At 61.7% G+C, this 57,671-nt stretch carries 48 protein-coding genes and 1 pseudogene (2 of these 49 cut by a window edge); 26 read left to right on the plus strand and 23 right to left on the minus strand.

Features of this window, described 5'->3' with window-relative positions; genetic code table 11:
• Together IFO71_RS02195 and IFO71_RS02200 are read left to right on the plus strand one after the other, a co-directional pair.
• A protein-coding gene (locus tag IFO71_RS02195) for an NfuA family Fe-S biogenesis protein (RefSeq protein WP_192027888.1) crosses the window boundary here: on the plus strand, positions 1-52 show its 3' portion. It extends 539 nt beyond the left edge of the window; 52 of the gene's 591 nt are visible here — the last part of the coding sequence; its start codon lies off the left edge, out of view; the stop codon is at positions 50-52.
• The gene (locus IFO71_RS02200) at positions 49-735 is read left to right on the plus strand and encodes a hypothetical protein (protein WP_192027889.1); all 687 of its coding nucleotides are present in this window, start codon (positions 49-51) and stop codon (positions 733-735) included. Before IFO71_RS02195 ends, IFO71_RS02200 begins: the two co-directional genes overlap by 4 nt.
• 86 nt (positions 736-821) lie before the next feature.
• Here the strand turns inward: IFO71_RS02200 and IFO71_RS02205 are convergent, their stop codons facing one another.
• The 4 genes from IFO71_RS02205 to IFO71_RS02220 are packed head-to-tail and all read right to left on the minus strand — an operon-like array spanning position 822 to position 3,386.
• Positions 822-1,787, minus strand: a complete 966-nt coding sequence (locus IFO71_RS02205) for a hypothetical protein (protein ID WP_192027890.1) — start codon at positions 1,785-1,787, stop codon at positions 822-824.
• Positions 1,784-2,641, minus strand: coding sequence for an ABC transporter ATP-binding protein (locus IFO71_RS02210; protein ID WP_192027891.1), 858 nt, complete (start codon positions 2,639-2,641; stop codon positions 1,784-1,786). The genes IFO71_RS02205 and IFO71_RS02210 overlap by 4 nt, the downstream gene beginning before the upstream one ends.
• Positions 2,638-3,015, minus strand: coding sequence for a GntR family transcriptional regulator (locus IFO71_RS02215; protein WP_192027892.1), 378 nt, complete (start codon positions 3,013-3,015; stop codon positions 2,638-2,640). The genes IFO71_RS02210 and IFO71_RS02215 overlap by 4 nt, the downstream gene beginning before the upstream one ends.
• A 2-nt stretch (positions 3,016-3,017) precedes the next feature.
• Positions 3,018-3,386 carry a hypothetical protein gene (locus IFO71_RS02220; protein WP_192027893.1) on the minus strand — a complete coding sequence of 123 codons (369 nt, stop codon included), beginning with the start codon at positions 3,384-3,386 and terminating at the stop codon, positions 3,018-3,020.
• A gap of 186 nt (positions 3,387-3,572) precedes the next feature.
• On the opposite strand from IFO71_RS02220, the gene IFO71_RS02225 reads away from it, so the two are divergent.
• Positions 3,573-4,124: a glutathione peroxidase gene (locus IFO71_RS02225; RefSeq protein ID WP_192027894.1), complete on the plus strand. Its 552-nt coding sequence runs from the start codon at positions 3,573-3,575 to the stop codon at positions 4,122-4,124.
• Positions 4,125-4,170: 46 nt separating this feature from the next.
• On the opposite strand, the gene IFO71_RS02230 is transcribed toward IFO71_RS02225, so the two are convergent.
• The gene (locus IFO71_RS02230; protein ID WP_192027895.1) at positions 4,171-4,683 is read right to left on the minus strand and encodes a nuclear transport factor 2 family protein; all 513 of its coding nucleotides are present in this window, start codon (positions 4,681-4,683) and stop codon (positions 4,171-4,173) included.
• A 162-nt stretch (positions 4,684-4,845) separates the two neighbouring features.
• Between IFO71_RS02230 and bamJ the strand changes: the two genes are divergently transcribed.
• From bamJ to IFO71_RS02250, 4 genes are all read left to right on the plus strand, one after another.
• Positions 4,846-5,550, plus strand: coding sequence for a BamJ family beta-barrel-assembly machinery protein (gene bamJ, locus IFO71_RS02235; protein WP_192027896.1), 705 nt, complete (start codon positions 4,846-4,848; stop codon positions 5,548-5,550).
• A gap of 151 nt (positions 5,551-5,701) precedes the next feature.
• The gene (locus IFO71_RS02240) at positions 5,702-7,051 is read left to right on the plus strand and encodes a UDP-glucose dehydrogenase family protein (protein WP_192027897.1); all 1,350 of its coding nucleotides are present in this window, start codon (positions 5,702-5,704) and stop codon (positions 7,049-7,051) included.
• Positions 7,052-7,061: 10 nt separating this feature from the next.
• A complete protein-coding gene (locus tag IFO71_RS02245) occupies positions 7,062-7,286 on the plus strand; it encodes a SlyX family protein (protein ID WP_192027898.1) in 225 nt (74 codons plus the stop codon).
• A gap of 81 nt (positions 7,287-7,367) precedes the next feature.
• A complete protein-coding gene (locus IFO71_RS02250) occupies positions 7,368-7,970 on the plus strand; it encodes a DUF2058 domain-containing protein (protein WP_192027899.1) in 603 nt (200 codons plus the stop codon).
• A gap of 11 nt (positions 7,971-7,981) precedes the next feature.
• Here IFO71_RS02250 and IFO71_RS02255 read toward each other — a convergent pair whose 3' ends face one another.
• The 4 genes and pseudogenes from IFO71_RS02255 to IFO71_RS02270 all read right to left on the minus strand — a co-directional run.
• On the minus strand, positions 7,982-10,786 hold the full coding sequence (locus tag IFO71_RS02255) for a nidogen-like domain-containing protein (protein WP_192027900.1): 2,805 nt from the start codon (positions 10,784-10,786) through the stop codon (positions 7,982-7,984).
• A gap of 222 nt (positions 10,787-11,008) precedes the next feature.
• A complete protein-coding gene (locus tag IFO71_RS02260) occupies positions 11,009-12,142 on the minus strand; it encodes an acyltransferase family protein (protein ID WP_192027901.1) in 1,134 nt (377 codons plus the stop codon).
• Positions 12,142-15,918: a methionine synthase gene (gene metH, locus IFO71_RS02265; RefSeq protein WP_192027902.1), complete on the minus strand. Its 3,777-nt coding sequence runs from the start codon at positions 15,916-15,918 to the stop codon at positions 12,142-12,144. The genes IFO71_RS02260 and metH overlap by 1 nt, the downstream gene beginning before the upstream one ends.
• A 109-nt stretch (positions 15,919-16,027) precedes the next feature.
• Positions 16,028-16,954, minus strand: a pseudogene (locus IFO71_RS02270) (ArsR/SmtB family transcription factor); the annotation flags it as partial.
• A gap of 242 nt (positions 16,955-17,196) precedes the next feature.
• Between IFO71_RS02270 and IFO71_RS02275 the strand changes: the two are divergent.
• The 4 genes from IFO71_RS02275 (at position 17,197) to IFO71_RS02290 (ending at position 25,776) form a co-directional block, all read left to right on the plus strand.
• Positions 17,197-18,357: an acyl-CoA dehydrogenase family protein gene (locus tag IFO71_RS02275; RefSeq protein WP_192027904.1), complete on the plus strand. Its 1,161-nt coding sequence runs from the start codon at positions 17,197-17,199 to the stop codon at positions 18,355-18,357.
• A 358-nt stretch (positions 18,358-18,715) separates the two neighbouring features.
• Positions 18,716-23,665, plus strand: coding sequence for an NAD-glutamate dehydrogenase domain-containing protein (locus IFO71_RS02280; RefSeq protein ID WP_192027905.1), 4,950 nt, complete (start codon positions 18,716-18,718; stop codon positions 23,663-23,665).
• Positions 23,666-23,756: 91 nt separating this feature from the next.
• Positions 23,757-24,527 carry an NAD kinase gene (locus IFO71_RS02285; RefSeq protein WP_192027906.1) on the plus strand — a complete coding sequence of 257 codons (771 nt, stop codon included), beginning with the start codon at positions 23,757-23,759 and terminating at the stop codon, positions 24,525-24,527.
• 322 nt (positions 24,528-24,849) lie between these two features.
• Positions 24,850-25,776 (plus strand): 5'-nucleotidase, encoded by a 927-nt coding sequence (locus IFO71_RS02290; RefSeq protein ID WP_192027907.1) that lies wholly within the window; start codon positions 24,850-24,852, stop codon positions 25,774-25,776.
• Between the two features lie 34 nt (positions 25,777-25,810).
• Here IFO71_RS02290 and IFO71_RS02295 read toward each other — a convergent pair whose 3' ends face one another.
• The 7 genes from IFO71_RS02295 to yidD form a co-directional block, all read right to left on the minus strand.
• Positions 25,811-27,355: a DUF3369 domain-containing protein gene (locus IFO71_RS02295; RefSeq protein ID WP_192027908.1), complete on the minus strand. Its 1,545-nt coding sequence runs from the start codon at positions 27,353-27,355 to the stop codon at positions 25,811-25,813.
• A gap of 142 nt (positions 27,356-27,497) precedes the next feature.
• Positions 27,498-30,938 (minus strand): transcription-repair coupling factor, encoded by a 3,441-nt coding sequence (mfd, locus tag IFO71_RS02300; protein ID WP_192027909.1) that lies wholly within the window; start codon positions 30,936-30,938, stop codon positions 27,498-27,500.
• Positions 30,939-30,997: 59 nt separating this feature from the next.
• Entirely contained in the window at positions 30,998-31,600 is a 603-nt protein-coding gene (locus tag IFO71_RS02305) for a GNAT family N-acetyltransferase (RefSeq protein WP_192027910.1), read from the minus strand.
• Positions 31,601-31,726: 126 nt separating this feature from the next.
• On the minus strand, positions 31,727-32,248 hold the full coding sequence (locus IFO71_RS02310; RefSeq protein ID WP_192027911.1) for a Slp family lipoprotein: 522 nt from the start codon (positions 32,246-32,248) through the stop codon (positions 31,727-31,729).
• Positions 32,245-33,099, minus strand: a complete 855-nt coding sequence (locus tag IFO71_RS02315; RefSeq protein WP_192027912.1) for a 23S rRNA (adenine(2030)-N(6))-methyltransferase RlmJ — start codon at positions 33,097-33,099, stop codon at positions 32,245-32,247. The genes IFO71_RS02310 and IFO71_RS02315 overlap by 4 nt, the downstream gene beginning before the upstream one ends.
• A gap of 16 nt (positions 33,100-33,115) precedes the next feature.
• A complete protein-coding gene (locus tag IFO71_RS02320) occupies positions 33,116-33,925 on the minus strand; it encodes a M23 family metallopeptidase (RefSeq protein ID WP_192027999.1) in 810 nt (269 codons plus the stop codon).
• Positions 33,926-33,942: 17 nt separating this feature from the next.
• Positions 33,943-34,110, minus strand: coding sequence for a membrane protein insertion efficiency factor YidD (yidD, locus tag IFO71_RS02325; RefSeq protein ID WP_232371287.1), 168 nt, complete (start codon positions 34,108-34,110; stop codon positions 33,943-33,945).
• A 157-nt stretch (positions 34,111-34,267) separates the two neighbouring features.
• On the opposite strand from yidD, the gene dksA reads away from it, so the two are divergent.
• Positions 34,268-35,245, plus strand: coding sequence for an RNA polymerase-binding protein DksA (gene dksA / locus IFO71_RS02330; protein WP_192027914.1), 978 nt, complete (start codon positions 34,268-34,270; stop codon positions 35,243-35,245).
• A gap of 82 nt (positions 35,246-35,327) precedes the next feature.
• Here dksA and IFO71_RS02335 read toward each other — a convergent pair whose 3' ends face one another.
• On the minus strand, positions 35,328-35,954 hold the full coding sequence (locus tag IFO71_RS02335) for a TetR/AcrR family transcriptional regulator (RefSeq protein ID WP_192027915.1): 627 nt from the start codon (positions 35,952-35,954) through the stop codon (positions 35,328-35,330).
• Between the two features lie 19 nt (positions 35,955-35,973).
• Positions 35,974-36,231, minus strand: coding sequence for an acyl-CoA-binding protein (locus tag IFO71_RS02340; protein WP_192027916.1), 258 nt, complete (start codon positions 36,229-36,231; stop codon positions 35,974-35,976).
• Positions 36,232-36,460: 229 nt separating this feature from the next.
• On the opposite strand from IFO71_RS02340, the gene IFO71_RS02345 reads away from it, so the two are divergent.
• The gene (locus IFO71_RS02345) at positions 36,461-38,449 is read left to right on the plus strand and encodes an SDR family oxidoreductase (RefSeq protein ID WP_192027917.1); all 1,989 of its coding nucleotides are present in this window, start codon (positions 36,461-36,463) and stop codon (positions 38,447-38,449) included.
• Between the two features lie 224 nt (positions 38,450-38,673).
• Here the strand turns inward: IFO71_RS02345 and IFO71_RS02350 are convergent, their stop codons facing one another.
• Both IFO71_RS02350 and IFO71_RS02355 read right to left on the minus strand, forming a co-directional pair.
• Positions 38,674-39,219: a phasin family protein gene (locus tag IFO71_RS02350; RefSeq protein WP_192027918.1), complete on the minus strand. Its 546-nt coding sequence runs from the start codon at positions 39,217-39,219 to the stop codon at positions 38,674-38,676.
• 338 nt (positions 39,220-39,557) lie between these two features.
• A complete protein-coding gene (locus tag IFO71_RS02355; protein WP_192027919.1) occupies positions 39,558-40,823 on the minus strand; it encodes a patatin-like phospholipase family protein in 1,266 nt (421 codons plus the stop codon).
• 149 nt (positions 40,824-40,972) lie between these two features.
• Here IFO71_RS02355 and IFO71_RS02360 point away from each other — a divergent pair, with 149 nt between their 5' ends.
• Complete coding sequence (locus IFO71_RS02360) at positions 40,973-41,713, plus strand: DUF8198 family protein (protein WP_192027920.1); 741 nt, start codon at positions 40,973-40,975, stop codon at positions 41,711-41,713.
• 152 nt (positions 41,714-41,865) lie between these two features.
• Here IFO71_RS02360 and IFO71_RS02365 read toward each other — a convergent pair whose 3' ends face one another.
• Entirely contained in the window at positions 41,866-42,141 is a 276-nt protein-coding gene (locus IFO71_RS02365; RefSeq protein ID WP_192027921.1) for a polyhydroxyalkanoic acid system family protein, read from the minus strand.
• Between the two features lie 350 nt (positions 42,142-42,491).
• Here IFO71_RS02365 and IFO71_RS02370 point away from each other — a divergent pair, with 350 nt between their 5' ends.
• Entirely contained in the window at positions 42,492-43,376 is an 885-nt protein-coding gene (locus tag IFO71_RS02370; RefSeq protein ID WP_192027922.1) for an FHA domain-containing protein, read from the plus strand.
• Here the strand turns inward: IFO71_RS02370 and IFO71_RS02375 are convergent.
• Together IFO71_RS02375 and msrP are read right to left on the minus strand one after the other, a co-directional pair.
• Complete coding sequence (locus IFO71_RS02375) at positions 43,360-43,980, minus strand: protein-methionine-sulfoxide reductase heme-binding subunit MsrQ (RefSeq protein WP_192027923.1); 621 nt, start codon at positions 43,978-43,980, stop codon at positions 43,360-43,362. The two genes, IFO71_RS02370 and IFO71_RS02375, sit on opposite strands and share 17 nt — an antisense overlap.
• Positions 43,981-43,985: 5 nt before the next feature.
• The gene (msrP, locus tag IFO71_RS02380; RefSeq protein WP_192027924.1) at positions 43,986-44,927 is read right to left on the minus strand and encodes a protein-methionine-sulfoxide reductase catalytic subunit MsrP; all 942 of its coding nucleotides are present in this window, start codon (positions 44,925-44,927) and stop codon (positions 43,986-43,988) included.
• Positions 44,928-45,062: 135 nt separating this feature from the next.
• On the opposite strand from msrP, the gene IFO71_RS02385 reads away from it, so the two are divergent.
• The 11 genes from IFO71_RS02385 to IFO71_RS02435 form a co-directional block, all read left to right on the plus strand.
• Complete coding sequence (locus IFO71_RS02385; protein ID WP_192027925.1) at positions 45,063-47,864, plus strand: EAL domain-containing protein; 2,802 nt, start codon at positions 45,063-45,065, stop codon at positions 47,862-47,864.
• A gap of 185 nt (positions 47,865-48,049) precedes the next feature.
• Complete coding sequence (gene serC / locus IFO71_RS02390) at positions 48,050-49,135, plus strand: 3-phosphoserine/phosphohydroxythreonine transaminase (RefSeq protein WP_192027926.1); 1,086 nt, start codon at positions 48,050-48,052, stop codon at positions 49,133-49,135.
• 76 nt (positions 49,136-49,211) lie between these two features.
• Positions 49,212-50,417: a prephenate dehydratase gene (gene pheA, locus IFO71_RS02395; RefSeq protein ID WP_192027927.1), complete on the plus strand. Its 1,206-nt coding sequence runs from the start codon at positions 49,212-49,214 to the stop codon at positions 50,415-50,417.
• 166 nt (positions 50,418-50,583) lie between these two features.
• Positions 50,584-51,894, plus strand: a complete 1,311-nt coding sequence (aroA, locus tag IFO71_RS02400; RefSeq protein WP_192027928.1) for a 3-phosphoshikimate 1-carboxyvinyltransferase — start codon at positions 50,584-50,586, stop codon at positions 51,892-51,894.
• Between the two features lie 199 nt (positions 51,895-52,093).
• On the plus strand, positions 52,094-52,789 hold the full coding sequence (cmk, locus tag IFO71_RS02405; protein ID WP_192027929.1) for a (d)CMP kinase: 696 nt from the start codon (positions 52,094-52,096) through the stop codon (positions 52,787-52,789).
• Between the two features lie 164 nt (positions 52,790-52,953).
• Positions 52,954-54,627 carry a 30S ribosomal protein S1 gene (gene rpsA, locus IFO71_RS02410; protein ID WP_192027930.1) on the plus strand — a complete coding sequence of 558 codons (1,674 nt, stop codon included), beginning with the start codon at positions 52,954-52,956 and terminating at the stop codon, positions 54,625-54,627.
• Positions 54,628-54,873: 246 nt separating this feature from the next.
• Entirely contained in the window at positions 54,874-55,164 is a 291-nt protein-coding gene (locus IFO71_RS02415; protein WP_192027931.1) for an integration host factor subunit beta, read from the plus strand.
• A 17-nt stretch (positions 55,165-55,181) separates the two neighbouring features.
• Entirely contained in the window at positions 55,182-55,463 is a 282-nt protein-coding gene (locus tag IFO71_RS02420) for a lipopolysaccharide assembly protein LapA domain-containing protein (protein WP_192027932.1), read from the plus strand.
• Positions 55,460-56,635, plus strand: coding sequence for a lipopolysaccharide assembly protein LapB (gene lapB, locus IFO71_RS02425; RefSeq protein WP_192027933.1), 1,176 nt, complete (start codon positions 55,460-55,462; stop codon positions 56,633-56,635). Before IFO71_RS02420 ends, lapB begins: the two co-directional genes overlap by 4 nt.
• Before the next feature lie 2 nt (positions 56,636-56,637).
• Positions 56,638-57,666 (plus strand): MraY family glycosyltransferase, encoded by a 1,029-nt coding sequence (locus IFO71_RS02430; RefSeq protein ID WP_332309292.1) that lies wholly within the window; start codon positions 56,638-56,640, stop codon positions 57,664-57,666.
• Positions 57,663-57,671, plus strand: the 5' end (the start) of a protein-coding gene (locus IFO71_RS02435; protein ID WP_192027934.1) for a polysaccharide biosynthesis protein. The gene runs 1,863 nt beyond the window's last position; the window shows 9 of its 1,872 coding nt (coding positions 1-9); it begins with the start codon at positions 57,663-57,665; the stop codon falls past the right edge of the window. Before IFO71_RS02430 ends, IFO71_RS02435 begins: the two co-directional genes overlap by 4 nt.

Consider the following 57,671-nt stretch of genomic DNA (forward strand, 5'->3'; position numbering starts at 1 on the left):
TGCCACCGATCACGAAACGGGCTCCAATCCTTATTTCCAGCGTCAAGCTTGAGCACATCATCGGAGGTGCTTTGGGCTCCGCTTTCGCTGCGCCCAGCGCCGCGTTGGCACGAGTTGCTGAGCCACAGTCAGCTGGTATCGATCGCCGTGACGGTGCTGGTGCTGCATCTGTTGGGCGTGTTTTGGCTTTGGAGTCTGATGCGCCCTTCAACCGGTGCAACCGACACTGAGTCGATACAGGTGCAATGGTTGGCCGCGGATCCGCGTCGCGAGTTGCCGGTCCCGCCAATGCCACGGCCGCCACTGCGAGCCGTGAGCGCGGCGCCGTCACCCGTGATCACTGCTGAACGGCGCGAACCGAGCGAGACTGCGCAGGCGCAGGATGTGGAGCCCGTCTCCCAGCCTCCTGCAAGCCGGTGGCTCACCATCGATGGAACGCCGCGTTGGGATCGCAGTGCTATCGTCGCTTCTGGCTGGACGGATCAGGATCGCATCGTGCGTGATCGACTGGTTCAGTTGCCCGGTCACAGCGATTCCGCGGCTGCGGAAAAGGTGGCGATCAGGCTGCGCCGGGCGATGACGCCCGAAGATGTGGTCGGTGCCGTGCTGCGCTTCCTGTTTGGCCGCGTGGCGAAGGACGATTGCCGAGCCATCGAGCGCCGTCTGCATATGAGCGACCCGGGAATAACCCGGGAAATCGATCTGCACAAATTCCGCAAACAATGTGCCAGCTAAGTTCGGCCGGGCTAGGGCTGGTTGCTGGCCGGACACACAAGAAAGCCGCCAGAAGGCGGCTTTCTTGTCACGGTTAGACGCAAAGATCAGCTGTCGTCGCGGTTGCGGCGGATGCGGGTGGCCAGGACCAGCATGGCGATGCCGGCAGCCGCGCCAATCCACAGTTCCGCGCTGCTGAGTATGTTGAGGACGGTGGAGATGTTGAACAACTCCGAGACCTCCTGCGGCGAGTTGGCATTCTCCAACTGTTCGCCCAGGTTGATGCCCAGCCAGTTGGCGGGGAACACGCTGGCCAGCATGCGACCCACCACATGCTTCCAGAACCAGGCATCTGGCATCTGAATGCTCTTCATCAGGTCAAACCAGCTGACCATGATGCCCATGCCAACCGGGACAGCCACTGCCCAGAGGAACGGTTTGCTGCGTGCCCAAGCCGAGCACAGCATCAGCCAGCCAACGGTCGGCAGTGCCCACAGCATCGAAATCGGCAAGGTGAGCGCGGCGAGAAACAACATCTTGAACGGGTGGCTCTCGAGGAAGAACAGGCCGAACACGTTTTGTCCGTGGAATGCCAAAGCGATGGCCATGATGAACAGCATGCCCAGTGCGGTGGCCATGCCGGCCAACATGCCGATTCCCGGGGCGATCAGCAACGCGCTGATGACCTTGCTGATCACCGTGTCGCGGTCGGAGAGTGGCAATGATTTCCAGAACAGCACGCTGCGATCGCGGCGGTCATCGTAAAGGGCGCCCAAGGAGTAGAAGAACACCACGATGGCGGTGACAAAGGTCAGCAGACCCACCACGATCAGCATTGTCGCGTCGATGCCCGCGACCATCGCGCTCTTGGCTTCGGGTGGGGCTGCCTTCAGCAAACTGTCGAGCTTGATCAGGCCGACTTGAACGTTGGCACGGCCAGCCGCCGCCTGGGCTGCGATCAGGCCGAGCACGTTGATGACCAGGAACACGGCACCCGCGATTACCGGTGCCCAAAAGAATCCGCCCTTGTTCTCCCAGAACTCGCGGCGTATCAACCATTGCAGGGTCTTCATGCGTACGCTCCCTTCATCGTCGCCACAAACAGGTCTGACACGCTAGGCGTGCGCACCTCGCCGAGTTCCTTCAGCGTCTTGCGGTCGACTCCTTGGAACAGGAAGATCGACTTACCAAACACCTGTCGCTCATCGAGTGGTTTCAGGTTGCGTGCGGCATCCGCATGCTGCGAGTCGACCATGACTTCGCAGAATTCATCGGCCATGGCGTCCATGGTGGTGTCGAGTACGACCTTGCCGTCCTGGATGAACAAAAGATCGGTCAGGATGTGCTCGATTTCCTCCACCTGGTGGGTGGTGATGAGGATGGTCTTTTCCTCGTCGAAGTAGTCGTTCAGTAGGTTCTGGTAGAACTGCTTGCGGTACAGAATGTCGAGACCGAGGGTCGGTTCGTCCAACACCAGCAGTTTGGCGTCGATCGCCATGACCAGGGCCAGGTGCAATTGCACGATCATGCCCTTGGACATCTGCTTGACCTTCATCTCGGGCTTGAGCTTGGTGTGCGAGAGCAGTTCCTCGCACTTGGCCCGGCTGAAACGCGGATGCACGCCTTCGACGAAGTCGACCGCTTCGCGCACGCGGATCCAGCGCGGTAGCACAGCCACGTCAGCGATGAAGCAGACCTGCTTCATCAACTCATCGCGCTGGGTGTGCGGGTCGAGGCCCAACACCTTGAGATGTCCTTCAAACGGCGACAAGCCGAGAATGGCTTTCAGCGCCGTGGTCTTGCCGGCGCCGTTCGGGCCAATAAGCCCGACGATGCGCCCTGCATCAATGCGGAAGTTGGCGTGGTCCAGTGCCGGCTTTCCGTTGTAGGAGCGGGTCAGTCCTTGAGCATCGATCACCGCCGTCATTGCTTCAGCTCCTTGTTACCAGGTTGATTTGCGTACAGGAGTTCTTCGATCTGAAGGCCCAGACGCTCGATGCGCTTCAGCACCGCGGGCCATTCCTCACGAAGAAAATGCTCGCGCTCACTCTTGAGTAGCTTGTGCGTTGCTCCATCCGTCACGTACATGCCAAGTCCCCTACGTTTTTCCACCAGATCCTCGTCGGCCAGTTCCTGATAGGCCCGAGAGACGGTGATTGGATTGAGTTGAAAATCGGCCGCGACCTGCCGCACCGATGGCAGGGCATCCCCAGGCTTGAGTACGCCGTCCAGCATCATCGCAATTACGCGTTCCTTGAGCTGGAGGTAGATCGGCGTGGTGTCGCTCCATTGCACACTCATACTCAGGATCCCTGGGTGCGGGCCGGGCGGGCGGCAAAGCTGAAGAACGGGATGCGCTGGCGCAAACCGGAACGACTGCGCGCACTTCGCGGAGGTTCGGGCGCGGCGGCCGTGTCATCGGCGGTTTCGCGCATTGCGGTTGGCTGATCGGCCAGTGCTTCATCAATGGCGGCAGCGGCCACCTTGGCGGCCAGAGCGATGACCAACTGCTCGGCCTCTGGCGTCATGCCGGTGAGGGTGCGGGCGTTGGTCGGGGCCAAGGACGCTGTGGCTTCGGGTGCGGCCTGGAAGTGACCGGCGGCCATCAAGGCGAATACAACCGCCAAAGACAGGGTCGCAGCTTGCAGGGAATTCTTCAGTCGGTACCACATAGTTCCTCCCACTCGGGGTGAGGTAAGGCGTCGGTGTTGTAGGTAACTATAACACCATTTCGGTGGCAAGCAACAGGCGAGTGTGGATGGTTGCTCTGTGTTCAGGGTTCACCGATGTTTGATGACCATCCGGAGTACGCTTGCGCTCGCAGCCAGATAGGTGTTCCACCCGTCAAGGAGGGTTCTATGCGTTGGATTGGCGCTTTTTTTCTAGTAATGCTAAGTGCCGCGGCGACTGCCGCCTGTCCGGCGCTGCTTGATCACGAATACCGGCCGTTGGCCGGCAAACAGCCGATAAACCTGTGCCAGGCCTATGTCGGCAAGGTGCTGTTGGTGGTGAATACCGCCAGTAAGTGCGGTTACACGCCGCAGTACGAAGGGCTGGAAGCACTGCACGATCGTTTGCAGAGCAAGGGCTTTGCCGTGCTCGGCTTTCCTTCCAATGATTTCATGGGTCAGGAGCCTGGGTCGGAAGAGGACATCAAGGAGTTCTGCACCTTGACCTATGGGGTGAAGTTTCCGATGTTCGAAAAGGTCAGCGTTCGTGGTCGCGATGCCACCCCGATCTACCAGCAGCTAACCGAAGCCACCGGTGATGCGCCGGGCTGGAACTTCCACAAGTATTTGATCGATCGCCATGGCAAGGTGGTGGCCAGTTTTGGCAGTCGCACCACGCCGGAAGACGAAAAGTTGGTTGCCGAGATCGAGCGGCTGATCGCCGAACCGGCCGCCGAATGATGCTCCGGCGGGCCGCCGCCGCGCGGCCCCCGGGTGCCGCGGCAGTTCAAAGACGCTGTTTGATCTTGCTTATCATCCAGCCGACCACCGGGATGTGCTGAAACAGGCCATCGGCGGCGTTCCAGTAATCCTGGTGATAGACCACGTGTCCATCTGCATTGAAGCGCAGATGGCTGGCGCCAATGGTCCAGGTGTCGATGCCGCGGCGCAGCTTCTTGAAGCGGATCATCATCTTCCAGCGAACCCAACGTTCGCCTTCTGCGCTGGCGGCGCTGTCGAGGATTTCGACCGTGCACTGCTCCACCGCCGCCGCACTCTCGGCCAGATAGTGCGCCAGTGCCTGGCGACCGCGAACGGCCTTGAGGGTGTCGTTGAAATACACGTCCTCGGCATAGGTCTCGGGCAGCAGCCGGCCAATCCGGTCGCCGCTGAAGTCCGAAAAGAAGCGTGCAAAGCGGGCTAGGGCCTCGCGCTCGGCGTCGCTGCCAGGGGCTGGGCTCTCCGGATGCGCCGAGCGGGCGCGCTCCAGCGCGCGCAGACTTTCCAAGGGGTCACTCATGTCCATTCTCCCAATTTCGGTGGATCGCGATGGCGGGTTCGGGAACCTTCGCCGAATTCTGCGGTCGAGGCAGCTCGCGTTGCGTTGCTGGCATCAGCTAAGGACAATACGCGGCCTTGCCCGGTTCGAGGCCGGGCACACCCCAAATCTATGGAGTATTAGATGAATTCCCTGTTTCGTCCGACCCTGCTCGCTGCCGCTGTGGCCGGCGTTCTGATCAGTTCGTCCGTATTCGCGCAACCCAAGCTGGAGTCCGAGAAGGACAAGATCAGCTACGTCATCGGCACCCAGATCGGTGGTTCCATCGTTCCGATCAAGGAAGAAGTGGATCTGGCCATCGTGATCGAAGCGATCAAGGCTTCGGTTGATGGCAAAGAGCCGGCGCTGACGCCCGAGCAGGCGATGGAGGTTCAGAAGGCCTTCGCGCAGAAGATGCAGGCCAAGCAGGCCGCGAAGATGCAGGAGATGGCGACCAAGAACAAGGCCGAGGGTGAAGCCTTCATGGCCAAGAACAAGTCGGAAGCCGGTGTGAAGAGCACTGAATCCGGCCTGCAATATCGGGTGGTGACCCAGGGCTCGGGCGCCAAGCCGGCCGCCACCGATACCGTCAAGGTGCATTATGTCGGCACCCTGCTCGACGGCACCAAGTTCGACAGCTCGGTGGATCGCGGCCAGCCGGCGCAGTTTGCGCTGAATGCGGTGATTCCGGGTTGGACCGAAGCCCTGCAGCTGATGCCGGTGGGCTCGAAGTACACCCTGTGGATTCCGTCGGAGCTGGGATATGGCGATCGCGGAACGCCGGGTCCGATCGGTCCGAACGCGACCTTGAAGTTCGAGGTCGAGTTGCTGGAAATCGTCAAGCAGTAAACATCGCTTGATGTGAGGACAACGGCCGGCGATTGTCGGCCGTTGTCGCTTCTGGGCCCGCGTTGGCTTCGATGTAAGCTGGGCCCGCTTGGGTGGTCCGGGACACGGGTAGTGTCTGGGTCGCCTCGGCAGACGGCCGAATGGAGCGAGTATGAACATCACCATCTTTGGCACGGGCTATGTGGGGCTGGTGACCGGTACCTGCTTGGCCGAGATGGGCAACCACGTGCTCTGCGTCGATATCGATGAGGCCAAGGTGGCCGGGCTGAAGTCCGGCGTGATTCCGATCTATGAGCCGGGTCTGGAGTCCATGGTGAAGAGCAACACCGCCGCCGGGCGCTTGGACTTCACCACCGATGCGTCCCGAGCGGTGGCGTTTGCGGATATCCAGTTCATCGCTGTCGGCACGCCGCCCGATGAGGACGGCAGCGCCGACCTGCGTCACGTGCTGAAGGTGGCTGAGACCATAGGCCAGCACATGGAGCGGACTACCATTGTGGTCGACAAGTCGACCGTTCCGGTGGGCACCGCTGATCGTGTTCGTCTGACGATTTCTGAGCAGCTCACCCAGCGCGGTGTGTCGCTGGAGTTCGATGTAGTGAGCAATCCTGAGTTCCTCAAGGAAGGCGATGCGGTGAAAGACTGCATGCGTCCCGATCGGATCATCATTGGCTCGGAAAACCAGCGCAGTATCGAACGCATGCGCACACTGTACGCGCCGTTCAATCGCAATCATGATCGTCTGGTGGTGATGGATACGCGCTCGGCCGAACTCACCAAGTACGCCGCCAACGCCATGCTGGCGACCAAGATCAGCTTCATGAATGAGATCGCCAATATCGCCGAGCGGGTGGGGGCTGATATCGAGATGGTGCGGCACGGTATCGGCAGCGATCCGCGCATCGGCTACAGCTTCATCTATGCTGGCGTCGGTTATGGCGGCTCCTGCTTCCCCAAGGATGTGCAGGCGCTGGAACGCACATCGCGACAGATTGGCTACGAAGCCAAGTTGCTGAGCGCCGTCGAGGAAGTGAATCGGGCGCAGAAACAGCGTCTGTTTCAGCACATTTCACGCCACTATCAGGGGCGTTTGCAGGGCAAGACCTTTGCGATCTGGGGACTGGCCTTCAAGCCCAATACCGATGATATGCGGGAAGCCCCCAGTCGGGCACTGCTGGCTTCGTTGTGGTCGGTCGGCGCCAAGGTGCGCGCCTTCGATCCGGAAGCCATGGATGAAGCACGGCAGGCGTTTGGCGAGCGTCCCGACTTGCAACTATGCGATTCCAGCGACGAAGCGGTGCTTGGCGCGGACGCACTGATTGTGATCACCGAATGGAAGCAGTTTCGAAGTCCGGACTTCGGTCGGTTGGCGGCTCATCTGAGCGACAAAGTGGTGTTCGACGGTCGCAACGTCTTTGAACCGGACGTTGTGGAGGAGGCCGGTCTGGCCTATTACGGCATTGGCCGCGGTCGTTCGGTCAAGATCGAATCGGCTGTTTAAGGACATCGAAATGGAACAGGAGATTGGCAGTTTGACTGCGCGGATAGTCGATTTGGAGATGCGTGTGGCCTTTCAAGAGCACACCATTCAGGAGCTCAGTGATGCCTTGGCAGCGAGCCGGATGGAAACGACCGTACTGGAGCGCAAGTTGAACAACGTGATGACCGACTTGAAACAGCTGCGCGGTCTGCTTTATGCCGATCCCTCGACTGAACCGCCGCCGCCCCACTACTGATAGTTTGCAGCGACCGAATTCAGCAACCTTTGAAGAATTGCCGGGGAACCGTCGGCAATCTGACAGCGAAAGACCATCGATATGACCAACTCACTGCGCGACCAGCTAATGAATCTCGGCTTCAAGGCTCCCGCCGCCGAGCCCAAGCGCAAGCCACAGGGTGATGCGTCGAAGCGGCCAGCTCGAGCGGCAGAGGCAGGTCGCAAGGATCGGCCCGCTCGGCCGGCTGGCAAGTCCGGCCCCGCTCGCAAACCAAGGCCGGAGATGGATCTTGGCAAGGCCTATGCATTGCGCGCCCAGCAGGAAAAGGATGAGCGCATCGCTGCTGAAAAGGCCAAGCAGGAGGCAGCGCGCAAGCGCCGAGAGGCGCGTGCCCGGCTCGGTGAATTCCTGCAGGGCAAGATCCTCAATCAGAAGGACGCCGAGATCGCCCGCCATTTCGAGTACGGCGGCAAGATCAAGCGCATCTACGTCACCGCCGAGCAGCTCAAGGCACTGAATGCAGGGGAACTGGGGGTGGTGCAGCTGGATGGGCGCTACCTGCTGGTGGGCGCCGATACCTTGAACGAAGCCGAAAAGATCTTTCCCGACGGCGTGGCACTGAGGGTGGATCCCAATGCCACGGCCGAGTCCGACCCCTATAGCGATCCCAAGTATCAGGTGCCTGACGATCTGGTCTGGTAGTCCTCAGAACGTCATCGGCCGGCCGGCTCGCTGTTGCAGACAGTGGCCTGATTGCCCACCTGCAGGCGGGTGATCGGCTTGCTTTGATTGACACCGCCATTGAGGTTGTAGCTGAACGTGCCGTTCTCACCATCGGTGAAACGAAATGTTGCGCTGCCAATGACGTCGTTACCGGGGCTCGCTGGGGCTCCGTTGATCATGCTGAACGGTGTGCCATTGCGTTGGCGGAACACCTGACCGCTGAAGCTGCCACCGGGTTGCCTGATCGTGCTGATGACCAGGAACAGGGGCTCGCGGTCGGTGTCGTAGGTGTACCAGATCGCAAACAGCAGATCGTCGACTTGGTTGATGAACAGACCCCATCCAGAGGTTTGCGCGCCGCCCCACCAGATATCGCTGACATTGAGGGCGGCAGCGCGAGACGCGGTCGGGCTGGCGCGGCAGACCACGGTGCTCTGGCCAAACGGGAAACGGGTCATCTGTTTGGTCTGGGTAACGCCATTCACTGTGTACTGGAAGCTGAGGCCGGTGTCGCCGCTGAATCGCAACACGACATTGCCGACCTGGGTGGGCGGGTCGTTGGCAATGCCGCTGATTTGCGCCAGCGGCACACCGGTGAACCGGAACAGGTCGCCGACGTAGCTGCCGTCGGGCTGCAGGAAGGCACCGCCGGCAAGGAACCAGGTCGGTTCACCGTCGGTGTCGTAGGTGAACCAGGCCGGGGCGAGCAGATTGCCTTGGTCGAAAATGAACAGGCCCCAGCCGCTCTCGTCCGACTTCCACCAGGTGGCGGACTTCAGCACGCCGCTGACCAAGGGATTGGCGCGCTGATAGATCACCGACAGGCCGCCCACGGAACCCGGCGCCATGTTGCTGGCGGTGGAATCAAACACGATGCGTGAGCCGTCGAAGTTCAGTCCGGGCCGGTCGGCTGCGCCATCGGATTGCTGGCCGGTGTCGGTGCGCGACAGGCGAGCGGTATCGGCGTTGCTCAAGGACTTGACGTGGATATCCGCCACGCCATTGGTATCCGCGTCGACGCCGAGATTGGTGGCAGCGGAAACGAAGGCAACCACCTTGCCGTCGCCCGACACATCGGGTTTGCTGGAGGCCCCATTGCCCACCGTTCCACCGCTGGTTTCGCTGGCGCGGCTCAGGGTTCCGTCACTCACCGAGTAGACATAGATATCGCGCAGTGCATTGCTGTCGCCGGCCGTCAGCGGCTGGTCGGACTCGAACACCACAACCTCGCCCGCAGAATCGATCTGCGGGGCTGCGCTGCCGCCGCTGCCGCAGGAGCCGCCGTTGCCGGGGCCGCTGACGGCACGCACGGTGCCGACCTGCATGAAGCGCATCATCACGGTGCTGCTGGCACCGCTGCAGGGCAGGGAGGTGCCGGCCAGCGGATTGCTGGCCGTGGTTTGCCAGGTGACTACCGTGCCGTCCTGGTTCACCGCCGGATTGCTTGCCGTGCCATTGCTGTTGGTCGAGGTGTCGCTGCCATTGGCGGCAACCGACTTGCACGATACGCAGCGCGGTGCGCCGATGCCGACTTCGTCACCAAGTCGGGTGATCGGTGCAAGGAACACGTTTTGCTGTCCGACTGAGCCTTGACTCGGATCGGTGTTGACGCCGGTGTAGATCACATGCGTGCCGCCGGCCGAAGGCTGTGGTTGGGTGCCGGTGCCGGTCGTGGTGGCATTGCCGACACGCTGAGTGGTACCGGTTTGCATGTTGCGCAGGAATACTGCCGCTCCGCTGCCCTTGATGCGTTCAGCGCGTTTGCTGAGCGGCTCATTGAGCAGGGCACGCACCGCGGCATCGGGAGCGACAAAGGTCACCAGGGCGCCATCCTGGCTCACCGCAGGCTCCCGCGCATCGCCGCTGATCGGAGCGCCGTCGTTGTCCACACTCACCGTTTCAATCGTGCCGGTGCGCGTATCGATGAAGAAGATGTCTGCTCCCGGGTTCTGCTCGCTGAGATTGACCAGATTGCTGGCCCGCGATTCAAACACCACGAAATTGCCCGAGGCATCGGAGCGCGCCGCAACGCTGGGCGCGTTGGCATTGGGAGTCAGCGCGCTGACCTGGGTGTCCTGGGTGCCGCGAATCTCGAATATGTAGCGGCCGGGCACTGTGCTGCCACGGCTGCCGCGGATCAGTGATTGCGGACCGTTGTCGAGCAGGGCGCCATTGACGGCTGATCCGGGCAGCTCAAAGGCCGAGCCTGGGGCGCCGCGGCCCAGGGCATAGCCGGCGCGCGCTGATGATCCACCCAGTCCACTGGAATTGCCGCCGGAGAATTCACCGCTTTCCCAACGGATCTGGTCGTAATTGAACACGATGTCAAAGTCGCCCTCACCGCGATCACTGCGCGACACGATGATCAACTGAAAGCTGTTGCGGTTGCTGTGATTGGGGCTGCTGAAGTAATAGTCGACATTGATCCAATTGACGCCGAACGCGGGTCTACCCTCGTAACTGCCGCTTCCGAAGGTCACAGCATCGCCCGCTGCTCGGGTGTCGACGTCGGCAAAGAATGGCGCAATGATCAGTTGATTGGTTTGCAATAAGTTGAACGGCGTGAATGCGCCCAGCGGGGCGTCAACGGTCACATTGCCGTTGTTGTTGACGAAGACCGAATTGGCGCTGTTGCCAAACAGTCCGACTGAAAACCCCAGCGGCACCGGGCCTGCCGAGCCGTCGTCGTTGCGCTGCAGTACATTGGAGTCGAAGCCGCTGACAATGGCAGCGCCCGCGGCCGGCGACCAGACCAGCAGGCAAAGTGCCAGACAAAAGCATAGGAAGGTTTTCATGTCGCTGCCCCCTGATCCAGAATCCGGGCCGCAGCGGTCAGTGGCCGCTGCGGAATCGGGCAGCCAGAACCGGCAAGGTGAGGCGCCTCGCCATGCCGGCGGCTGTCTCACCCTGCCCAACATACGCCGACCCAGGCGCAGTTGCCAGTCAACCGCGGGCCATCGCGCCGTGACGGACTGTTGCTGGAATCGAGTGCTAAGTTGATCGGTTGCGGGCGCCGCTCAGCCTTGGTTGGGGTTGCTGAGCACTGAGTTCTCGGCAGCGAGAGGGAGATTGCCGGGCGATGCAGCAGTCGGTATGCGTTCGTGTCGTTGCACCCAGTCCAACACCGGCCGTTCCAGCCATCGCCAACTCAACCACGCCAGCGCGGCGCTGGCCACGGATGCCAGGATGAACATCAGGATCGGCGACAGCGATGGCCAGACTGCGGCGATCGCTTGCTGCAGCGGAAAGCCGTACAAGAACACGCCGTAGGAAAGATCGAGCTGACGCGGGAACGGCAGTGTTGGCAGCTGGTAACAGAACCACAATACGCCGTACACGATTGAGACGGCCAGCATGGTGGCCGCCAGCCAGGTGCCGACGCAGAGGGAGTAGGCCAGCACCGTTCCGATGACTCCGATCACACCGATGCGCAATCGATGACGCCAGTGTGCCGCCAAGCCGGCGATCAGGAAAACCGTGGTCAGAAAGCGGCTGTAGTGGCTGTCGGCTACCCACTGCCAGTCCAGCCACAGCGCATGGCCGAGCCAGAGGCAGGCGACGAGGGTGAATCCGATGCGCCTGGCAACCAGACCAATCGCCAGTAGAAGGCCGAGATAGGCATACAGACGGAGTTCCAGCCCCAGCGACCAGAGACTGCCATTGACCACTTCTGGATAGGGATTGCTCAGGAACACACCGGGAAGGTTCCAGGTGAAGCCAATCGGTATGGCGTTGTCGACGATGTACTCGAGCAGGCCTGCGCTGCTGAGATAGTCGGACAGGGACCATTGGGTGAAGAGCGGGCCGATCAGGCCGACACAGAACAGCAGGGATAACCAGTAGGCGGGAAAGATGCGCGCCGACCGGTGCACGATATAGCGACCGAGCGCGGGTCGACGAATCAGGCTCCAGGTCAACAGATAGCCGCTGATCGCAAAGAACAGATAGACAGCGAAACTGCCTGCCTTGTGGCCCGGCCAGACAAGCGCAATCGGATCTGCATCCGTGTGCGGCAGGGTGAGGTCGTAGCTGTGGCCAAAGATGACCAGCAGGGCGGCAAGATGACGCAGCAGCAGAAAGTTGTCGCTGCTGCGCTCAGCGAGCTGCGCCAGCGGCACACCCTGCCACCAGCGATTCGAGTTGGTGTTCATTATTCGGGATCGTAGTCGAGAATCGGCGCCAGCCAGCGCTCGGCTTTTTCCAGGCTCCAGCCCTTGCGTTTGGCGTAGTCCTCGACCTGATCTTTGCCGACCCGACCAACCACGAAATAGCGGCTGTCCGGATGGGCGAAGTACAGGCCGGAGACCGAGGCCGGCGGGTTCATGGCGAAACTCTCGGTGAGCGCCATGCCGCAGTGTTGCTCGGCATCGAGCAGGCGGAACAGAGTGGCTTTCTCACTGTGCTCAGGGCAGGCCGGATAGCCGGGGGCAGGGCGGATGCCGCGGTATTTCTCTGCGATCAAGGCTTCGTTGTCCAGCGCCTCGTCGTTGGCATAGCCCCAGATGTCACGACGCAGCTTGGCATGCAGGTACTCGGCGAAGGCCTCGGCCAGACGGTCGGCCAGCGCTTTCAACAGGATGGCGCTGTAGTCATCGTGCTGGGCCTCGAACCTGGCCACCCGCCCATCGCAGCCGTGGCCGGCAGTGACCGCAAACGCCCCGACCCAGTCCTGCACGCCGGCTTGCGCCGGGGCGATGAAGTCGGCCAGACACAGATTGCCGCGCTCGGCCGGTTTGTCGGCTTGCTGGCGCAGACAGTGGATGCGTGCGAGCTCTTGCGAATCCCGAATCTCGAATCCCGAATCCCGGCTCAAGACGATGTCATCGCCTTCCCGATGCGCCGGCCAGATGCCGCAGACGCCATGCGCGGTGAGCCATTGTTCCTCGACGATCTTGTGCAGCATGGTTTGGGCATCGTCGAACAGCTCGCGGGCTTGTGGGCCGACGATTTCGTCGTCGAGGATGGCGGGGTAGCGGCCGGCCAGTTCCCAGGTCTGGAAGAACGGCGTCCAGTCGATAAAGGGCACCAACTCGGACAATGGGAGATCGCGCAGTACGGTGATGCCGGGTTTGCGTGGGGCTTTCACCTGGCTGAAGTCGAGGTTAAGGGCCTGGGCGCGTGCCTTGCTGAGCGGGATCAGCCGTTTGGCCGGGCCGCGATCCTTGTGTCGGGCGCGGATATCAGCATAGTCGGATTCATTGGCGGCAACAAAGGCCTGTTTGGCTTCGACCGAGATCAGATTCTGCGCTACGCCAACTGCACGCGAGGCGTCTTTTACCCACACCGTGGGCGACCGATAGTTCGGCGAGATCTTCAGCGCAGTGTGGGCGCGCGAGGTGGTGGCACCGCCAATCAGCAGCGGCACCTCGAAGCCCTGGCGCTGCATTTCCTTGGCGACATGGCACATTTCCTCCAGCGAGGGGGTGATCAGGCCAGACAGGCCAATCATGTCGGCATTCTCAAGCTTGGCGGCATCGATGATCGTTTGTGCCGCCACCATGACACCGAGATCCACCACCTCGAAGTTGTTGCAACGCAGCACCACGCCGACGATATTCTTGCCGATGTCATGCACATCGCCCTTCACCGTAGCCAGCACGATCTTGGCTTGGCTGCCACGGGTATCACCGGACCTGGCTTTTTCTTCTTCGATGTAGGGCAGCAGATAGGCCACTGCTTTCTTCATCACCCGTGCCGATTTCACCACCTGCGGCAGGAACATCTTGCCGGCGCCGAACAGATCGCCGACCGTATTCATGCCAGCCATCAGCGGGCCTTCGATCACCTCCAGCGGTTTCACCACCTGCTGACGCGCTTCTTCGGTATCGCCGTCGATGTACTCGTCGATGCCATGCACCAGGGCATGGCGCAGCCGCTCGACCACTGGCAGTTCGCGCCAGGCCAGCTTGGCCGACTGATCGACCTCGGTGCCCTTGTTGTCGCCGCGGTACTTGTCGGCGACTTCCAGCAGCCGCTCGGTGGCATCGGCGCGGCGATTCAGCACCACGTCTTCGACCCGTTCGCGCAACTCTTCGGGCAGATCGTCATACAGCGACAGAGCGCCGGCATTGACGATGCCCATGTCCATGCCATTGCGGATGGCGTGGTACAGGAACACGGCATGGATCGCCTCGCGTACCGGGTTGTTGCCACGAAAGGCGAAGCTGACATTGCTCACGCCACCCGACACATGGCTGAGCGGCATGACGCGCTTGATATCGGCTGTGGCTTCGATGAAGGCCACGCCGTAGACATTGTGTTCTTCGATGCCGGTGGCGACGGCAAAGATATTCGGATCGAAGATGATGTCTTCCGGCGGAAAGCCGATCTGCTCGGTGAGAATGCGGTAGGAACGCTGGCAGATTTCCAGCTTGCGTTGGCGGGTCTCGGCCTGGCCCCGCTCATCAAACGCCATCACCACCACGGCAGCGCCATAGCGATGCAGCTTTTTGGCTTGCTCGATAAACGGCGCTTCGCCTTCCTTCAACGAGATCGAATTGACGATGCCCTTGCCCTGCAGGCAGCGCAATCCGGCTTCGATCACTGTCCACTTGGAGGAGTCGATCATTACCGGTACCCGCGCAATATCGGGCTCGGAAGCGATCAGGTTGAGATAGCGCGCCATCGCCTGTTCGGAGTCGAGCAGGCCTTCGTCCATATTGACATCGATCACCTGGGCGCCGCTTTCTACCTGTTGGCGCGCGACATCCAAGGCCTCGTCAAAGCGATCTTCCTTGATCAGTTTGCGGAACTTGGCCGAGCCGGTGACATTGGTGCGCTCGCCGACATTGACGAAATTGGTTTCCGGTGTGATTACGAATGGCTCAAGCCCGGCCAAGCGGGTGTAGGGCTTGGGCTGGGCACGCGGTCGAGGTGTGTGTTGCGCCACCGCTTTCGCGATCGCAGCGATGTGTTCCGGCGTGGTGCCGCAACAGCCGCCAACGATGTTCAACAGGCCGGCGGCAGCAAAGTCAGCCAGCACCGCAGCCATTTGTTCAGGCGTCTCGTCGTATTCGCCAAAGGCATTCGGCAGGCCGGCATTCGGATGCGTGCTCACATAGCACTCGGCTTGCTCGGCCAGGGCGTCGACGTAGGGACGCAGATCGTCGGCGCCCAAGGCGCAGTTGAGCCCGATGGACAGCGGTCGGCTGTGGCGCAGGGAATACCAGAAAGCCTCGGCGGTCTGGCCAGACAGCGTGCGGCCACTCTTGTCGGTGATGGTGCCGGAAATCATCACCGGCAACCGGCCGCCACGGGCCTCGAATACTTCATCGATGGCGAACAGGGCGGCCTTGGCGTTCAAGGTGTCGAAGATGGTTTCCACCATCAAGGCGTCGGCACCGCCATCGATCAGGCCCTCAGCGGCCTCGGTATAGGCCTCGCGCAGCTGGTCGAAAGTAACGTTGCGGTAGCCCGGATTGTTGACGTCAGGCGAAATCGAGGCGGTGCGATTGGTCGGGCCCAGTACGCCGATGCAAAAGCGGGGCTTTTCCGGGGTTTCGCGAGTTTTTTCATCGCAGGCCTCGCGCACGATACGTGCGGCTTCGAGATTGATCTCGCGGGTCAGATGTTCAGTACCGTAATCGGCCTGGCTGATGCTAGTGGCGTTGAAGGTATTGGTTTCGATCAGGTCAGCGCCGGCATCGAGGTATTCGCGATGCACGCCCTGGACGATGTCCGGCTGGCTCAACACCAGCAGATCGTTGTTGCCTTTCAGGTCGCGGCCATGCTCGTGCCCATGGTCGTCATGGTCACCGTGCGCGCCGCCGCAGCCGCAGGCAAAGCGTTGACCGCGATAGCCGGCTTCGTCGAGCCGATGGCGCTGCAGCATGGTGCCCATGGCGCCGTCGAGAATCAGAATCCTGCGTTCCAGCGCTTGCAGCAGCGCTTCGCTGCGTTCGGGATTCAGCCAGGGCAGTTGCGACATAACATCAACCTTGTGTTCATAGGATGCGTCTTGGACGCACCGCGATCTACGATTCCAATTCGCGCTTGAATTCGTTCAAGTGCACATCGGGTGTTCAATTCGCACCCTACGGTTTGCGGGCAATCAGTGAGATCACTTCGAAATGTGGTGGCCGGCGTTCACGGGCGAACGGTTCACAGCGCAGAACATCGACGTTCACTTTCTCGCACAGCTTGCGCAGCTCCTTGGCGGTGAAGCCGAGATTGGCATGACCGTAGGGAGCGACCGCCTGACGGTGCTCATGCTTGACCAAGGTGGTGGCCAGCAATCGACCTCCGGGGCGCAGCACGCGGGCCGCTTCTGCCATCGCGATGGCCGGCTTGTCGGCATAGGTCAAGGCATTCATCAGCAAGACCAGATCGAAGCTGGCATCGGGCAGGTCGAGGCGATGCATGTCCTGCACCTGGATCTCGACATTCGGCAGGTGGGCCAGGCGCTCACGTGCCGCGCCCGCCACCTTGGCACTGGCATCGACACAGAGGTAACGCTTGGATTGCGGCGCCATCAGCTCGGCCAGGGCGCCGTCGCCAGAGGCGACATCCAGCACATCACCGGGTTCCAGCAGCTGCAAGGCGGCTCGCGCCAGCGCTTCCCAGGTGCGTCCAGGGGAGTAATGGCGTTCCATGTCGCCGGCCACGCTGTCGGCCCAGTTTTCATCCGAGGCCCGCGCCGCCAGAACGCCCGGCAGCCGCTCGGCGTCCTGTCGCAGCAGCGGGTCGTCGGCGCAGTCCGACAACGAGCGCCACAAGGCTTGCTGGCTAGCGCTCAGTTCGTCAGCAATGAAGCGGTAGTAGGCAGAAACGCCCGAGCGCCGATCGCGCACCAGGGCCGCTTCACGCAGCTTCGCCAGATGGGTGGATACCCTTGGCTGTGCCAATTGGGTGATTTCGGAAAGCTCGGCCACCGTCAGCTCTTCGCGGTCCAGCAGGGCCAACAGGCGCACGCGGGTGGGGTCGGCGAGTACTCGCAGGCAACTCGACCAGGCGGTCAAATCCAAGTGGCTTTATCCTTCTATCGCGATTGGGAGATATTAACAGGTCCTGGCTTCGGCTCAAGCGCAGTGGCGCGCCGCGTGCGGAGCAAAACCGTTACCATTCACCTCGACCGGGTGGAGGGCCTGGATCGAGACGCTCTCGGGAGCGGTACGAAGCGGCTGCTGCCGTCGGCCCTCTGTCCATCCCGCGAGTTCCTTTCCGGTGGCGCCAGGGTGCGCCGCCCCGTATCAGAGCGAGCAAAGCCGTGCATTTTCAGTACACCGAAGAACAATTGATGATCCAGGACGTGGCGCGTCGCATTGCGGCCGAGAAGATTGCTCCAAGCGCTGAACATCACGATCAAACCGGCGAGTTTCCGCTTGAGAACATCCGCATCCTGGGTGAGAACGGCCTGATGGGCATCGAGGTGCCGGCCGAATACGGCGGTGCCGGCATGGATCCGATCAGCTATGTGCTGGCCATGGTCGAGGTAGCCAAGGCCGACGCCGCGCATTCGACCATCATGTCGGTGAACAACTCGCTGTTCTGCAACGGCATTCTGAAGTTCGGTAGCGAAGCGCAGAAACAGAAGTACGTGCGGGCGATTGCCGAGGGCAAGGAGATTGGCGCCTTCGCGCTCACCGAGCCGCAGTCCGGTTCCGATGCTACGGCGATGCGCTGCAAGGCGGTCAAGCAGGATGACGGCAGTTTCATCATCAATGGCAAGAAGAGCTGGATCACCTCCGGTCCGGTTGCCCGATACATCGTGCTGTTCGCCATGACCGATGCCAGCAAGGGCGCGCGTGGCATCACTGCCTTCATGATCGATACCAGCAAGCCCGGCTTTCATCGCGGGAAGACTGAACCAAAACTGGGTATTCGCGCCTCGGCCACCTGCGAAATCGAATTCACCGACTACAGGGTCGAGGCGGAAGACGTGCTGGGGCAGGAAGGCGAGGGCTTCAAGATCGCCATGGGCGTACTGGATGCCGGCCGCATCGGTATCGCTTCGCAGGCGATCGGTATCTCAATGGCGGCCTACGAGGCCACCCTGGACTACGTCAAGGAACGCAAGGCGTTCGGTGCGCCGATTGGCAGCTTCCAGATGACCCAAGCCAAGATCGCCGACATGAAGTGCAAGCTGGATGCTTCGCTGCTGCTCACCCTGCGTGCCGCCTGGGCCAAGGGCGAGACGGAGAAGAACGGCGGTCGCTTCAGCACCGAGGCGGCGGTAGCCAAACTCACCGCTTCGGAAGCGGCGATGTGGATCAGCCATCAGGCGGTGCAGATCCACGGCGGCATGGGCTACTCGAAGGAAATGCCGCTGGAGCGCTACTTTCGCGATGCCAAGATCACCGAGATCTATGAGGGCACCAGTGAAATCCAGCGCTTGGTCATTGCGCGCAACGAAACCGGCTTGCGCTGACAGACCACGGTATCGGCCACGCCTCAGCGTGGTCGATGCGCGTCGATATTCGCTGCGACGAGCGCAGCGTCGCGCTGGATGCAGCGGGCTTCACTGCGTGCCAGCGTGGTGTGCCGTGCCCGCATGCGCTCGGCCTTTCCTGGCGCAGAATGGGTCACCGTTCAAACGTTCGATTGATCTGCGTGGCGGGCATGGCGACGGCTTGACCGCCTGAACGCTTAACTTGGTTGGCAGGCCAAATCTCCTGCAAGACTGAACGCCAAGCGGAGAAAAGCGCGGGAGCGCGAGTTTTTTCTGGCCGATTTTTCGCGCCAGCGATAGACTTCGCGCTTTAAATCCATCGGCCCAAAAAGTCGCCATGAATGCCGTCAGCAGTCTTGTTGAACCCAGTTTCGAAGCCGTCCTTGCTGCATTGAAGCAGCGTCTGCCCGCCCCGCGACAAAAAGACGCCCTGGCGTTTGCCAGCGCGTTCTGTCGCCGCACCAGCGATGTCGACTTCGCCACCCGAGCGCCAGATGAGTGGGCCGCCCTGCTGGCCGGGTTTTTTGAGTACTGCCGCGATCGCAAGGCCGAGGCGCCGAAGGTGCGGATTTTCAATCCCAGCCTGGATGAGCACGGCTGGGAGAGCTCGCATACGGTGATCCAGATCATCAACGATGACATGCCCTTCCTGGTCGACTCGGTGGGCATGGCGATTACCCAGCACGAGTCATTGGTGCACGCCATGATCCATCCGGTGATGCATGTGTCGCGTGATCCGGCCGGTCATCTGCTGGGCTTCCAGGACAGCGGGGCCGCCGAATCCTTTATGCACATCGAGATTGACCGGCAGGCCGAGACCGAAGACATGCGGCGGCTGGAAGCGTCGATTCTCGCTGCCCTCGGCGATGTTCGCTCCTGCGTTGCCGATTGGGCCAAGATGCGGCAAAAGATGGTCGAATGTGCCGAGTCGCTGATGCAGCGCCCGCTGCCGATCAGCGATGCCGGTCGCGCCGAGGCGCAGGAGTTTCTGCGCTGGGTGTCGGACGATCATTTCACCTTCCTTGGCTACCGCGAGTACACGGTGGTGTCCGAAGGCGATGAGGAAGTCTTGAAGCCGGTCGACGGCTCGGGCATGGGGCTGCTGGGGTCGGCGAACCGCGCAGGCAGCACCCGTTCGGTGAAAGGATTGGCGGCCAACAGCCTGCCGCAAAGCGGAGCGGCGGAGGCTTTGATCCTGACCAAGACCAATGCCCGATCCAGCGTGCACCGCCCGGGCTATATGGACTACATCGGCGTATTGCACTTCGACGAGTCCGGCAAGCCGGTGGCCGAACAGCGCTTCATTGGCTTGTACACATCCAGTGCCTACAACCGCCGCCCTTGGGACATTCCCCTGGTGCGACGTCGTTTCGATTACGTGATGCAGCGTTCAGAACTGCCGCACAACAGCCACTCCGGCAAGGCATTGCGGCACATTCTGGAAACCCTGCCGCGCGATGAACTGTTTCAGTCCACCGATGACGAGCTGTACGCCACCGCCAAGGGCATCCTGGGCCTGCAAGAGCGTTCGCGTACCCGCCTGTTCCTGCGTCGTGACCGCTATGGCCGGTTTTTCTCCTGCCTGGTGTACATCCCGCGCGACCGCTTCAACACCGACGTACGCCGGCGCATCGAAAGCATGCTGAAGGAAGCTCTGCACGGCGAGCGTCTGGACACCACCATCCAGGTCGGCGAATCGACGCTGGCGCAGCTGCACTTGCTGATTCGCCCGCATGCGGGTTCCGAGGTCAACTTCGATCTGGCGGCGCTGGAAGCGCAGTTGGCCCAGATCGTACGCAACTGGTTCGACGAACTTCGTGACGTGCTGGTTGCGCAGCACGGTGAGCAGCGTGGCATGCGCTTGCTTTCCCGCTACGGCCGCTGCCTGCCGGCCGGCTATGTCGAGCTGACTGCGCCCGACGTGGCGGCGCACGACCTGGAGCAGATCGCCGATCTGCATGGCCCCCTGGATCTCAAGCTCAAGCTCTATCGCACGTCGGCTATCGAGCATCAACGTCTGCGCTTCAAGCTGTTCCGCTACGGCACGCCCCTGGTGCTGTCGGAAGCCTTGCCGATCATGGAGAACATGGGTCTGCGAGTGCTCTCCGAGCATCCGTTCGAAGTGGAGGTCGCCGACGAGGCGATCTACATTCAGGATTTCGAGATCACCACTGCGCAGGAACAGGTCGGTTTTGGCGCGGTGGATGTCGACGCCCTGCGTGGTCCGTTCGAGAGTGCCTTCGAACAGATCTGGCGCGGCAATGCCGAGAACGACGGGTTCAACCGACTGATCCTGCTGGCCAATCTGGAATGGCGTCAGGTCGCCATGCTGCGCGGCTATTGCAAGTATCTGCTGCAGACCGGCGTGCCGTTCTCGCAGCCGTACATGGAAGAAACCCTATGCCGTCACCCGGTGATGGCGCGCCTCTTGGTTGAATTGTTCGAAGCCAAGTTTCACCCCAACACCGGTGAAGAGAGCGAGCAGGAAATCAAGGCCGGGCAGGCGCGTTTCGCCGCGCAGCTCACCACCCTGGCGCAGAGCTATCCGAGCACCACCACGGTGGTGGAGGATCTGGTCGCCGCGCGGCGCAGTGATCGCGATGCGCAGATGCAGGCGGCCGAAGATGCACTGCATGCGTTGATGGATGGTGTGTCCAGCCTGGATGACGACCGCATCCTGCGTAGTTTCATGGCGGTGATCAAGGCGACCTTGCGTACCAGCTTCTATCAGCTGCCCGACGGCAAGAAGCACGCCGAATACATGGCGTTCAAGTTTGATCCGGCGAAAGTGCCGGACTTGCCGAAGCCGCGACCGTATCGGGAAATCTTTGTCTATGGGCCGCGCGTCGAAGGCGTGCATCTGCGCTTCGGGCCGGTGGCGCGTGGTGGCCTGCGTTGGTCGGATCGTCGTGAAGACTTCCGCACCGAGGTGCTTGGGCTGGTCAAGGCGCAGATGGTGAAGAACACGGTGATCGTGCCGGTCGGCGCCAAGGGCGGCTTCTTTGTCAAGCGCCCGCCGGTGGGCGGCGATCGCGACATGATCCTGGCTGAGGGCATTGCCTGCTATCGCATGTTCATCAACGGCCTGCTGGACATCACCGACAATCTGGTCGATGGCAATGTGGTGCCGCCGCTGAATGTGGTGCGTCACGACGCCGACGACCCCTACCTGGTGGTGGCGGCCGACAAAGGCACGGCCACGTTCTCTGATATCGCCAACTCGATTTCGGCCGAGCACGGCTTCTGGCTGGGTGATGCCTTTGCCTCCGGTGGATCGGTCGGTTATGACCACAAGGGCATGGGCATTACCGCCAAGGGTGCCTGGGAGTCAGTCAAGCGTCACTTCCGTGCCATGGGTCGCGATTCGCAAGGCGAGGATTTCACCTGCGTCGGTATCGGCGACATGTCCGGCGACGTGTTCGGCAACGGCATGCTGCTGTCGAAGCACATCCGCTTGATCGCCGCCTTCGATCACCGGCACATCTTCATCGACCCCAACCCGGAATCGGCCAGTTCATTTGTCGAACGCGAGCGCATGTTCAAGCTGCCGCGTTCGTCCTGGGAGGATTACGACAAGTCGCTGATCAGCCAAGGTGGTGGCGTCTGGCCGCGTAGCGCCAAGACCATTCCCTTGTCGGCCGAAGCCAAACGTGCGCTGGGCATCGATCCTGTCATCAGTCAAATGACACCAAACGAGCTGATGACGGCGATTCTCAAGTCGCAAGTGGATCTGCTCTGGAACGGCGGCATCGGCACGTACGTGAAGGCCGCCTCGGAAACCCATGCCGACGTCGGCGATCGCGCCAACAACGCAATTCGGGTCAACGGCGCGGAATTGCGCTGCAAGGTGGTGGGCGAGGGCGGTAACCTCGGCCTGACCCAGCGCGGCCGCATCGAGGCGGCCCAGGCTGGTGTGCTACTGAACACCGACTTCATCGACAACTCGGCGGGTGTCGACACCTCGGACCACGAGGTCAACATCAAGATCCTGCTCAATGGGGCTGTCACTGCTGGTCAGCTGACCGTGGAACAGCGAAACGTGCTGTTGGCCAAGATGACCGATGAGGTGGAACAGCTGGTGTTGTTCGACAACTATCGTCAGAACCAGGCGATCAGTCTGATGGAAACGATGAGTGCCTCGCGCATCGGCTCGTTCCAGCACTTCATCCGCATTCTGGAGTCGCAAGGCCTGCTTGATCGCCAGCTTGAATACTTGCCCTCGGATGCCGAGTTCAGCGAACGCAAGGCCCGCGGTCTGGGGCTGACCCGGCCGGAACTGTCGATTCTGTTGTCTTACGACAAGATCGTGCTGTTCCAGCAATTGCTGGATAGCGAGGTGCCGGAGGATCCTTACCTGTCGAAAGAGTTGGCGCGGTATTTCCCCGAGCCGCTGCGTGAGCCGTTCAACCAGGAGATGGAAACTCACCGCCTGCGGCGCGAGATTATCGCCACCGCGGTGACCAACTCGCTGGTCAATCGCATGGGCGCTACCTTCATGCTGCGTATGCAGGAAGACACCGGCGAAAACCCGGCGGAGATCGCCAAGGCCTATACCATCGCTCGTGAGGTGCTGGATGCGCGTTCGGCCTGGGCCGAAATCGACGCGCTGGATGGCAAGGTGGCCGAGGGCGCTCAGCTCGAGGCGCTGAGCATGATCTGGGCGGTGCTGCGCAATATGACCCGCTGGCTGCTGCAGAAGCCAGGACAGCGTGGTGATATCGCCGCGGAAGTGGCGCGCTATCTGCCCGGCATGATCGAAATGCGAGCAATGCTGGGTCGACATCTGGGCGGCGAAGATGCCGAGCAGTTCGCCCGCGACAAGGCACACTGGGAGAGTGTGGGCTTTCCGCACAATCTGGCTGATCGGCTCAGCCTGCTGCCATTCCTGGGCCAGGCCCTGCACATGATCGAAGTGGCGCTGGAGAACTCGCACACCGTGCTTGAAGTGGCGCGGGTGCACAGTGATCTCGGTCAGGCGCTGCATGTGCGCTGGCTGCTGGGGCGAATCGAGGAGTTGCCGGTCGACGGTCGTTGGCAGGCCCTGGCCCGCGGTGTACTCCGTGATGAGCTACAAGCCCAGCACGGGGCCCTGGTGGCCCAGCTGCTGGCGGAAGCCGGCGACAAATCGAGCGATCTGACTTCGACCTGGCTGGCACGCGACGATCAAGCGCTGCGTTTCACCCTGCAAATGTTTGCCGAGATTCGTAATCAGCGCAGCATCGACTATCCCACCGTGCAGGTCGCGGTGCGGCGACTTGCGCAATTGGCAACTGCCACGACACGATAGGGGCATGGGCTCCCCGGCATGGCCGGGGAGCGCAGCCTGAACCGTGTGCCATTGCGGCGCAGCAGATTCGAGTGGCAACCTGGGGGATACCATGGCGACACCACCGAGGCTGGCCTTTCTGGCGAGTCGAACCGATGAGGCGCAGGCCACCCGGCAAAGCTATGCCTCGCGCTACGGCAACGCTACACCGGAAGAGTGCGACGTGATCGTCGCCCTGGGCGGTGACGGGTTCATGCTGCAAACCCTGCACCGCTACATGAGTCTGGACAAACCGGTGTACGGAATGAAATCCGGCACGCTGGGTTTCCTGATGAATCATCATCGGCCGGATGATCTATTGGAACGGATCCATCGGGCTCAGCCAGCCATTCTCAAGCCGCTGGAAATGCTGGCGGTGTCGGATGCCGGCACCACCGTGCATGCGCTGGGCTTCAATGAGGTCAGCCTGCTGCGGCAGACCAAACAGGTGGCCAAGATTCGGGTCTTTCTTAACGGCAGAATCCGCCTCGATGAGCTGGTCTGTGATGGCGTGCTGGTATCGACACCGGCCGGCAGCACCGCCTATAACCTATCGGCGCATGGTCCGATCCTGCCGATGAACAGCGCCACCCTGGCCCTGACGCCGATCAGTCCATTTCGGCCGCGTCGTTGGCGTGGCGCGATTCTGCTGGCCGACACCGAAGTGCGCTTCGAGATCCTCGATCACTACAAGCGCCCGGTCAGTGCCACCGCAGACAGCACCGAAGTGCGCGATGTGGTTGAAGTGACCATACGAGAATCAGCCGACCGCACCGTCACCCTGCTATACGATCCGGAGCACAATCTCGAGGAACGCATCATCAGCGAGCAGTTTGCCAGTTAGAGCGGTGATTCGGGATCCGCAAGTGCGCGGCGTCGCGCTCTGCTCCCTTCGCCCTGTGGGAGAGATCGATGCGCACTGATTTTCGCGCGCCGGCTGGTGCCCCGGAACTCCCTCCCCGATGTTCGGGGAGGGCCGGGGTGGGGTTAGGGAGCCGATCTTTGCCTGCCCAGGGGCCTCGCATAGCGAGGTTCCTGGGTAGGGGGTGGGGGTGAGGGTCGGGCGAAGCCTACGCTCCACCCTTAACATGTAGATACTAGCAATCTCTGCAGAATCGATTCAGGAGGACGTTTGAGGTTTGTCGGAGCGAAACTCAGGACCGCCCATGAACGAAGCCATCCCCAATCTCCGTCCATCCCACGACAGCAATTCCCTGGTCGTTGCAATCAGTTCGCGCGCCTTGTTTGATCTCGAGGCCTCACATGAACTGTTCGAGCGCGAGGGGCTGGAGGTGTATGCCGCGTTTCAGCGCGACAACGAAGACAGCGTGCTCGCGCCGGGTATCGCCTTCCCACTGGTGAAGAAACTGCTGGCCCTCAATGCCGAGGCCAAGCCGGGCCTGCCAAGCATCGAAGTGATTCTGCTGTCGCGCAACTCCTCGGACACGGGCCTTCGCATCTTCAACTCGATCGAGCACCACAAGCTGGGAATCGTGCGTGCGGCGTTTACCAATGGTGCGGCCCCGTTTCCCTATATCAGGCCGTTCGGGGCATCGCTGTTCCTGTCGGCGCATTCTGAGGACGTGGCAGCGGCGTTGAATGCCGGTGTGGCAGCCGCCACCTTGCTGCCGTCCAAGCGCAGTAACGCTCATCCTGATCAGTTGCGCATTGCCTTCGACGGCGATGCGGTGATCTTCGGTGATCAGAGTGAGCGGATCTCTCAGAACCAGGGACTGGAGGCGTTCGCTCGCAACGAGAGCGAGAAGGCCGCCGAACCTTTGCCCGCCGGACCGTTCCGCGGTGTGCTATCGGCCCTGCACCGGATTCAGGCGGCTTATCCTGCAGGTCCATCAGCTCCGATTCGAACTGCCCTGGTCACCGCGCGATCGGCACCGGCGCACAAGCGGGTGATACTCACCTTGCGCAGCTGGGGCGTGCGTCTGGACGAGGCATTGTTTCTGGGCGGACGGGAGAAGGGGCCGTTCCTCGAGGCCTTTGGCGCCGATATCTTTTTCGACGATTCGCACGCCAATGTCGAGTCAGCCCGCCAGCATGTGGCGACCGGACACGTGCCTTGGCGCCAGGAAAGTTGAACGCAACCGCTTGTTGGGCTGGCGCGAAGCTCGGCTAATCGAGATGGCGGTTGCGGATTTCCAGCAAGGTATCGAACTGATTGAGCACGATGTCAGTGAGATCGGGGTCGAACTTTCGGCCGCGCTCGTCGCGGAAATACTTAAGCACTTCGTCTTTCGGCCAGGCTGGTTTGTAGCAGCGAACGCTGAGCAGAGCATCGAGCACGTCCGCGATGGCGGTGATACGTCCTTCGATGCTGATGTCCGCGCCACTCAGCCCGCGCGGATAGCCTTGGCCGTCCCAGTGTTCGTGGTGATCACGGGCCAGGCGCGCAGCGACCTGGAATACCCGTCGGTTGGATCGGCTTAGCATCTCGTAGCCCATGGTGGCATGGGTCTTCATTACCTCAAACTCGGCCTCGGTCAAACGACCGGGCTTGTTCAGGATGGCGTCGGGAATGCCGACCTTGCCGACATCGTGCATCGGCGAGGCGATGCGAATCAGTTCGGCTGCGGCCGGATCGAGTCGCGCCTGGATGGCCAGAAAGTACGACATGTCGGCCACCCGGCGCACATGGCTGCCGGTTTCGTTGGAGCGACATTCGACCGCTTCACCGAGCAGGTAGACCATCTCTTTCTGTGACTCTTCGAGATCACGATTGAGGTGCAGATTCTCGAACGCTACCGAAACGTTGGCGCAGAACAATTCCAACAGCTCCTGCTGGAAAATGTCGAGTGGCTCGTCCAGGCCGACATACATGACGCTCTGCACGCCCGAACTGCTGGCATAGTGCAGCACGTAGTGATCGGGCTTGAACACTGAATTTCGTTGACGAATGGCTTCGCGGAGATCGGCGACTACCTCAGGAGGCAGCACATTCTCGGCTTCGTGGGCAATATAGGCCTGGTAGTCGCCACTGCCGGCCTCGATGATCAGGCGATGTTCTTCATGCGTACTGGCGATCAAAGCCGGCACCGCCTTCAGATAGACCGCGTCGTCGCGCAGTTGCAGCAGGTGGGTCATTTGCATCAGGACCGCTGATGCGAAGCGCTGCAGTTCGCGCTGTTCGTAGACCGATGCCGTGGCTTCGATGACCTTCTCGAGCCCACGCTGATTGCTTTCGATGGTGACCAGATCGCGATAGGAGCGCAGCGCTGCGTAGAGCAGGGTCTTCAGCTTTTGCGCGGTGAGTTCGGTCTTGTCCTTGTAATCGTTGATGTCGTAGTTGGCGATGACTTCGTGTTCCGGGGCCTGACCGGGCTGGCCGGTGCGCAGCACGATGCGAACGCGCCGATTGCCCAGCTCATCGCGGATGCGCTTTACCGCCTGCAAACCGGCCGCGTCATTTTCCATCACCACATCAAGCAGGATCAGGGCGATGTCTTCATTACTGGCGATCAGCTCGACTGCCTCATTCCCGGAATAGGCATGCATCAAGTGCAGCGGACGACGCTCAAACTCGAAGTGCTGAAGCACCATTTGAGTGACGCTGTGCACCTCTTCTTCGTCATCGACAACCAACACTTTCCAGCCCGGCGAATGGGCGCCGGTCGGCGCTTCCGTGGGGTCGTCCAGCAACCAGGAATCAACTGATGACATTGCCTACCGCGCGAAGTGAATTTGTGCACTTGCACCGACTATACGCTTTCGTATCGGAGCTTCGCCAGAGGCAAAAAATGAACGTGTCAAGGCATTGATTTGTACAGAATTTTGCGGCCGTTCAGGGTGGCAAGAACGCCGTTCAGGCAGCCGGCCGCAGTTCCTGCAACAGGTCGCGCGCCGTACGCAGTCGTGAGCCGGCATCGGGCAGGGGCAAGCGCATGCGCAACTTCTCTGGCCCGTCCAGGCTGAAGATGCGCGGTTGCTTCTGAATCATCTGAATGATCGCCATGGGATCGATAGGCGGCTTGGCGATGAACTGGATGCGGCCGCCGTGTTCGCCGAGCTCAAGCTTGCGAATACCACGCTGCGATGCGTCAAGCTTGAGCTGTGTCACCGCGAACAGATGCTTGACCTGATCGGGCAGCAGACCGAAGCGGTCAATCATTTCGACTTGTAGCTCACGCAATTGCTCGGCATCGCGTGCTGAGGCGACGCGCTTGTATAGCGTGAGTCGCGTGTGCACATCGGGCAAATAGTCGTCGGGGATCAAGGCCGGTATATGCAGCTCGACTTGGCTGCCGTGCGCCATCGGATCATCGAAATCCGGAATGCGCCCCTGTTTGATCGAGCGCACCGCGCGCTCCAGCAGTTCGGTGTACAGGCTGAATCCGACCTCGGCAATCTGCCCGCTCTGCTCTTCGCCGAGCAGTTCGCCAGCACCGCGAATTTCGAGGTCATGGGTCGCCAGGGTGAAGCCGGCGCCGAGTTCTTCCAGTGAAGCCAAGGCTTCGAGTCGCTTCTCGGCATCCGCGGTCAAGCTGCGTTTGTCCGGTACCACCATGTAGGCATAGGCGCGATGATGCGAGCGGCCGACGCGGCCGCGCAGCTGATGCAGCTGGGACAAACCAAAGCGGTCGGCACGATTGACGATGATGGTATTGGCGCTGGGGATGTCGATGCCGGACTCGATGATGGTCGAGCAGACCAACACGTTGAAGCGCTGCCGATGGAAGTCGAGCATGACTTGCTCCAGCTCGCGCTCCGGCATCTGGCCATGAGCGATACGGATGCGCGCTTCGGGGACCAACTCGCCGAGCTCGCGCGCCATCCGCTCGATGCTGCTCACTTCATTGTGCAGAAAGTAAATCTGACCGCCGCGCGCCAGCTCGCGTTCAAAGGCCTCACGCATCAGCGCATTGTCCCACTCGGTGACAAAGGTCTTGACTGCCAGGCGGTGGGCCGGCGGGGTAGCGATGATGGATAGCTCGCGCAACCCGGCCATCGCCATGTTCAAGGTGCGCGGAATCGGCGTAGCGGTAAGGGTTAGCAGATGCACTTCGGCACGCAGTGCCTTCAGTGCCTCCTTTTGCCGTACGCCAAAGCGTTGCTCCTCATCGATGATCACCAGTCCGAGGTTCTTGAACTTAACATCAGCTTGAAGCAGTCGATGGGTGCCGACAATTACGTCGATGCTGCCTTCGGTCAGCTGTTGCAGCGCCGCTTTGACTTCCTTTGGCGATTTGAAGCGCGATAGCACCTCGACTCGAATGGGCCAGTCGGCAAAGCGATCACGGAAATTGCGGTAGTGCTGCTCGGCCAGCAGGGTAGTGGGTACCAGTACCGCCACCTGACGCCCGCCGTGGGCGGCGGCAAAGGCAGCGCGCACGGCGACCTCGGTCTTGCCGAACCCGACGTCGCCACAGACGACCCGGTCCATCGGTTGGCTTGATTGAAGGTCGCCCAGCACGGCCTCGATGGCATTGAACTGATCGGGGGTTTCCTCGAACGGGAATTGGGCGGCAAACTGTTCGTACAGTGGTCGATCGAGCTCGATGCTAAGACCGGCGCGAGCCTGGCGCTTGGCCTGAATTTCCAGCAATTCGGCGGCGACATCGCGTACCTTCTCGGCGGCTTTCCTGCGTGCCTTTTCCCACTGGTCTCCGCCCAGCGAGTGCAGCGGTGCCATCTCTGGCGATGCGCCAGAATAACGGCTGACCAAGTGCAACTGGCTGACCGGCACGTAGAGCTTGTCGCCCTTGGCGTATTCAATGCACAGGAATTCGGCTGATTCGCCACCGGTGTCGAGCTTGGTCAAGCCCTGGTAGCGGCCGACTCCGTGGTCTTCATGCACGATCGGCGAGCCGACCGCCAATTCCGAGAGGTCGCGCAGAATCGCTTCGGGTTCCCGCACCGCGCGGCGTCGGCGACGTGCCTGGCCGGCGCGTTCAGGAAACAACTGGCGCTCACTTAGCACACAGATCGCGGGTGCGTCGAGGGCGAAGCCGTCATCCAGGCCAGCGACGGTGATCAGAAAACGTTGCGGGTGCTGCCAGACCTCAGCGAAATGCTCGCAGGTGGTGGGTCGCAGCTGGTGTTGAGCCAGCATCTCGATCAGGGCTTCGCGACGTCCGGGTGAATCCGCTGCAATCACGACCCGGCCGGGATAGTGATTCAGGAAGCCACGCAGTTCGCGCGCCGGGTCATCCAGTCGGGCTTGCAAGGGCAACTGTGGCGCCGCCACCAGGCCGGTAGCAGCCGCTTCCTGGGCACGTGGATGCCCCTCGGCCAGAAGTTCCACCCGGCTGCGCTGATTGAGCTGCTGACGCAGCAGATCAGGCGGCAGAAACAGCGCTTCGGGGGCAAGGACCGGACGCTCACGATCGTGCCGGCGCTGTTCGTGGCGCGCACCGGTCTGTGCCCAGAAATGCTCGGCCGACTCCAGCACGCCATCGCCGATGACCAACCGGGCACTGGCGTCGAGGTAGTCGAACAGCGTTTCGGTGTGTTCAAAGAACAAGGGCAGGTAGTTCTCGATGCCGGCCGGCGTGGTACCTGACTTGAGATCCTGATACATCGGACAGCGGCGGGGGTCGATGTCGAAGTCGGCGCGGAGGCGTTCGCGTACTTGACTGGTGGCCTGCTCATCGACCGGAAACTCGCGCGCCGGCAGCAGGCGAACCGATTCAACCTTGTGCAAGGAACGTTGTGACTCGGGGTCAAACGTGCGGATCGAATCGATCTCGTCGTCGAGCAACTCGATGCGGTAGGGCTCGGGGCTGCCCATCGGAAAGATGTCCAGCAGCGAGCCCCGCACAGCGAAGTCACCGGGATCGAGCACTTGCGGCACATGACGATAGCCGGATGCTTCCAGCCGGCGTTTCTCATCATCGAGATTCAGGCGTTGCCCGTTCTGTATCAGCAGTGCATTGGCTGAGATGAAGCGGCGCGGCGGCAGGCGCTGCATCAGGGTGCTGACCGGCAGCACCAAGACACCCGCATTCGCGCTGGGCAGTTGATACAAGGTCGAGATGCGCTGTGAAACGATTTCCGGGTGCGGGCTGAAGAGATCGTAGGGCAGGGTTTCCCAGTCCGGAAAATGCAGAATTGGCCGATTGTTGAGGAAGACCCGCAGCTCCTGCTCCAAGGCCTGCGCCGAATGGCTGTCGCGGGTGACTGCCACCACCAGCTGCGTTTCGGCGCGCACAAATTCGCTCAGGGCCAAGGCCAGGGCAGAACCGTTTGGCGGTTGGCGCCAATCGCTGCGGAGCTGTCCTTTGCGCGGGGCGGGCAGATTGAGCATGAGCTGGGCGGGCTGAAGAGCGGGAGGGCGCGAAGTGTACCCCAGCGGCGAAGCCGCGATCAGCCGTGCTGGGCTCGAGACTTGCCGACTGCGCTGGCTCGCAGGTCTAGCACAACGCGGGTCATGCCACGCTCCTGATCGCGATGCTCACGACGAAAGCCCAGCTGTTCGGCTAGCCGCAGCATTGCGCGGTTTTCTTCCAGCACATCGCCGTACAAACAGCGCAATCGCTTCAACTTTGCCCAGCGAATCAATCGCTTCATCAGCAACTTGCCCAACCCCAGCCGGGTCAGGCAATGCCAGACCAGAATGGCAAACTCAGCTTGCTCACCGTCAGGATCAATCGATGCGCGAGCCACCGCGCCAATCCAGGCCTGACCCGGCGGCAGCGGTTCGGCCACCACCAGAGCGAATTCACGCCTGGGCAGCGGGTGAGCAAGTCGTTGCGCCATGGGCTCAGGCAGTTCGCGCATCGGGTGCAGAAATCGCAGACGCACCTCTTCGGGCTCAAGCAAGGCAAACCCGGCACGCAACGAGGCCGCGTCCTCGCCCACGATCGGGCGCAGGATCAGTTCGCGGCCATCGGCGAGCAGCAATGATTCACGCCACGCTCCGCGGAGGCCACGTCGCTTGATCGGGCCGCGCGGCAACTGCGGTGACATCCAACTCCTGGCACGTTCAATATCCACAGGCGTACGCTGACACGGGGGCCGTGAGTGCGGACTCTAAACCGTTGTCCAGCGTTCTGGCTGCTGAATCGCGGATGACGTGATGATGACCCCGCTGTGTCAGCGAACTCGAATGCCCACCCCGACACTGAAGCTGGGGCGATCAAAACGATAGTCGCGCGACCATAGGATCAATTCGCGCGCATCGACCTCGGCCATCGGCAAGGGTTCGCCACGAAGCTTGGATTCTCGTTCGCCGGTGATCTCGCCGCGCAGGGTGATGAATCGTCCGGGCGTGAAGTCGCTGGGCGGAAGCTCGCCGGCGCGCAGGGCGATAAAGCGGCCCTGTTCTGGCGCGTCAAGCAGGGGGCGCTGCCGATGATCGAGTGGAAACGCCACAATCTCCAGTTCGGTGTAGTGCTCAAAACTGCGATAGTCGACAATCGTTCCGCCCCATAACACATCGGTGCCGCGAAAGCGCTGTGCCTGTTCGCCGGCCAGATAGGGTGCCGGGGACAGCGTGGGTGCGTCTCGAATCGGAACGCTGGCGACACAAGCGGCCAACAGCAGGGATGCCAGCGCTAGTAGCGGCCATCGAAGCGGTGTCGCTGAGCTCAGGTTGGGCGTACGCAATGCGTTCATGTCGACTCCTCCTTCTGCCATACGCAGCCGGCACTGGCGCCAGATTCACCCAGTTGATCGGCCAGCCAGGCCAGCGTTGGGGCCATGCGCTCGGCGAATTGCCAGGGTGGGTTGATGATCAGCATGCCGCTGCCATTGAGTCGCAGCGGGGAGTCATCGGGACGGATCAACAGGCGGAGGTCCAGCACGCTTTTGGCCGGCAGGGCGGCCAGGCGGCGCATGATCGGCAGCAAGCTGGATGACTGCTTGATCGGATACCACAATGCGTAGATGCCCTGGGGCCAGCGCTGAAGTGCTTTTTGCAGGGCCGATTCGATCAGGTCGAACTCGTCGCGTTGCTGCTCGTAGGGTGGGTCAAGCAGAACCAGACCGCGGCGCTCAGCGGGCGGAACCAGGGCAGGCAGCGCTTCGTAGGCAGATCGCTGGTGCACCGCGATTCCGGCCTGACCACGCAGATTCTGCTTGAGTGCGTTGGCCTCCTCCGGGTGCAACTCGCAGACTGCCAGACGATCATTGGGGCGCAGACGCTGGGTCAGCAGGCACGGCGATCCTGGGTAGTGATCGGGGTGCGTGCTGAAACTGTTGAGCGCGGCAAGATAATCCTGCACGGCGTCCGGCATGCTGCGGCACGCGCTGTCGCTGAGGCTTCGCAGTCTGCCGACGCCGCTTTCGTACTCGCGCGTTGTCTGCGCTTCACTGCCACTCAATAGGTAGGCGCCGCGACCGCCATGGGTGTCGAGGAAGAACGCCGGGCTGGGCTTCTGTTGTAGCTGACGCTGCAAATCCAGCATCACGACGTGCTTCAGCACATCGGCATGATTGCCCGCGTGGAAACTATGGCGATAGTTCATGGCTTGAACTCTTGGTTCAGTCGCTTGGCAGCACACTGGCTGGATCGAGGCGGGTGGTGAACCAGTTGAGGCCCCAGTGCAGGTGTGGGCCGCTGGCACGACCGGTAGCCCCGACCGCGCCGATCACCTGGCCCTGCTCAATGCGTTGCCCGGTTTTGACCTCGATCTTGGACAAATGCAGGAACACCGAACTCACGCCCTGCCCGTGGTCGAGCAGGACCGTACCGCCGGTGAGATAGAGGTCGGGGTCGGCAAAGCCCACCACCCCGGCGGCAGGGGCGTGGATCGGCGTGCCGCTGCCAGCGGCGATATCCAAACCACTGTGTGCGGAGCCGGCCTGGCCGTTGTAGATCCGCTGACTGCCGAAGTGCCCGCTGACTCGTCCTCGAACCGGCCATCGAAACGTAGCGATGAAGTCTTCTCGCGCATCATTGCGCTGTCGCGCACGGGTCACGCGGGCCTGCTCTTCGGCAATGCGCTGAGCGATCTCCGGTGGCGGATTGACCGTCTTCGGCGGCACTCCATCGACCCGTTCGGTGGGCCAGGCTCGCGCTTCGACCAGCACAGATTGGCGCAAGGTTGCCTGACCGGGAATGCTGACCACCAGGGTCAGTGGCCCGACCTCGTCGCGGCCAACACCAAACACGATATGTCCGTTGGCGCTCACCGCCAGCGGCTTGCCCTGCAGGCTGGCGCTGGCACCGAGGTAGCAGCACAGGCGCACCAGACTGCCTTGCTGGACGGTTCGCGGAAGTTCCGTTGCTTGCGCCTGGCTAGCAGAAAGTGCCGCCAGCCCGGCCAGTACCCAGCGGCTGGAAGCGCGCATTCCGATCGAGAATCGGCTCACGGCTTGCGTTCCGGCACCGGGTCGTAGCCACCCTCGCTCAGGGGGTGACAGCGGGCCAGCCGTTTGGCTGCCAGCCAGCTGCCGCGAACGTGGCCGTGCTTGCTGATCGCTTCTGCTGCATACTCCGAGCAGCTCGGATGGAACCGACAGCGTGGGCCCAGCATCGGGCTGATGAATCGCTTGTACCAGCGAAGGATGAACAGGAGGGGTGAAGTCAAGGCGTGGGCTCGGGGAGCGGGGCGACAACGGTTGCCGCCGATGCGCGGGTAGGCTATAACACGCGGCCGCTTGGCCTCAACAATCAAGCTCAGGGATCCGAACGTGGCAGCAAAATCGAAGACAGCGTCAAAGAAGACCGTAGCCAAGAAGCCGGCGACGAAACCCAAGGCGACCAAGGCCGTCGCAAAAACCAGCAAGAGCGCGAAATCCAGCAAGTCCAGCAGTTCGACCGCGGACAAGGGACCGGTAAAGAAGATTGCCAACGCTCTGGCAAAGCTGGTGAAACCGGCTGCCAAGACGGCGCCGGCGAAAACAGCGACCAAGGCGACGAGCAAGACCAGCGCCAAAGTCGCGGCAAGCAAGAAGCCGGCGGCCAAGAAGGCGGCCGGTTCGACTCGCGAAAATGCCAAGGCGACCACGGCCAAGCCGAGCGCAAGCAAGCAAACTGCAAAGACTTCAAAGGCGAGCACAGCGAAAGCGGTGAGCGCCACTTCCAAAACCGTGTCTGCCAAGGACACCGACGCAAATGCAAGGAAAGCAATGCCCGTTGTAAGCTCTAATGCGCGCAGCGTCGCGCGCGCCGGTGATTCCGGCGTCAAAGCGAAGGCTGTAAAGCCCAGTAAGCCGAGTAGCGTGAATGAAGTGCCACAAGTAGCCGCCCCCGTGCGCGTCGAGCTCCCTGATGGTTATCGCCCCAGCTCGGGCGATTCCGACTATATGGGGCCGATGCATTTGGAATACTTCCGCCAGAAATTGCTCAATTGGCGCAATGAGCTGGTGGAGGAGTCCAAGCAGACCATCGACAATCTGCGCGAGGAAGTGCGCGATGTGGGCGATGAAGCCGAGCGCGCCACCCGGGAAACGGAGAATTCCCTGGAACTGCGCACCCGCGATCGCTACCGCAAGCTGATCGCCAAGATCGACAAGGCGCTGAAGCGCATTGACGACGGCTCCTATGGTTTCTGCGAGGAGACCGGCGAAGAGATTGGCATCGAACGCCTCGAGGCCCGACCGATCGCCACCCTGTGCCTGGATGCGCAGGAGCGCTGGGAGCACCGACAGAAGTTGATGGGCGACTAAGGCTCAGCCACTACGAAACAAGAAACGCCGCGCATTGCGCGGCGTTTTACTTTGCTGCGGTGCCAACGAGGCTAGCCCACGCTCAGCGCGCGTAGGCCTGACAGAGGGTGTGCAGATGCACGCGTTCGGCATCGCGCAGGAACGGGGCGAGCATCATCATGACCTGACGGATGCCCGAACGAATTGCCTCTTGTTCGTCCTTCTCGCCGCGTACGCCGGAGTAGTTCAGCCAGAACGTGGCCAGCACCAGGATATTGGTGGCCAAGGCCTGCACCTCGTCGGCGCTGGCGCGCATCACCTCGGCCGCAACCAGACCGCGCAACACTTCGGTGGCACTGTCGGTCGCGCGTTTGAGCAGACGGCTGAAATGCATGCGGATCTTGCGCGAGCGGCTGAGGATGTCGAGCAGATCACGATAGAGGAACCGGAAATCCCAGATGCACTCGTAGATCATGTGCAGCTGCAGCCAGATGTCCTCCAGATTGGGCAGTCGTCCCTCAGGAATCAGGATGGCCTGATCCATGCGCTCTTCATACTGAGCGAACAGTTGCTCGATGATGTCGTCTTTGTTGCGAAAGTGGTAATAGAGATTGCCTGGGCTGATTTCCAGCTCGTCGGCTATATGATTGGTGGTGACATTGGGCTCCCCGCGCTCATTGAAGAGCGCCAGGCTAAGTTCAAGAATGCGATCGCGCGTCTTGCGTGCCACGGGAGCCGAGGTCGTCCGCTCAGCCAGTGAGCTTCTTGACCAGGGCGACATACTTCTTCTTCGCGTCGTCCTGGCTGGTGCCCTTGAGCTTGGCCCAGGCCTCGTACTTGGCGGTGCCGACGAAATCGAAGAAGCCTGGCTTGGGACCACTGACGTCGCCCTCTGCGCCCTGCTTGAACAAGGCGTACAGCTTCAACAGGGTGTCATTGTCCGGCCGTTCGGCGAGCTTCTTGATGTCCTCTGCCGCTTGTTCAAATTCAGCTTTCAAATCGGCCATGACGTTGCTCTCCGGGAGGCGTTGAGGAGCGGCTTTGATAGCACGCGCGTTTAGGGCGGTCAACGAGCGTCACAGGCAATCGGCCTGTGAAGCTGACGTCACCGTGCGCTTGCGTACTGAACCCTGGCTCTCTGCGGTGCGGCGGGCTATCTTTAGCACAGCGCGTTCCCGCAGCGGCGGGTGCGTCGGGGTCCAAATCGAGTTTGCCGATCCGGAAGGGGAACAGGTCATGACGTATTTCGTAACCGGGGCCACCGGTTTCGTCGGTCGCCACTTGGTGACCAATTTGCTGAAACGCAAAGGTACCGTGTACGCACTGGTACGCAAGGGATCACAGAAGAAGCTGGCCGAGATCGGCGAGCGCATGGGCTGGGACAACAAGCGGGTCGTCGCGGTTACCGGCGATCTTGGCAAGAGCAAACTCGGTGTTAGCGCAGCCCAGCTCAAGCAGTTGCAGGGCAAGATCCAGCATTTCTTCCATCTGGCGGCCATCTACGACCTGTCGGCCGATGCCGATAGTCAGCGGGTGGCCAATGTCGAAGGCACGCGTCATGCGGTCGAGCTGGCCACGGCCTTGAAGGCCGGCTGCTTCCAGCACACCAGCTCGATTGCCGTCGCTGGGCTGTACCCAGGCGTGTTCCGCGAGGACATGTTCGATGAAGCCGAAGATCTGGACAGCAACCCTTACTTCCAGACCAAGCATGATTCGGAAAAGGTCGTACGCGACGAGTGCACTGCGATTCCGTATCGCATCTACCGTCCCAGCATGGTGGTTGGTCACTCCAAGACCGGCGAGATGGACAAGGTCGACGGGCCGTACTACTTCTTCACCTTGATGAAGCGGCTACGGCAAATTCTGCCGCCATGGATGCCGACCATCGGCCTGGAAGGGGGGCGGATCAATGTGGTGCCGGTCGACTATGTGGTCGATGCCATGGATCACATCGCGCACAAGCCGGGTTTGAACGGCGGCTGTTTCCATTTGACCGACCCCGAGCCCATGCGCATGGGCGAACTGCTCAATCTGTTCGCCAAGGCCGGGCACGCACCGCAGATGACCATGCGTCTGGATGCCCGCATGTTTGGATTCGTGCCGCCGCCGATTCGACATGCCATTGGCAGCTTGCCGCCGGTGAAGCGCTTCTCTGGCATGCTGCTGAAGGATCTGGGCATTCCGAAGGAGGTGCTGAAGTACATCTCCTACCCAACCCGATTCGATTCTCGCGAGACCGAACGCGCGCTCAAGGGCAGCAAGATCGAGCTGCCGCGTCTGGACGATTACGCCTGGCGTCTGTGGGACTACTGGGAGCGCCACCTCGACCCCGATCTGTACAAGGATCGCTCACTCCGCAGCCGCGTCGAGGGTCGCACCGTATTGATCACGGGTGGCTCGGCCGGTATCGGTCGGGCGGCGGCCGAAAAGGTCGCGGCGGCAGGAGCGAAGGTGATCATCGTCGCGCGCGGCGAGGAAGAACTGATGGCCACCCGCGACGAGTTGCGCAAGGCGGGCGGTGATGTCCATGCCTATACCGCCGATTTGTCTGATATGGCTTCCTGCGACAAGCTGGTGGAAGCGGTGCTGAAGGATCACGGCAGCATCGACGTGCTGGTCAACAATGCCGGCCGTTCGATTCGTCGCTCGATCGCGCTGTCCTACGATCGTTTCCATGACTTCGAGCGCACTATGCAGCTCAACTACTTCGGTTCGCTGCGCCTGATCATGGGGTTCCTGCCGAAGATGACCGAGCAGCGTCGCGGGCACGTCATCAACATTTCCTCGATCGGCGTGTTGGCCAACTCGCCCAGGTTTTCAGCCTATGTGGCCTCGAAGGCGGCCTTGGATGCGTTCAGTCGCTGTGCCCAGGCCGAGTTCAGCGGGGTCAATATCGCCTTCACCACGATCAACATGCCGCTGGTTCGCACCAAGATGATTGGTCCGACCAAGATCTACGACAGCGTGCCAACGCTGACCCCGGACGAGGCAGGCGACATGATTGTCGAGGCCATCATCGATCGGCCGAGCCGCATTGCCACCCGCCTCGGCATCTTCGCTGCGGTGCTCAATGCGCTGGCGCCAAAGGCGTATGAGGTGGTAATGAATACCGCATTCACCCTGTTCCCGGATTCGGCGGCAGCCAAGGGCGAAAAGGGTGGTGAGCAACAGGCCTCCAGTGAGCAGATCGCCTTCGCCTCGGTGATGCGCGGCGTGCACTGGTAGTCGTCAGATGACAAAAAAGGGGCGCCGAGTGATCGGCGCCCCTTTTCTTGTTGCGCAATAAAGAAGCCCGCCAGTCCAAATGCCGTAGGGGAGGGAGCTAACGGCGATTCTTGGCGGACTGGCGGGCGTCAACGGTGGGGATTCGATCCCCAGAGGTCGTTGTTCAGACAACCTCGGTGTTCAGTGCCGCGAACCGCCACGTCGGCGATCCCGGCAATTTTCGATTACTCGGTCGCGTCGCTAACCGGCGCGGCAGCGGCTGTCTTGCGAACGGCCTTCTTGGTCGCGGCCGGCTTGGCAGCCTTCTTCACCGCCGGCTTGCTGCCGTTGCTCAGTTTGCGCAGCTCGGCATTCAGCTGATCAACACGCTTCGACAGGCCCTGCAGGTCTTCCTTGCTCGGAACGCCGAGGCGGTTCAGCGAACGCTGCACGCGCTCTTCGAACACTTTCTCAAGACGATCCCAGGTATCGGCAGCACGTTCCTTGACCTGACCCACGCGGCTTTCCACTACGTCGCGGACCACGTCAACCTTGCCACCAGCCAGCTTGCGGGTCGCCTTTTCCAGCTGCGAACCTTCCTTAACCAGTGATTCGAACAGCTTGGTGCCTTCGCCCTGAGCGCGAGCAAATGCACCCATGCCGGCCGACCAGATCTGCTGGGCGGAATCCATGATCGAACGCGACAGTGCTTCAGCTTTATTGGACGCCGCTTGGCTTTGCTTGGTCGACTTCGCACGCTTCGTCTTGGCGGCGGACTTCAGTTTGGCCATGACGGCCCTCCTCGATGGTTTGGGTTTGCAGCAACGCCCAATGCGTTGCACAGTGAGGTCAGTCTGCAGCCCTTGCCTAGAATATTCACACTATCCGGTGAACCAGCCTGGTGATCGATGCGCAATGTTCAGCTTCGCACCCGGCGACTGAGCTGTGGATAGGCTTGGCTGCGGAAACGCGCATTCGACCAGTGCTTGGGCTGATCGGAGTCAGGAGGGTGCAGGTCCGAGCCGCGGGGCTCGCCTCATGCCGTCGAACAGCGTGTTCCGCCGGCAGCGTTTCCTATATGCAAGCCGAGAACGACGCGCACTGTTTCTCGCGCGCCGGGCCCGTCGCATCACCCGCGATCGGTTTGTCGCGGCGCCCGGCGAGTGGTGACCCGACGCTTCTGCAGGATGCTTTCCACATCATCCAGGGCGCGACGCAGACGCGCCGTGGTCTTGGTGTGGCGTCGCCGCGGCGCCTGCAGGGATTCAAAGGCACTGCGCTCGGTGTCTTCGAGAATTTCTGGCCGGAACTTCAGCTCGTGGCGCGCCAGCAGCGGCGCCAGGACGTCGCGATTGCGGCGCAGATCACTCATGGTGGCGCGGTAGGCATGGTTACACACACGGCGTCGCGACTTGTAGCTGAACACGCTGGTGAAGAACATTTCGGCGTCGTCGGAATTGGGCTCCAGGAACAGCTGGTCGACGTGCGGATACTGGTGCTCGTACTTGGCCATGCCAACGTGGGCGCGGGACTGTAGCAAGGTGCGGAAGGTCTGCGACAGCACCACCGGCAAACCGCCCTCGACCAGGCTCTCCGGGCGCTTGCCATGCGCCCGGGCCAGGCTGGCGTCGAACGGCACCAAGGGGTTGATGCCGATCACCAGATCGACTCCCTGGTCCATCGCGATCGAGGCATGCATGGTGCGACGCAAGGCGCCATCAACAAACTGGCGGCCGCGGATTTCGACCGGAGGATACAGGCCTGGTAGTGCGGCGCTGGCCTGCACGGCACGCGAGATCGGCACATCGTCCCATTCGCGTTCGCCGAAGCGGATCGTCTCACCGTTGTCGAGGTCGACCGCCACCACATAGAGTTTGCGCAGCAGTTCGCGGAAATCGTTGGTTCGACCGTGACGGGTGAAGGCTGCCGACAGAAAGCGTTCGATCTGCTCGTTGTCGAAGATGCCGGAGGGAATCAAGGCGCCGAAGCGGGCCAATGTGGAGTTGAGGTTGGCGCTGCCCGGATCGAGCAGCAGGTCGCGCCACCAGCGCAGGATCACCCGCGGCAGGCTGAGCGCGCGACGTGTGTATTCCCAGAATGCCGGCTTGACGAACAGGTCGGGCTGGAACTGCACATCGTCGTGATCGCCGGTGATGAACACCCGGGTGATCGCCGCCGTGTCCATTCGGTTGGCCAGAGCTGCCGACAGGAAGGCGCCCGAACTGACGCCCACGTACACCGACAGATTGGTCAGCTGCAGGCCGTCGATTGCTTCTTCCAAGGCCCGCAACACGCCGAGTTCATACATACCCCCGATCGGCCCTCCGCCGGCGATGGCGAGTCCGATGCGGGCCTGACTGGGCTGGCGTGCTTTGGCGGCTTGAATGTGCAGCATCGATGATCCGTAGTGCAAAAGCTGGGGGATTGTAGCCGCCGCGAAGCTCGCCATCGGGTGAAGATGTCTTCACGTTAGTCCGAAAGTCGGTTGCGGCGTCTCTTCATATCTATCACCAACCGGGCGAGCCAAGGCTCTACAATTGGGGTATGACGTCACGCCTGATCGACGCCCGCCTGCTGCGCCTGTTGGCCTGGAACAACCGCGCTCGTGACCCTGAGTCCGAGCCGGCGAACAAACTCGCCGTGCTGCCTGAGTTGCAGCGCTGGCAAGCGAAACGGCTACGCGCCAGCTTCACCGACTTCCTGGCCGATCCGCGACGGTGTCAGGCCGCCGAATTCTTCCTGACCGACCTCTACGGCGATTTCGATGTCAGCCGCCGTGACCGAGACGTCGAGCGCGTACTGCCCCTGATGCGTCGCGTGCTGCCGGAGCGCCTGCTGGAATCGGCAGCGGATGCAATTGAGTTGTCGGTGCTCAGTCACCGACTTGATCTGCGCATGGCCAAGGCGCTGACCTCCCTGGGGGCAAGAAAGGTCTGCGACACCAGCTATACCGAGGCCTATCGTCATGCCGGCCTGCGTCGTCTGCGCGAACATCAGATCAGCCTGATCGTCGGGCTAGGGCACAATCTGGAGCAAGCCGTTTCCAAGCCGCTGATCGGTCATTTGCTGCGCTTGGCGCGGACACCTGCCAAGGCTGCTGGCTTGAGTGAGCTGCAGAGTTTCTTGGAGCGCGGGTTTGCGGCATTTCGGGCGCTCGGCAGTGCGCGCGATTTCGTCGAGGACATCGCCCATCGCGAGCGCAGCGTCAGCGAGCGTCTATTCTCCGGTCACCCACGTCCCTTCGAGGTGGTGCCCAAGCCACCCAGCAAAACCCTGCTGCGCTAGGTAAGGTCTGAACAAGTCCGTCCTGAACTTACCCAGACGCGCCGAGTCCGGCACAGGTCCGGACTCGGCTCACCCTGATCAACAACGTACGTTGTTGATCGCGGCGGTGCATCCGTGCACCACAGGAATCTCTGAACTTGTTAGGAGATTCCCTAGGCAAATTCGCGATCGATATGGTCGTGAATCGAGCGCTCGATGGGTCCGCGCAAGGCCATCAGCAGAAAGCCCAGATTGACCGCGACCTGTACTTTTCCCTTGCTGATCGCTATGTGGCCGTCGATGCCGGAGCGCTGGAAGTGCAGGGTAGAGCCTTCCCACTCATAGTCGACGTCGAATCGTTCGGCAATGCTCACGGCCACCCGCTCAACGGCTGCCTTGGCATCTTTCATCGATTTGTTGTGACTGCGTTCTATGTGAATCGATGGCATCGTTTGATCCTCAAAGCCGAGCGTGGTGTTTTGAGCTGATCTTGCCAGACTTGACAGCGCGCCAACTTTCGGCCGAGTTCACCTCGCTGCGGGTGAGGCTGCAGCCTCACCTCCGAGCGATCATCGACGCTGTTTTGTCTGCCGATCATACGTACTTCCTCCGGCGGGTCTTGACGCGCTGCGTCAACGCTGTACCCGCCTGTGTTGCCGCCACATCCGGATTCGACGCCGGCGGGCTCGTTGCTTGGCTGTGCAGCGGTACACAGCAAAATGCTTGGCCGTGGTTGGCCCGGCTTCACGAAAGCCCGACCAGAGTGCTAGAGTCGGGCGAAGGGGTGAGGGGATAGCGCATGCGGGTCTGTTTTCCCAATGGCGAACACAGCGAAGTGATGAGCGCCGGTGGGCCGGTATCGATCGGTTCGGCGGTGGGCAACGATGTGGTTTTGTCGGTCGCCGGCATCGAATCGCGGCACGCTGTCGTGCGTCAGGATCCGCAGCGCGGCATTCTCCTTGAAGCCGCCACGGCCGGGGCGCAAATGCACGTCAATGGTCGGGCGGTCAGCAAGGTGGCCCTGGTCCGGCTCGGCGATGTGCTGAGTCTGGGGCGGGTGCAGGTCATCTTGAAGCCCGATCGCGATGAGCAAATCGTGGTCAATGTGCCCTCAAACGGGGCTGAGGTGATGAACGATCCGGTTCAGCGCGCAGCGTCCAGTCGTGTGGTCTTGCGCGGAGTCGGGGGCGGATTCTTCGGCCGCAGCGTCGCCCTCACCGACAAGGTCGTGCTCGGCAGCGGCTCTGCAGCCAGCATCGCGATCGAGGATCCCGATCTGCCTGAACAGGCGGTTTCGTTCGAGATCCACGGTGATCGGGTAATTCTGCGCGACCTCGGAACAACCGATGGCGCCGTGGTCAACGGCGTGTCGGTGCGCAATGCGGTGTTGCACCCTGGTGACCAGATCGCGGTGGAAAGCCATCGCTTCGTGCTCGAGGCGCCGGGTTTGCCGGCACGCGGTGCTGAATCGCAGACCGAGTGGCAGCCCGGCTCGCATGCGGGCAGCACGCAGACCATGCGTGCCGTCGGTTCCGGCGATGTGCCGCCGCCAGCAGCAGACCTCAATGCCAGTGATGCAGAGGCCCGGCAGGCGGGGGGATCTCGACTCGGATGGTTGTTGCTGGCCGCGGGTCTGATTGGCGCAGCTCTGGCGGCCTTGTTGTGGTTCAACCCGGGCGCTTGAATCGCAGCTGTCCACCCCGGATCCGCATCAGCATGAGCAGGACGAACACCGCGAGATAGATCAGTGGCTCGCTGAGGTCGGCCTTGACCAGCCACAGGAAATGCAGAATTCCCAGCGCGGCGATCAAGTACACCAGCTTGTGCAGCTGGCCCCACCGTCGGCCCAGCCAGCGCATCGCCGCTCGGGTTGACGTCAGGGCCAATGGGATCAGCAGCAGCCAGGCCAGAAAGCCGACCGTGATGAACGGACGCTTGAGGATGTCGTCGAGAATCTGAGCCCAGTAGCCGCCAAGGTCCAGGACCAGATAAATCGCCAGGTGCACACTGGCGTAGAAGAACCCGTAGAGGCCCAACATGCGTCGATACTGAATCGGCCAGCGCCAGCCGCTGGCACGCCGCAGCGGCGTCATCGCCAGACAGCCGAGCAGGAATCGCAGCGCCCAGTCGCCGCTGGCGTGGGTCAATTCGGCAATCGGGTCGGCGCCTAGTTGGGCGTGCCAGGCACGCCAGGTCCAGAGCAGAAACGGGACCAGGCAGGCCAGATGAGCGCCCGCACGCAGGGAGGCAGAAGGCCAGCGTCCCTGGAGGGATTCTGAGGTGGGCATCTTGATCAGAAGTACTTGCGCAGGTTCATGTCGCTGTATAGCGATGCCACTTGGTCGTAGCCATTGAACAGGCGGGTCGGAATCCGCTTGGCAAACAGCAAGTTGGTGTCTCCGGCCAGGCGACGCTCGGTTTTCTGGCTCCAGCGCGGATGATCCACGCCCGGGTTGACGTTGGAATAGAAGCCGTACTCACTCGGCTGCGAGCGGTTCCAACTGGTCGGCGGCCGGCGCTTGGTGAATTCGATCCGCACGATCGATTTGATGCTCTTGAAGCCGTACTTCCAGGGCACCACCAGGCGCAGTGGCGCGCCGTTCTGGTTTTCCAGCGTATCGCGGCCATACATGCCGGTGGCAAGAATCGTCAGAGGATGCATCGCCTCGTCCAGGCGCAGTCCTTCAACATACGGCCAATCCAGTACGCGTGAACGAATGCCGGGCATTTGCTTGGGGTCGGCCAGGGTGGTGAATGCCACGTATTGGGCGTCGGCCAAGGGCTTGAAGTGAGCGAGTACCTTGCCGAGCTCAATGCCCATCCAGGGGATCACCATTGACCATCCCTCGACGCATCGCAGCCGGTAGATGCGCTCCTCCACCGGTGCCAGCTTGACGATGTCGGCGAGGTCAAACCGGCCCGTGGTTTCGGCCAGGCCGGCAATTTCCACCGTCCAAGGTGAGGTGATCAGGCTGTGCGCATAGCGGGCCGGATCATCCTTGCCGGTGCCGAACTCGTAGAAGTTGTTGTAGTTGGTTGCATGTTGAAAGGTGGTCAGCGCTTCTTCGGCAGGCGCCTCGGCGGCCGTGGCCTCCGTCGGCGCGGCGGGTTCCGAGCGTGCGCAGCCGGCGACCAGCAGGCCTCCGACGGTGCCCATCAGCAGGTGGCGGCGTTTGTACACCGACTCCGGGGTGATCTCCGAGCCGGGGATCGGGTCAAGCTGGAAAGTCTTCATGCGTGCTCCGAGGTCTTGGGTGGATCAACAGCGGTAGCGGGTTGGCTGCTGGCGTACCCATTTCCGTCATGTTTTGCGTGGCTATACTCAACCCATAGAGGCGGCAAGTGGGCCAATGGGTGCGGAGGGCATCGATTGCGCAAAGCTGAACCGATCGCTGCGGCGTTTCGCATTTCGCTCACGCCCACCGTCCTGGTGCGGGTGAACGACGGCGCCATTGTTTCTGCCAACCCGGCTGCCGAGCGACTTTTAGGATACTCACTGGCGCAGCTGTCCGAGCGAACGCCAAGTGAACTTGGGCTGTGGCCCAGTGCCATGGAACAGGCCCGGGTCTGGGCTCAGGTCGGTGAAGATGGCTCAGCCCGGGCTGTCGACCTCAATCTTCGCACGGCAGAGGGCAGTGAACTCTTGCTCAGCATGGACTGCGAGGCCTTGCATTGGCGCGGTGAAGCCTTGCTGCTGTGCTTCTTGCAGCCACGCACTGCGTCGGCGAGCGGCCAGCGAGCATTTCCGACCTCGTTGCACGAAGCGCTGATCGACGCCTGCCGCGACGGCATGTTTCTGGTCCACGGGGGCTTTGTGCGCTTTGCCAACCAGGCGCTGGCGGACATGCTGCAACTGTCGCGAGAGCAAGTGATTGGTCAGAGTTACTTTGACTTTGTCCATCCCGAGGATCAGGTGGAGCAGAAGCGCCGTCGCGATGAGCGCGAGGACGGATACTCCGATGAGCAGCGCTATCGAGTGCGCTTGCGTCGGGCCGACGGCGAGTACAGGCACTTCGAGATCGTCGCCTCGGCGCTGCCGATGGAGAACGGCCTGGCCTCGATGGGGGTGGCGCGCGATGTCACCGAGTCATTGCTGCAGCAAAAGGCGCTGGAATCAGCCGAACGCCGCTATCGCGACTTGTTCGAATCCTCGCCGATCGGATTGTTCAAGACGCATTCGGATGGCCGAATTCTTGATGCCAATCAGGTGCTGCTGGATCTGATCGGTTTCGCCGATATCGATCAGTTGCGTGCGGCTGGCTGGACGATGCGTGATGTCTATGTCGACAACGCCAAGCGCGATGAAGTGCTGGAGCAGGTGTTCAACCACGGCACCATTCGCGATGCTGAGCTGGAGATCCGCACGCGTAACGCCGAGCGGCTTTGGGTGAGTTGTTGTGTGCGCAAGATCGACGGCGAGGGGGCCGAGGCGACCTTCGCCGGGTCGGTGCAGGACATCAGCCGACGCCGAACGGCCGAGATTGCCTTTCATCAGGCCGATGCCCGCTATCGCGCGCTGGTCGATCATGTGCAGGTTGGTGTGTTCCTGCTGCGTGATGGTCGATTCGTCCAGGTCAATGCCAGTCTGGCCGCTTTGTTGGGGGTTAGCGAGAACGACCTGGTGGGACAGGCGGTCGCCGATTGGGCGAGCCCCGATTCGCGTCAGGACATGGAGCGTCGATACTGGTTGTCTGGCGCCGCCAAGTCCCTCAGTCAGGATTTCGAAGCCGAGCTACAGCGCCGGGATGGCCGTCGGATCTGGGTGATCGAACGGTTGGCGGTGGTCGATATTGAAGGTGACCGCTACTTCAGCGGCACCTGGCGAGACGTGACCCGCGAACGCGAAGTGGAACGCAGACTGCGGTTCAACGCCACCCATGACTCGCTCACGGGTTTGCCCAATCGACTCGATTTCCAGCAGCGCCTGAACGACACCATCCTCGAGTCGCGCACAGCCGGTTGTTACGACTATGCGGTGCTATTCCTCGATCTGGATGGCTTCAAGCTGATCAATGATAGTCAAGGGCACGCGGCAGGTGATCGATTGCTGGTCAGTCTGGCCTCTCGACTGACCGATGCGATTGCCGGCGAGGCCTTGATTGCGCGTTACGGCGGTGACGAGTTCACCGTGCTTCCGTTTGGCCCCTGTGATCGCGATCGTGCCGCTGGGCTGGCACAGCGTCTGCTGCGGGTATTCGATCAGCCAATGAGTGCCGGCGAGGAGCAGGTTTTCTCCAGTGCCAGCGTTGGCATCGTGCTGGGCATCCCAAGTTATCGTGACGCCGCCGACGTGCTGCGCGATGCCGACACCGCCATGTATCGGGCCAAGGCCAGTGGCAAGGCCACTTGGCGCGTATTCGACGACCAGATGCGCAATCAGGCCAAATGGCGCTACGAGATGGAACGGGAGATTCGTCGGGCTTTGGAGCAGGAAGAGTTCGAGCCTTACTACCAGCCTATCGTTGACTTGCCCGCAGGTCGGCCCGTGGGTTGCGAGGCGCTGGTGCGCTGGCATCACCCGAATCGTGGCTTGCTGCTGCCGGGAGAGTTCCTGCCGGTGGCAGAAGAGAGCGGCCTGATCCACCGCATCGACGCCCGTGTAATGGAGCAAAGCTGCGCCGAGGCCAAGCACTGGCAGGCCGCGGGGTGGTCGGCCGGTGCCTTGAGCGTGAGCGTCAATGTGGCTGATCGGCAGGCCAGTTCGCCGCAGTTTGCCAGCGAGGTGCGCTCAGTGCTGCAGCGCCATCAGTTGACGGCCGAGACGCTGCGCCTGGAAATCAGCGAATCGGCGTTCCGCGAAGGTCGCCAGCGTGCCAGTGATCTGCTCGGTGCCTTGAAGCAGGTGGGCGTTGGGTTGGCGGTGGACGACTTCGGTACCGGGTACTCCTCTCTGGAGTCGTTCTCGTCAGCACCTTTCGATACCTTGAAGATCGATCGCAGCCTGGTACAGGACTTGACCTGTAACGACAAGCATCGGGCCATTGTGCGCACCATCCTCGGCTTTGGCCGTGATCTGGGCCTGACCGTCATCGCCGAGGGCGTCGAGACTGACCAGCAACGAGAGGCCTTGGAAGCACTGGGCTGTCGATTTGCCCAGGGCTTCCTGTTTGGACACGCCATGCCGTCGGCTGAATGGCTGGATTACTTGCGGCGCTTTCAAGCAGATCAATAGGCCGCCGCAGCAGCGCTTTTGGTTTCATCGGAAACGCTTCGCAGGAGCCTCGGGGCGCGAGACCCGGGCGCCCACAGATACGACGCATGCCGGTCTCTCTCCAGGCCATAACGCAATAGCGGTCCGATGCTTCTATGCTGCAATGCGGCATGCTAGTGTCGGCTTCCCTGATCAGGAGCCGATGGATGTCGCGCGCGTTCAATTTCAGTGCCGGCCCTGCCGGCCTGCCCGAGGCTGTGTTGCAACAGGCCCAGGAAGAGTTGCTTGAATGGCAGGGCGAGCGTGCATCGGTGATGGAAATCAGCCACCGCGGCAAGGCCTTCATTGCTTGCGCTGAACAAGCTGAACACGACTTGCGGAAACTGCTGGATGTGCCGCCCGACTACGCCGTGTTGTTTCTCCAGGGCGGTGCAACTCAGCACTTTGCCCAGATTCCGATGAATCTGGCCGCGCCAGGGCAAGCCGCGGACTATCTATTGACCGGATCCTGGAGCCTGAAAGCGCTGAGTGAAGCCGGCCCTTATGTTGATGCGCAATCGATCGCGTCCAGCGAGGGCGACGGCTTTGTCGATATTCCTGACGCGCAGGCCTGGTCGGTGCGCGCGGATGCAGCCTACCTGCACTACACGCCGAATGAGACCATCCATGGCGTGGCCTACGATTACGTTCCCGAGGCCGGGGCTGTGCCGTTGGTGGCGGACTACAGCTCGTCGATCCTGTCTGCGCCACTCGATGTGCGGCGATTTGGGCTGATCTATGCCGGCGCACAGAAGAACATCGGCCCCTCGGGCTTGCTGCTGATGATCATTCGACGAGATTTGCTTGAACGTACAGGTCAGGCGCGTGCGCGGATATTTCAGTACGCCGCCCATGCCAAGGAAGGCTCGATGTTAAACACGCCGCCGACCTTTGCCTGGTATCTGGCGGGCCTGGTCTTCAAGTGGCTCAAGCAGCAAGGCGGCCTGTCTGCCATCGCCAGGATCAACGCTGAGAAGGCCGAACTGCTGTATCGCACGATCGATGAGTCCGCTGGGTTCTACCGCAATCCGGTCGCGAAGCGAGCGCGCTCGGTGATGAATGTGCCTTTCACCCTGCATGACCCCGAACTTGATGTCGCATTCCTGGAACAGTCGAAAGCGGCTGGCTTGCTGGCCTTGAAAGGTCACAAGCTGGTCGGTGGCATGCGAGCTTCGCTCTACAACGCCATGCCGCTCGCCGGGGTCAAGGCGCTTACCGAGTTCATGACCGAGTTTGCCCGACGCCACGGCTAACAGGCCGTTCAACCCCAACTGCCACCACTTTGAGCCTGCTGGATCGCCGCTTGAAGGTCTGCCGAAGAGTAATCCCATGAAGAAGTCGAAGCCGGGCGCCCGCAAGCCCAGCCCCGCCCAAGCCAAGCCCAATCCAGCAACCAAACGTTCGGCAGTCAGAAAGAAGGCTGCCGACGAAATCGTTCCAGTACGCAGTGACGCCAGTCGGGCTATGCTGAGCGAGGTGCGTGCGCGCATCGACGGTATCGATCAGACCATCCAGGAACTGATTGCCGAGCGGGCGGAAAAGGCCCGGCAGGTCGGCAAGGCCAAGGGGGCCGCCAAGGCCGCCATCGACTACTACCGCCCGGAGCGTGAAGCTCAGGTGCTGCGCCGTGTGGTCGACCGCAATGAAGGGCCACTGACGGACGAAGTCCTGGTGCGGGTGTTCCGCGAAATCATGTCAGCCTGCCTGGCCCAGCAGGAGCCGTTGAAAGTCGGGTACTTGGGCCCAGAGGGCACCTTCTCGCAGCAGGCCGTATACAAGCACTTCGGCCACAGCGCTCACGGATTGCCTCTCACCACCATTGAGGAGGTGTTTCAGGAGGTGGAGTCCGGCGCGGCGGATTTTGGCGTGGTGCCGGTGGAGAATTCGGGGCAGGGCACGATCCAGTCGACGCTTGACATGTTTCTCACCTCGCCGCTGAAGATTTGCGGTGAGGTGGAGCTGCGTGTTCATCAGTATCTGCTCTCACGCACGGGTCATATCGAGGACGTCGAACGCGTCTACGCGCACGCGCAGTCACTGGCCCAGTGCAAGACCTGGCTGCGGCAGCATCTGCCACAAGCAGAGAAGCAGAGTCTGGCCAGCAATGCCGAGGCGGCACGTCGGGCGCGCAATGCTGATGACTCGGCAGCGATTGCCGGCAAGAGCGCCGCTCACGTGTACGGCTTGAAAGTGATCGCCGGTCCGATCGAAGATCGCCCAGACAACACCACCCGTTTCCTCGTCGTTGGCCGTGAGCTGTTTCCGCCCTCTGGCAACGACCGTACCTCGGTGCTGGTCTACGTCAAGGACAAACCGGGTGCCTTGTTCAACGTGCTGCGGCCGCTGGCCGAGCACGGCCTCAGCATGAACCGCATCGAATCGCGGCCGGCGCATCAGGGTCTGTGGCGCTACGCTTTCTTCATTGATTTCGGTGGTCATGTCGAAGATGAAGCGGTGCAGGCGGCGCTGAAGGAGATTGCTCGCGATGCGTCGGAGATCAAGATTCTTGGCTCCTATCCTTGTGCGATTCTTTGACTCGCGTAGCCGCTCTCTCGGTGGGATAGGGGTTGGGGTGAGGGCCCAGTCCTGGTAGAGGTCCGATATCGAGACTTCCCCCACTTGGCGTGTTCGGACCCTCATCCGCCCTTCGGGCACCGTCTCCCATGGGGAGAAGGTGCGCAGCGATTTCAGGAGTTAAGTCATGCATTGGATGGCGCGAAAAGGGCGTCCGCTCAAGGGTGAAATCACCGTGCCGGGCGACAAGTCCGTATCCCATCGTTCGATCATGCTCGGCGCCCTGGCCGAGGGAACGACGCGGATTCGCGGCTTTCTGGAGGGCGAAGACACCCGCGCCACGGCGGCCGTGTTCCAACAGCTTGGCATCGAGATCGAGTCGCTGCCGTCGGGGGAACGACTGGTTCACGGTCGTGGTCTGCATGGCCTGCGAGGTTCAAGCGATGCGCTGGACTGCGGCAATGCCGGCACCGGCATGCGCCTCTTGGCCGGCGTAATGGCCGGCCAACGCTTTGACTCCGTATTGATCGGCGATGCCTCGCTGTCGAAGCGGCCGATGCGCCGGGTCACCGAGCCCTTGGCTTTGATGGGGGCGAGGATAGACACCGAGGCGGGCGGTTTGCCGCCGCTGCGCATTCATGGCGCACAGTCCTTGCGTGGCATCGACTACGCCACGCCGATGGCCTCTGCCCAGGTCAAATCCGCCGTTTTGCTGGCAGGTCTGTATGCCGAGGGCGCAACTCAGGTCACCGAGCCGCACCCCACGCGCGACTACACCGAGCGCATGCTGGCCGCCTTTGGCTGGCCGATAGACTATGGCGAGGGCAGGGCGCGCTTGTCCGGTGGCCATCGCCTGGAGGCGCAACAGATCGCGGTGCCCGCGGACTTTTCCTCTGCTGCGTTCTTTATCGTTGCGGCCAGCCTCATCCCGGGTTCCGATCTGCTGATACGCAATGTCGGCATCCACCCGCGCCGCACCGGCCTATTAAGGGCGCTGGCGCTGATGGGCGCGAGGATCGACATCGAGCCCAAGCCGGGCAGCGAACGACCCGGCGCTGAGCCGGTGGCCGATATCCGGGTGCGCCACGCCGAACTGCACGGGGCTGACATTCCTGAAGATGTAGTGCCGGACATGATCGACGAGTTCCCGGCCCTGTTTGTCGCGGCGTCGGTCGCCGAAGGCCTCACTCGCGTGCGCGGTGCGGCCGAACTGAGGGTCAAGGAATCCGACCGTCTGGGCACCATGGCCGCCGGCCTGCGCCAACTCGGTGTTCAGGTCGAGGAAACGCCCGACGGCGCCGATATCATCGGCGGCCTACTCGGCTCGGCGCATATCGACAGCCACGGCGATCACCGTATTGCCATGAGCTTTTCGATTGCCGGGCAGCTCTGCGCGGGTGAGGTGCGGATTGATCATTGCGACACCGTCGCGACCTCGTTTCCGGGGTTTGACGCGCTGGCGCGTTCGATTGGGTTTGAGCTCGGCCTATCGTCCTGACGCACTGGCTGTCGAGAGGGTGGGCCACAGGCCCACCCTACTCCGCTGCGTCATTACAGGGCCACAGGCCTACACCCTACAGTTATGGCGTAGGGTGGGCCTGTGGCCCACAGAGGGGCGTTCGTTTCGCGCAGGGGATGTTTCAGCGGACGCAAGTCAAGTCTAGGCAAGCCGCATCCAGCCGCTAAAATTGCCGCTCATGAACGCCAACGCGATTCCTGTCCTCACCATCGACGGCCCTTCGGGCTCCGGCAAAGGCACCATCAGCCGGGCCGTGGCCCGAGTTCTGGGCTGGCATTTCCTCGATTCCGGTGCCCTGTACCGGGCAGTTGGGGTGGCGGCGGGCTGGGAAGACACCGACCTGTCCGATCCCGATGCCTTGCAGCGTCTGGCCGAACGTACCGTGGTCAGCTTCAAGGATGTGCCTGAGAGCGAGCCGCGGGTGCTGGTCGATGGGGCCGATGCCACCGATGAACTGCGCACGGAAACCGCTGGCGCTGCGGCCTCGGCGATTGCTGCAATTCCTGGGGTGAGGGCGGCGTTGGTCGAGCGTCAACGGGCGTTTCGTCAGCTGCCGGGGCTGGTCGCCGATGGCCGCGACATGGGCACGATCATCTTTCCCGATGCCCAAACCAAGGTTTTTCTCACTGCCAGCGCCGAAGAGCGCGCTCAGCGCCGGTATAAGCAGTTGATCGAAAAGGGAGTCGAGGTTACACTTGACAGTCTGCTGCGCGAGATTATCGCGCGCGATGCCCGAGACGCCCAGCGCCCGGTGGCTCCATTGAAGCCTGCAGACGATGCAGTGTTGGTGGATTCCTCCGGGGTGCCGATCGACCAGGTCGTCGAGCAGGTGCTGTCCTTGCTGCCGGAATCCCTGCGCCGCAACCGCACCTAAGCTCGCTCACCCATCTCCCGCACCGCGTGAGATCCGCTTTCGCAGCGGAAGGTGCCGGCGCCTGCGCGTCGGCTTTGTCTACTTAACTAGGTGTTTCACAACACCACACATAGGCGGATCGGCTCCTTGCGTCTGATCCATATGTTCAACCGGAAATTAACCTCATGACTGAAAGTTTTGCTGAACTGTTCGAGCAGAGCGAAAAGCTCTCCAAGCTCAAGCCCGGCGCCATTGTGACCGGCGTCGTCGTCGAAGTCCGCTCCGACGTCGTTGTGATCAACGCTGGCCTGAAATCCGAAGGCATTGTGCCGATCGAGCAGTTCCGAAACGACGATGGCGAGATCGACGTTGGTGTTGGCGATGAAGTGAAGGTCGCCCTCGATTCGCTGGAAAATGGATTCGGTGAAACCGTACTGTCGCGTGAGAAAGCCAAGCGCGCGATGGTGTGGGACGAGCTCGAAGAAGCGATGGAGAAGAGCGAAACCATCACCGGCCGCATCAGCGGCAAGGTCAAGGGTGGCTTCACCGTCGACATCAAGGACGTGCGTGCGTTCTTGCCGGGTTCGCTGGTCGATGTGCGCCCGGTGCGCGATCCGGCCTACCTCGAGGGCAAGGAACTCGAGTTCAAGATCATCAAGCTCGACCGCAAGCGCAACAACGTGGTGGTGTCGCGTCGCGCCGTGGTGGAAAGCGAGTACAGCGCCGAGCGCGAGCAGCTGATGGAGCGCCTGCAGGAAGGCGCCATCCTGCCGGGCGTGGTCAAGAACCTCACCGACTACGGTGCGTTCGTCGACCTCGGCGGCATCGACGGCCTGCTGCACATCACCGATATGGCGTGGAAGCGCGTGCGTCATCCGTCGGAAGTGGTGGAAGTCGGTCAGGAGCTGCAGGTTCGCGTGCTCAAGTTCGACCGCGAGCGCAATCGCGTTTCGCTGGGCCTCAAGCAGTTGGGCGAAGACCCGTGGGATAACATCGCTCGTCGCTACCCGAATAGCACCCGTCTGTTCGGCAAGGTCAGCAATGTCACCGATTACGGCTGCTTCGTCGAGATCGAGCCGGGCGTCGAAGGTCTGGTCCACGTGTCCGAAATGGATTGGACCAACAAGAACGTCAATCCGTCCAAGGTTGTGCAGGTGGGTGACGAGACCGAAGTGATGGTGCTGGACGTGGATGAAGAGCGTCGCCGCATCTCGCTGGGCATGAAGCAGTGCACCCAGAACCCGTGGGAAACCTTCGCGCAGAACTTCAAGAAGGGCGATCGCGTTGAAGGTCAGATCAAGTCGATCACTGATTTCGGTATCTTCGTCGGTCTCGACGGCGGCATCGACGGTCTGGTCCACTTGTCCGACATCAGCTGGAACGCCACCGGCGAAGAAATCGTCCGCAACTTCAAGAAGGGCGACAACGTGGAAGCCGTGGTGCTGGCGGTTGATCCGGAGCGCGAGCGCATCTCGCTGGGCGTCAAGCAGCTGGAGCAGGATCCGTTCGGCCAGTACCTGGCGGCCAACCCGAAGGGTTCGATCATCAACGGCACCGTGACCGACGTTGACGCCAAGGGCGCCACCATCGAGTTGGGCGAAGGCATCGAGGGCTACATCCGCGCCTCGGATATCGCCAAGGAACGCGTTGACGACGCTACCACCCATCTGAAGATCGGTGATCGCGTCGAAGCCAAGTTCATGGGCATGGATCGCAAGGGTCGCACCTTGCAGCTGTCGATCCGCGCCAAGGACGAGGCCGAACTGCGCGAAACCTTGGAGGAATACTCCAACGCGTCGGGCGGTACCACCAAGCTCGGCGCCCTGTTGCGCGAGCAGCTGAGCAACAAGTCCGAGTAATCGGTTGCTCACATAGCACCGAGTTCGCTCGGAGCAAGACCAAGGGGGCCGCTGGCCCCCTTGTTCGTTGTGGCGGCTGCGATTCGCGGCAGGGCCGGTCGGCTGGAGATGGGATGGCGGCGGCGCAGATCCCGATTTGCCTCAGTCAACGCCTAAATATTCTTCCTAAGCCAGTGATTTAATTCGGTTTTGAGGCTACAATCGAACTCAGCGCCATTGCAGCGTAGCGAAATACGAGAGCGGTCGATGACCAAGTCGGAACTGATAGAAACCCTGTGCCAACGCCAGCCCCACCTGAAGCCCGATGATGTGGATCTCGGCGTCAAGACCTTGCTGGATCAGATGAGCGACGCTTTGGCCGGCGGTGATCGCATCGAGATTCGAGGATTTGGCAGCTTTTCGCTGCATTTTCGTCCGCCGCGCATTGGTCGTAATCCGAAAACCGGCGAATCGGTCGCCTTGCCAGGCAAGCATGTGCCGCATTTCAAGCCGGGCAAGGAATTGCGTGAGCGGGTCAATCGCGCCAACGAGAGCTGATTCGACATAGGTGCCGCATGCGCTTGTTGACCTGGATTCTGGCCGCTGCCGCAGTCTTTGTGGGCTTGGGTTTTGGCGCGCTGAACGGCGCGCCGGTGTCGATCGATCTGTATTTCACGAATCTGCAGTTGCCCTTGGGTGGCGCCCTGCTGTCGGCCCTGCTGTTGGGAACGGCCTTGGGCGGGGGCTGTGTCTGGTTGCTGCGCGTCTGGCCCCTGAGTACGCAGTTGCGTCGTGCTCAGCAGGCCAAGTCAGGCAATGGTGGCAAGCGGAACGATAAGAAGCTGACACCTGCGTGATCGAATACGGGCTGCTGTTTCTGCTGCTGCCAGTCGCCGCATTTTCTGGCTGGCTGGCTGGGCGTCGCGGCGGCGCACGTCACGTTGGGCAGAAGGTAAGTCGCCTTTCGACCAACTATTTCCGCGGATTGAACTATCTGCTCAACGAGCAGCCGGACAAGGCGATCGAGGTGTTTCTGGAGATTGCCGAGGTCGACAAGCGCACCGTTGAGACGCATTTCGCGCTCGGCCACCTGTTTCGCCGTCGCGGTGAGGTCGATCGCGCCATCCGTCTGCATCAGAGTCTGGTAGCGCGCTCAACGCTGTCCAATGAGCAGCGTACGCAGGCGATCCTGGAACTGGGCGAGGATTACATGCGTGCCGGTCTGCTCGACCGTGCCGAGACCCTGTTCGGAGACCTCGCCAGCGTGGAGGATGCTGCGCCGCAGGCGCTCAAGCACCTGATTGCGATCTATCAGCAAGAGCGTGACTGGGCGAAGGCCATTCACTATGCCGAGCGTCTGCAGGCACTCACCGGCAAGCCAATGGGCAAGGTGATCGCACAGTTCCACTGCGAGATCGCCGAGCAGCAAAAGCAGAAGGGCGAGATCGAGGCGGCGCGCAGTTCACTCGAACGAGCCTACCACAGCGAACTCAACTGCGTTCGGGCTTGCCTGATCGAGGGCCAGATCGAGATTCAGTTGGGCAATGATCTAGCTGCAATACGGGTGCTGGAGCGCGCCGCTCGTCACGACCCGGAAATGCTGCCGGAACTGCTGCCTCCCATGCTGGCGGCCTATCAACGCAAGGAAGAGAGCGCTCGCGCACGTGCGTTTCTGAGTGAGATGCTGGAGCGTCATGCAGGCGCCTCACCGCTGTTGGCCCTGGTGCAGTTCATCGAGCGTGAGGAGGGGCGAGCGGCGGCGATCGAGTATCTGACTCGACAATTGCGCCGACGGCCGTCGATCCGTGGTCAAGGTGCATTGATCGAGCTCAGTCTCGCTGAACATGAAGTTCCGGTGGAGCGTGAACTGCTGCAGGTGCTGAAACAGTTGAGCGAGCAGCTCATCGCAGGTGTGCCCGCCTATCGTTGCGGCCGTTGCGGCTTCGGTGCCCGTAGCCATCACTGGCAGTGTCCGAGCTGCAAGTCCTGGAGCAGCGTCAAGCCGATTCACGGCGTGGCGGGTGAATAGCCGTGAATAGCGCCCTGGTAGGCGCGGTGGCTGTGCTGGCAGCGCTGCTGTCGATTCTGTTTACCGAGCTGAGTATTCGCTACGCGCTGCGTCGAGGGGTGGTGGATCAGCCCGGTGCGCGGCGTTCGCATCGTGTACCCACGCCGCGTGGTGGTGGAGTGGCGATCGGTTTGGTGGTGTTGCTGGCACTCATCCTGTTGCCCTTGCCGGCGCCTACGGCATGGTCGCTGGGCCTGGCGGTCACCGCGGTGGCTTTGGTCGGTTGGATCGATGACCATCGTCCGTTGCCGGTGCTGCCGCGTCTGACTGTGCATCTGATAGCCGCCTGTCTGATCACCTTCGGCCTGTTTTGGCCGGCCTGGATCGTAGCTGCAGCACCGGCTTGGCTGCTGGTGATGGCGCCCCTGCTCATTATGGCGGCGATCAATTTCTGCAATTTCATGGATGGAATCAATGGAATTGCCAGCTCGCAAGCGGCCCTCGTCCTGCTGACCTGCGCTCTGCTGATATTTCCGGCAGCGCCTGTATGGGCCTCGTTCTGGGCGGCCGCTGCCGCCGGCTGCCTGGGCTTCTTGCCCTTCAATTTTCCGCGCGCGCGGATCTTCCTCGGCGATGTCGGCAGTGGAAGTCTGGGCTTGCTGGTGGCCACCGCCCTGGCTCAACTCTGGTCGATCCGGGGCGTTCCAGCCGGCGCCTTGCTGGTGCTGATCTCGGCGTTCGCCATCGACGCCGGGCTGACCTTGCTGCAGCGGGTGTTGCAGGGAAAACGTTGGTATCGTCCGCACCGGGAACATTTGTATCAATGGTGGGTCCGAAGCGGGCAGTCGCACACAAAGGTCACCTTGGCCTACGGCGTTTGGACCGTGCTGATGGCAGGGCTGGTCTGGCTGGGCCAAGGCTGGTCTGAGCGGGTATGGAACACCTTGGCCTTGGTGGTGATGGCCGGCGGCGCGTTGGTCTGGTGGTTGGGCAAACGGCGGCTGATGAGCGGTCGCAGGCAGGAGCGGCGAATGGCGAGGACGAGCCAATGAGAACC

This window comes from Pseudomarimonas arenosa, from assembly GCF_014841215.1.
In the GTDB taxonomy this organism is placed as follows: Bacteria; Pseudomonadota; Gammaproteobacteria; order Xanthomonadales; family Xanthomonadaceae; genus Pseudomarimonas; species Pseudomarimonas arenosa.

Coding starts and splice junctions, on each gene's coding strand:
- IFO71_RS02350 (WP_192027918.1), bottom strand. CDS start 39,219: ATGGCCAAACTGAAGTCCGCCGCCAAGACGAAGCGTGCGAAGTCGACC.
- IFO71_RS02315 (WP_192027912.1), bottom strand. CDS start 33,099: ATGAACTATCGCCATAGTTTCCACGCGGGCAATCATGCCGATGTGCTG.
- IFO71_RS02245 (WP_192027898.1), top strand. CDS start 7,062: ATGGAACAGGAGATTGGCAGTTTGACTGCGCGGATAGTCGATTTGGAG.
- IFO71_RS02310 (WP_192027911.1), bottom strand. CDS start 32,248: ATGAACGCATTGCGTACGCCCAACCTGAGCTCAGCGACACCGCTTCGA.
- serC (WP_192027926.1), top strand. CDS start 48,050: ATGTCGCGCGCGTTCAATTTCAGTGCCGGCCCTGCCGGCCTGCCCGAG.
- IFO71_RS02215 (WP_192027892.1), bottom strand. CDS start 3,015: ATGAGTGTGCAATGGAGCGACACCACGCCGATCTACCTCCAGCTCAAG.
- metH (WP_192027902.1), bottom strand. CDS start 15,918: ATGTCGCAACTGCCCTGGCTGAATCCCGAACGCAGCGAAGCGCTGCTG.
- yidD (WP_232371287.1), bottom strand. CDS start 34,110: ATGCTGGGCCCACGCTGTCGGTTCCATCCGAGCTGCTCGGAGTATGCA.
- IFO71_RS02360 (WP_192027920.1), top strand. CDS start 40,973: ATGACGTCACGCCTGATCGACGCCCGCCTGCTGCGCCTGTTGGCCTGG.
- IFO71_RS02295 (WP_192027908.1), bottom strand. CDS start 27,355: ATGTCATCAGTTGATTCCTGGTTGCTGGACGACCCCACGGAAGCGCCG.
- IFO71_RS02280 (WP_192027905.1), top strand. CDS start 18,716: ATGAATGCCGTCAGCAGTCTTGTTGAACCCAGTTTCGAAGCCGTCCTT.
- IFO71_RS02225 (WP_192027894.1), top strand. CDS start 3,573: ATGCGTTGGATTGGCGCTTTTTTTCTAGTAATGCTAAGTGCCGCGGCG.
- IFO71_RS02290 (WP_192027907.1), top strand. CDS start 24,850: ATGAACGAAGCCATCCCCAATCTCCGTCCATCCCACGACAGCAATTCC.
- IFO71_RS02320 (WP_192027999.1), bottom strand. CDS start 33,925: ATGCGCGCTTCCAGCCGCTGGGTACTGGCCGGGCTGGCGGCACTTTCT.
- IFO71_RS02340 (WP_192027916.1), bottom strand. CDS start 36,231: ATGGCCGATTTGAAAGCTGAATTTGAACAAGCGGCAGAGGACATCAAG.
- bamJ (WP_192027896.1), top strand. CDS start 4,846: ATGAATTCCCTGTTTCGTCCGACCCTGCTCGCTGCCGCTGTGGCCGGC.
- IFO71_RS02255 (WP_192027900.1), bottom strand. CDS start 10,786: ATGAAAACCTTCCTATGCTTTTGTCTGGCACTTTGCCTGCTGGTCTGG.
- pheA (WP_192027927.1), top strand. CDS start 49,212: ATGAAGAAGTCGAAGCCGGGCGCCCGCAAGCCCAGCCCCGCCCAAGCC.
- IFO71_RS02230 (WP_192027895.1), bottom strand. CDS start 4,683: ATGAGTGACCCCTTGGAAAGTCTGCGCGCGCTGGAGCGCGCCCGCTCG.
- IFO71_RS02365 (WP_192027921.1), bottom strand. CDS start 42,141: ATGCCATCGATTCACATAGAACGCAGTCACAACAAATCGATGAAAGAT.
- IFO71_RS02305 (WP_192027910.1), bottom strand. CDS start 31,600: ATGTCACCGCAGTTGCCGCGCGGCCCGATCAAGCGACGTGGCCTCCGC.
- IFO71_RS02220 (WP_192027893.1), bottom strand. CDS start 3,386: ATGTGGTACCGACTGAAGAATTCCCTGCAAGCTGCGACCCTGTCTTTG.
- IFO71_RS02205 (WP_192027890.1), bottom strand. CDS start 1,787: ATGAAGACCCTGCAATGGTTGATACGCCGCGAGTTCTGGGAGAACAAG.
- IFO71_RS02250 (WP_192027899.1), top strand. CDS start 7,368: ATGACCAACTCACTGCGCGACCAGCTAATGAATCTCGGCTTCAAGGCT.
- IFO71_RS02345 (WP_192027917.1), top strand. CDS start 36,461: ATGACGTATTTCGTAACCGGGGCCACCGGTTTCGTCGGTCGCCACTTG.
- IFO71_RS02210 (WP_192027891.1), bottom strand. CDS start 2,641: ATGACGGCGGTGATCGATGCTCAAGGACTGACCCGCTCCTACAACGGA.
- mfd (WP_192027909.1), bottom strand. CDS start 30,938: ATGCTCAATCTGCCCGCCCCGCGCAAAGGACAGCTCCGCAGCGATTGG.
- IFO71_RS02260 (WP_192027901.1), bottom strand. CDS start 12,142: ATGAACACCAACTCGAATCGCTGGTGGCAGGGTGTGCCGCTGGCGCAG.
- rpsA (WP_192027930.1), top strand. CDS start 52,954: ATGACTGAAAGTTTTGCTGAACTGTTCGAGCAGAGCGAAAAGCTCTCC.
- IFO71_RS02370 (WP_192027922.1), top strand. CDS start 42,492: ATGCGGGTCTGTTTTCCCAATGGCGAACACAGCGAAGTGATGAGCGCC.
- cmk (WP_192027929.1), top strand. CDS start 52,094: ATGAACGCCAACGCGATTCCTGTCCTCACCATCGACGGCCCTTCGGGC.
- aroA (WP_192027928.1), top strand. CDS start 50,584: ATGCATTGGATGGCGCGAAAAGGGCGTCCGCTCAAGGGTGAAATCACC.
- IFO71_RS02240 (WP_192027897.1), top strand. CDS start 5,702: ATGAACATCACCATCTTTGGCACGGGCTATGTGGGGCTGGTGACCGGT.
- IFO71_RS02355 (WP_192027919.1), bottom strand. CDS start 40,823: ATGCTGCACATTCAAGCCGCCAAAGCACGCCAGCCCAGTCAGGCCCGC.
- IFO71_RS02415 (WP_192027931.1), top strand. CDS start 54,874: ATGACCAAGTCGGAACTGATAGAAACCCTGTGCCAACGCCAGCCCCAC.
- IFO71_RS02420 (WP_192027932.1), top strand. CDS start 55,182: ATGCGCTTGTTGACCTGGATTCTGGCCGCTGCCGCAGTCTTTGTGGGC.
- IFO71_RS02375 (WP_192027923.1), bottom strand. CDS start 43,980: ATGCCCACCTCAGAATCCCTCCAGGGACGCTGGCCTTCTGCCTCCCTG.
- IFO71_RS02285 (WP_192027906.1), top strand. CDS start 23,757: ATGGCGACACCACCGAGGCTGGCCTTTCTGGCGAGTCGAACCGATGAG.
- msrP (WP_192027924.1), bottom strand. CDS start 44,927: ATGAAGACTTTCCAGCTTGACCCGATCCCCGGCTCGGAGATCACCCCG.